Source organism: Porphyromonas sp. oral taxon 279 str. F0450 (genome assembly GCF_000292995.1).
Classification (GTDB): Bacteria; Bacteroidota; Bacteroidia; order Bacteroidales; family Porphyromonadaceae; genus Porphyromonas; species Porphyromonas pasteri.
Genome location: NZ_ALKJ01000019.1, coordinates 57,672 through 115,342, shown reverse-complemented (window position 1 = coordinate 115,342; position 57,671 = coordinate 57,672). Strand labels below are relative to the sequence as shown.

At 53.9% G+C, this 57,671-nt stretch carries 49 protein-coding genes, 2 tRNA genes and 1 CRISPR repeat array (2 of these 52 cut by a window edge); of the genes, 31 read left to right on the top strand and 20 right to left on the bottom strand.

The window, feature by feature from the left end:
• The 13 genes from guaA to HMPREF1323_RS04355 form a co-directional block, all read left to right on the top strand.
• Positions 1-925: the 3' portion of a glutamine-hydrolyzing GMP synthase gene (gene guaA / locus HMPREF1323_RS04415; protein WP_009433080.1), read on the top strand. Its footprint begins 596 nt before the window's first position; only the last 925 of its 1,521 coding nucleotides appear in the window; the start codon falls outside the window, past its left edge; the stop codon is at positions 923-925.
• Positions 926-1,044: 119 nt separating this feature from the next.
• Positions 1,045-1,863 (top strand): 3-methyl-2-oxobutanoate hydroxymethyltransferase, encoded by an 819-nt coding sequence (panB, locus tag HMPREF1323_RS04410; protein ID WP_044114315.1) that lies wholly within the window; start codon positions 1,045-1,047, stop codon positions 1,861-1,863.
• 21 nt (positions 1,864-1,884) lie between these two features.
• Positions 1,885-2,556, top strand: a complete 672-nt coding sequence (locus HMPREF1323_RS04405) for a trimeric intracellular cation channel family protein (RefSeq protein ID WP_009433005.1) — start codon at positions 1,885-1,887, stop codon at positions 2,554-2,556.
• A gap of 60 nt (positions 2,557-2,616) precedes the next feature.
• The gene (locus tag HMPREF1323_RS04400) at positions 2,617-2,910 is read left to right on the top strand and encodes a hypothetical protein (protein WP_009432917.1); all 294 of its coding nucleotides are present in this window, start codon (positions 2,617-2,619) and stop codon (positions 2,908-2,910) included.
• Between the two features lie 33 nt (positions 2,911-2,943).
• Positions 2,944-3,489, top strand: a complete 546-nt coding sequence (locus HMPREF1323_RS04395) for a lysophospholipid acyltransferase family protein (RefSeq protein WP_009432926.1) — start codon at positions 2,944-2,946, stop codon at positions 3,487-3,489.
• Positions 3,490-3,494: 5 nt separating this feature from the next.
• Positions 3,495-4,292: a nitrilase-related carbon-nitrogen hydrolase gene (locus HMPREF1323_RS04390; RefSeq protein WP_009433025.1), complete on the top strand. Its 798-nt coding sequence runs from the start codon at positions 3,495-3,497 to the stop codon at positions 4,290-4,292.
• 26 nt (positions 4,293-4,318) lie between these two features.
• Positions 4,319-4,963: an orotate phosphoribosyltransferase gene (gene pyrE / locus HMPREF1323_RS04385; RefSeq protein ID WP_009432955.1), complete on the top strand. Its 645-nt coding sequence runs from the start codon at positions 4,319-4,321 to the stop codon at positions 4,961-4,963.
• A 34-nt stretch (positions 4,964-4,997) separates the two neighbouring features.
• Entirely contained in the window at positions 4,998-5,423 is a 426-nt protein-coding gene (locus HMPREF1323_RS04380) for an SRPBCC family protein (protein WP_009433163.1), read from the top strand.
• Positions 5,424-5,444: 21 nt separating this feature from the next.
• Positions 5,445-5,891, top strand: coding sequence for a Rieske (2Fe-2S) protein (locus tag HMPREF1323_RS09180; RefSeq protein ID WP_009432985.1), 447 nt, complete (start codon positions 5,445-5,447; stop codon positions 5,889-5,891).
• A 14-nt stretch (positions 5,892-5,905) separates the two neighbouring features.
• The gene (gene cls, locus HMPREF1323_RS04370) at positions 5,906-7,333 is read left to right on the top strand and encodes a cardiolipin synthase (protein ID WP_009751919.1); all 1,428 of its coding nucleotides are present in this window, start codon (positions 5,906-5,908) and stop codon (positions 7,331-7,333) included.
• A 443-nt stretch (positions 7,334-7,776) separates the two neighbouring features.
• Positions 7,777-9,579, top strand: a complete 1,803-nt coding sequence (gene typA, locus HMPREF1323_RS04365) for a translational GTPase TypA (RefSeq protein WP_009433162.1) — start codon at positions 7,777-7,779, stop codon at positions 9,577-9,579.
• A gap of 161 nt (positions 9,580-9,740) precedes the next feature.
• Positions 9,741-10,943 carry a dicarboxylate/amino acid:cation symporter gene (locus HMPREF1323_RS04360; protein WP_009433115.1) on the top strand — a complete coding sequence of 401 codons (1,203 nt, stop codon included), beginning with the start codon at positions 9,741-9,743 and terminating at the stop codon, positions 10,941-10,943.
• Entirely contained in the window at positions 10,930-11,697 is a 768-nt protein-coding gene (locus tag HMPREF1323_RS04355) for an HAD family hydrolase (protein WP_009433225.1), read from the top strand. The genes HMPREF1323_RS04360 and HMPREF1323_RS04355 overlap by 14 nt, the downstream gene beginning before the upstream one ends.
• A 322-nt stretch (positions 11,698-12,019) precedes the next feature.
• Here the strand turns inward: HMPREF1323_RS04355 and HMPREF1323_RS04350 are convergent, their stop codons facing one another.
• The 8 genes from HMPREF1323_RS04350 to HMPREF1323_RS04315 form a co-directional block, all read right to left on the bottom strand.
• Positions 12,020-14,062 carry a family 20 glycosylhydrolase gene (locus HMPREF1323_RS04350; protein WP_009433145.1) on the bottom strand — a complete coding sequence of 681 codons (2,043 nt, stop codon included), beginning with the start codon at positions 14,060-14,062 and terminating at the stop codon, positions 12,020-12,022.
• Positions 14,063-14,162: 100 nt separating this feature from the next.
• A tRNA-Thr gene (locus HMPREF1323_RS04345) sits at positions 14,163-14,236 on the bottom strand.
• A 203-nt stretch (positions 14,237-14,439) separates the two neighbouring features.
• The gene (obgE, locus tag HMPREF1323_RS04340) at positions 14,440-15,639 is read right to left on the bottom strand and encodes a GTPase ObgE (RefSeq protein ID WP_009433061.1); all 1,200 of its coding nucleotides are present in this window, start codon (positions 15,637-15,639) and stop codon (positions 14,440-14,442) included.
• 163 nt (positions 15,640-15,802) lie between these two features.
• Positions 15,803-16,375, bottom strand: coding sequence for an adenylate kinase (locus HMPREF1323_RS04335; RefSeq protein WP_044124031.1), 573 nt, complete (start codon positions 16,373-16,375; stop codon positions 15,803-15,805).
• 19 nt (positions 16,376-16,394) lie between these two features.
• Positions 16,395-16,931, bottom strand: coding sequence for a phosphoribosyltransferase (locus HMPREF1323_RS04330; RefSeq protein ID WP_009433148.1), 537 nt, complete (start codon positions 16,929-16,931; stop codon positions 16,395-16,397).
• A 198-nt stretch (positions 16,932-17,129) separates the two neighbouring features.
• A complete protein-coding gene (locus HMPREF1323_RS04325; protein ID WP_052312354.1) occupies positions 17,130-17,483 on the bottom strand; it encodes a hypothetical protein in 354 nt (117 codons plus the stop codon).
• A 537-nt stretch (positions 17,484-18,020) separates the two neighbouring features.
• Positions 18,021-18,094: transfer RNA gene (locus HMPREF1323_RS04320), tRNA-Ile, on the bottom strand.
• A gap of 121 nt (positions 18,095-18,215) precedes the next feature.
• A complete protein-coding gene (locus HMPREF1323_RS04315) occupies positions 18,216-20,174 on the bottom strand; it encodes a helix-hairpin-helix domain-containing protein (RefSeq protein WP_198004368.1) in 1,959 nt (652 codons plus the stop codon).
• An 841-nt stretch (positions 20,175-21,015) separates the two neighbouring features.
• Here HMPREF1323_RS04315 and HMPREF1323_RS04310 point away from each other — a divergent pair.
• The 3 genes from HMPREF1323_RS04310 to HMPREF1323_RS04300 all read left to right on the top strand — a co-directional run bounded on the left by HMPREF1323_RS04310 (position 21,016) and on the right by HMPREF1323_RS04300 (position 24,171).
• Complete coding sequence (locus HMPREF1323_RS04310; protein WP_009432941.1) at positions 21,016-21,942, top strand: DUF3078 domain-containing protein; 927 nt, start codon at positions 21,016-21,018, stop codon at positions 21,940-21,942.
• A 250-nt stretch (positions 21,943-22,192) separates the two neighbouring features.
• Positions 22,193-22,474 carry a cupin domain-containing protein gene (locus HMPREF1323_RS04305; protein ID WP_009751902.1) on the top strand — a complete coding sequence of 94 codons (282 nt, stop codon included), beginning with the start codon at positions 22,193-22,195 and terminating at the stop codon, positions 22,472-22,474.
• 14 nt (positions 22,475-22,488) lie between these two features.
• Positions 22,489-24,171: a PAS domain-containing protein gene (locus HMPREF1323_RS04300; protein WP_009751897.1), complete on the top strand. Its 1,683-nt coding sequence runs from the start codon at positions 22,489-22,491 to the stop codon at positions 24,169-24,171.
• A gap of 95 nt (positions 24,172-24,266) precedes the next feature.
• Here HMPREF1323_RS04300 and HMPREF1323_RS04295 read toward each other — a convergent pair whose 3' ends face one another.
• Both HMPREF1323_RS04295 and HMPREF1323_RS04290 read right to left on the bottom strand, forming a co-directional pair.
• The gene (locus HMPREF1323_RS04295; protein ID WP_009433150.1) at positions 24,267-24,932 is read right to left on the bottom strand and encodes an outer membrane beta-barrel protein; all 666 of its coding nucleotides are present in this window, start codon (positions 24,930-24,932) and stop codon (positions 24,267-24,269) included.
• A 38-nt stretch (positions 24,933-24,970) separates the two neighbouring features.
• Positions 24,971-26,089: an AAA family ATPase gene (locus HMPREF1323_RS04290; protein WP_044124030.1), complete on the bottom strand. Its 1,119-nt coding sequence runs from the start codon at positions 26,087-26,089 to the stop codon at positions 24,971-24,973.
• Between the two features lie 852 nt (positions 26,090-26,941).
• Between HMPREF1323_RS04290 and HMPREF1323_RS04285 the strand changes: the two genes are divergently transcribed.
• The 7 genes from HMPREF1323_RS04285 to cas2 all read left to right on the top strand — a co-directional run bounded on the left by HMPREF1323_RS04285 (position 26,942) and on the right by cas2 (position 35,081).
• Positions 26,942-29,278, top strand: a complete 2,337-nt coding sequence (locus HMPREF1323_RS04285) for a CRISPR-associated helicase/endonuclease Cas3 (protein ID WP_009432992.1) — start codon at positions 26,942-26,944, stop codon at positions 29,276-29,278.
• A 30-nt stretch (positions 29,279-29,308) separates the two neighbouring features.
• The gene (gene cas5c, locus HMPREF1323_RS04280; RefSeq protein ID WP_009432883.1) at positions 29,309-29,998 is read left to right on the top strand and encodes a type I-C CRISPR-associated protein Cas5c; all 690 of its coding nucleotides are present in this window, start codon (positions 29,309-29,311) and stop codon (positions 29,996-29,998) included.
• Positions 29,995-31,866 (top strand): type I-C CRISPR-associated protein Cas8c/Csd1, encoded by a 1,872-nt coding sequence (gene cas8c, locus HMPREF1323_RS04275; protein WP_009751916.1) that lies wholly within the window; start codon positions 29,995-29,997, stop codon positions 31,864-31,866. Before cas5c ends, cas8c begins: the two co-directional genes overlap by 4 nt.
• 73 nt (positions 31,867-31,939) lie before the next feature.
• Positions 31,940-32,803, top strand: a complete 864-nt coding sequence (cas7c, locus tag HMPREF1323_RS04270) for a type I-C CRISPR-associated protein Cas7/Csd2 (protein ID WP_009432925.1) — start codon at positions 31,940-31,942, stop codon at positions 32,801-32,803.
• 6 nt (positions 32,804-32,809) lie between these two features.
• Positions 32,810-33,478, top strand: coding sequence for a CRISPR-associated protein Cas4 (gene cas4 / locus HMPREF1323_RS04265; RefSeq protein ID WP_009432949.1), 669 nt, complete (start codon positions 32,810-32,812; stop codon positions 33,476-33,478).
• A 276-nt stretch (positions 33,479-33,754) separates the two neighbouring features.
• Positions 33,755-34,783, top strand: coding sequence for a type I-C CRISPR-associated endonuclease Cas1c (gene cas1c / locus HMPREF1323_RS04260; protein ID WP_009433031.1), 1,029 nt, complete (start codon positions 33,755-33,757; stop codon positions 34,781-34,783).
• 7 nt (positions 34,784-34,790) lie between these two features.
• Positions 34,791-35,081, top strand: coding sequence for a CRISPR-associated endonuclease Cas2 (gene cas2 / locus HMPREF1323_RS04255; RefSeq protein WP_009433149.1), 291 nt, complete (start codon positions 34,791-34,793; stop codon positions 35,079-35,081).
• Positions 35,082-35,341: 260 nt separating this feature from the next.
• A CRISPR array of direct repeats spans positions 35,342-38,205; the repeat unit is 33 nt; unit sequence GTCGCACCCCTCCCGGGGTGCGTGAATTGAAAC.
• A gap of 448 nt (positions 38,206-38,653) precedes the next feature.
• Here cas2 and HMPREF1323_RS04250 read toward each other — a convergent pair.
• From HMPREF1323_RS04250 to HMPREF1323_RS04205, 10 genes are all read right to left on the bottom strand, one after another.
• Positions 38,654-40,177 carry an MBOAT family O-acyltransferase gene (locus HMPREF1323_RS04250; protein ID WP_009751913.1) on the bottom strand — a complete coding sequence of 508 codons (1,524 nt, stop codon included), beginning with the start codon at positions 40,175-40,177 and terminating at the stop codon, positions 38,654-38,656.
• Positions 40,178-40,191: 14 nt separating this feature from the next.
• Positions 40,192-41,433: a GDSL-type esterase/lipase family protein gene (locus tag HMPREF1323_RS04245; RefSeq protein ID WP_232203984.1), complete on the bottom strand. Its 1,242-nt coding sequence runs from the start codon at positions 41,431-41,433 to the stop codon at positions 40,192-40,194.
• Positions 41,417-42,856 carry a lipase gene (locus tag HMPREF1323_RS04240; RefSeq protein ID WP_009433094.1) on the bottom strand — a complete coding sequence of 480 codons (1,440 nt, stop codon included), beginning with the start codon at positions 42,854-42,856 and terminating at the stop codon, positions 41,417-41,419. The genes HMPREF1323_RS04245 and HMPREF1323_RS04240 overlap by 17 nt, the downstream gene beginning before the upstream one ends.
• Positions 42,840-43,493 carry a uracil phosphoribosyltransferase gene (gene upp / locus HMPREF1323_RS04235; RefSeq protein ID WP_009432963.1) on the bottom strand — a complete coding sequence of 218 codons (654 nt, stop codon included), beginning with the start codon at positions 43,491-43,493 and terminating at the stop codon, positions 42,840-42,842. Before upp ends, HMPREF1323_RS04240 begins: the two co-directional genes overlap by 17 nt.
• 49 nt (positions 43,494-43,542) lie before the next feature.
• The gene (locus HMPREF1323_RS04230) at positions 43,543-44,772 is read right to left on the bottom strand and encodes a class I SAM-dependent rRNA methyltransferase (RefSeq protein WP_009432982.1); all 1,230 of its coding nucleotides are present in this window, start codon (positions 44,770-44,772) and stop codon (positions 43,543-43,545) included.
• Complete coding sequence (locus HMPREF1323_RS04225; RefSeq protein WP_083845354.1) at positions 44,773-45,549, bottom strand: 3'-5' exonuclease; 777 nt, start codon at positions 45,547-45,549, stop codon at positions 44,773-44,775.
• Entirely contained in the window at positions 45,473-46,081 is a 609-nt protein-coding gene (locus HMPREF1323_RS04220; protein WP_009433003.1) for a DUF5063 domain-containing protein, read from the bottom strand. Before HMPREF1323_RS04220 ends, HMPREF1323_RS04225 begins: the two co-directional genes overlap by 77 nt.
• 441 nt (positions 46,082-46,522) lie before the next feature.
• On the bottom strand, positions 46,523-48,454 hold the full coding sequence (locus tag HMPREF1323_RS04215) for an ABC-F family ATP-binding cassette domain-containing protein (protein WP_009433083.1): 1,932 nt from the start codon (positions 48,452-48,454) through the stop codon (positions 46,523-46,525).
• Complete coding sequence (locus HMPREF1323_RS04210; RefSeq protein ID WP_009433166.1) at positions 48,438-49,079, bottom strand: DUF4230 domain-containing protein; 642 nt, start codon at positions 49,077-49,079, stop codon at positions 48,438-48,440. Before HMPREF1323_RS04210 ends, HMPREF1323_RS04215 begins: the two co-directional genes overlap by 17 nt.
• Positions 49,076-49,723, bottom strand: coding sequence for a DUF4230 domain-containing protein (locus HMPREF1323_RS04205; protein ID WP_009433052.1), 648 nt, complete (start codon positions 49,721-49,723; stop codon positions 49,076-49,078). Before HMPREF1323_RS04205 ends, HMPREF1323_RS04210 begins: the two co-directional genes overlap by 4 nt.
• 330 nt (positions 49,724-50,053) lie before the next feature.
• On the opposite strand from HMPREF1323_RS04205, the gene pyrH reads away from it, so the two are divergent.
• The 8 genes from pyrH to glmM all read left to right on the top strand — a co-directional run.
• Positions 50,054-50,764 (top strand): UMP kinase, encoded by a 711-nt coding sequence (gene pyrH, locus HMPREF1323_RS04200; protein WP_009433175.1) that lies wholly within the window; start codon positions 50,054-50,056, stop codon positions 50,762-50,764.
• Between the two features lie 41 nt (positions 50,765-50,805).
• A complete protein-coding gene (frr, locus tag HMPREF1323_RS04195) occupies positions 50,806-51,369 on the top strand; it encodes a ribosome recycling factor (RefSeq protein ID WP_009433109.1) in 564 nt (187 codons plus the stop codon).
• A 36-nt stretch (positions 51,370-51,405) separates the two neighbouring features.
• The gene (gene rsgA / locus HMPREF1323_RS04190; protein ID WP_009433028.1) at positions 51,406-52,359 is read left to right on the top strand and encodes a ribosome small subunit-dependent GTPase A; all 954 of its coding nucleotides are present in this window, start codon (positions 51,406-51,408) and stop codon (positions 52,357-52,359) included.
• Positions 52,360-52,361: 2 nt separating this feature from the next.
• The gene (locus tag HMPREF1323_RS04185; RefSeq protein WP_009433155.1) at positions 52,362-53,519 is read left to right on the top strand and encodes a CapA family protein; all 1,158 of its coding nucleotides are present in this window, start codon (positions 52,362-52,364) and stop codon (positions 53,517-53,519) included.
• Between the two features lie 50 nt (positions 53,520-53,569).
• The gene (locus tag HMPREF1323_RS04180; RefSeq protein WP_009433220.1) at positions 53,570-54,508 is read left to right on the top strand and encodes a M48 family metallopeptidase; all 939 of its coding nucleotides are present in this window, start codon (positions 53,570-53,572) and stop codon (positions 54,506-54,508) included.
• Positions 54,509-54,606: 98 nt separating this feature from the next.
• Positions 54,607-55,647: a DHH family phosphoesterase gene (locus tag HMPREF1323_RS04175; RefSeq protein ID WP_009432938.1), complete on the top strand. Its 1,041-nt coding sequence runs from the start codon at positions 54,607-54,609 to the stop codon at positions 55,645-55,647.
• Between the two features lie 37 nt (positions 55,648-55,684).
• Positions 55,685-56,317 (top strand): DUF4827 family protein, encoded by a 633-nt coding sequence (locus HMPREF1323_RS04170; RefSeq protein ID WP_009432930.1) that lies wholly within the window; start codon positions 55,685-55,687, stop codon positions 56,315-56,317.
• A gap of 18 nt (positions 56,318-56,335) precedes the next feature.
• Positions 56,336-57,671, top strand: partial view of a phosphoglucosamine mutase gene (gene glmM, locus HMPREF1323_RS04165; protein WP_009433106.1) — the 5' portion only. It continues 59 nt past the right edge of the window; 1,336 of the gene's 1,395 nt are visible here — the first part of the coding sequence; its start codon is at positions 56,336-56,338; its stop codon lies off the right edge, out of view.

Genomic DNA, 57,671 nt, shown 5'->3' with positions numbered 1-57,671 from the left:
CGAGAGCACTGTGGCAGAGCTTCGTGCTCAGCTGGGTGATGACAAGGTCATCTTGGCTCTCTCTGGCGGGGTTGACTCCTCTGTCACGGCAGTTCTCCTTCACAAGGCTATCGGTAAGAACCTCACGTGTATCTTCGTCGACCATGGGCTCCTGCGTAAGAACGAATACGAGAATGTCCTGCGTGACTATGAGCACTTAGGCCTCAATGTCATCGGCGTCAACGCACGAGATAAGTTCCTCTCAGCTCTCCAAGGTGTCACTGATCCCGAAGAGAAGCGTAAGATCATCGGCCGTGGCTTCATCGAGGTCTTCGACGAAGAAGCTCACAAGCTCAAGGACATTAAGTGGCTTGGTCAAGGGACGATTTATCCCGACGTCATCGAGTCCCTCAGCATCACAGGTACGGTCATCAAGAGCCATCACAATGTCGGTGGGCTCCCCGAGCGCATGAAGCTCCGTCTTGTTGAGCCACTTCGCCTCCTCTTCAAGGATGAGGTGCGTCGCGTAGGTCTTGAGATGGGTATGCAGCCTCACCTCATCAAGCGCCAGCCCTTCCCTGGCCCCGGCTTAGGTATCCGTATCCTCGGCGAGATCACGGCTGAGAAGATCGAGATCCTCCAGAATGCTGACGACATCTATATGTCGATGATGCGCGAGTGGGGGCTGTACGACAATGTATGGCAGGCTGGTGCGATCCTCCTCCCCATCCGTTCTGTCGGTGTCATGGGTGATGAACGTACCTATGAGTACACCATCGCACTACGCGCTGTGACCAGCACGGATGCGATGAGCGCAGACTGGGCACACCTCCCCTATGAGTTCCTGGCTAAGGTCTCCAATGAGATCATCAACAAGGTACGTGGGGTGAACCGTGTCGTCTACGACATCTCCTCCAAGCCACCCAGCACCATCGAATGGGAGTAGAGCATCACACTACTCTCGGACTCTCTATATCCACAGAAGTATAATCACAGAGGCCACCACCCTATCCCGTCCCAGGGATTAGGGTGGTGGCTTACCCCTCAATTTATATCAATAAAGAAGTGTCTCAACACCAAGCCGAGACGAAGAAGGTGACGACCCTCCGTCTGGCAGCTATGAAGGCTCAGGGTGAGCCCATCTCGATGCTCACGGCATACGACTATACGATGGCACGTCTCCTCGACGCTGCTGGCATAGATATCCTCCTCGTCGGAGACTCTGCTGCCAATGTGATGGCAGGCCATACCACGACCCTACCTATTACTCTCGATCAGATGATCTACCACGGTGCCTGTGTAGTCCGTGGTGTGCAGCGTGCCTTTGTCGTCGTAGACATGCCCTTCGGGAGCTATCAGATCAGTCCTGAGACCGCTCTCGCTTCGGCTATCCGCATCATGAAGGAGACGGGTGCAGATGCAGTCAAGCTTGAGGGAGGTACGCACCTCTTCAGCACAATCAGCCAGTTCACAGCGGCAGGTATTCCCGTCGTTGGTCACCTTGGTCTCACGCCTCAATCTGTACATCAGCTCGGAGGCTATGGACTTCAAGGCAAAGAAGGAGCAGCCGCAGACAAGCTCTTCGAAGAAGCTCTCGGGCTGGAGCGTGCTGGTTGCTGCGCTGTAGTACTTGAGAAGGTCCCCGCCTCTGTTGCGGCACGTGTAGCTCAGTCCCTGCAGATACCCGTCATCGGTATCGGGGCTGGTAGCGGTGTCGATGGGCAAGTCCTCGTCTCACAGGACATGCTCGGTATGGAAGACCGCTTCACGCCGAAGTTCCTCCGTCGCTTCGCTGCACTTGGTGAGGAAATCAAGCAGGCAGCAGGGGCTTATATCACCGCAGTCAAGGAGCGTAGCTTCCCCTCTGATGCAGAGTCCTACTAACAAGCAAGGAGATCACGGGCTATGAAGTTTGCTCATCTTGTTGATGTCAATGACTTTGTCAATTGGTGTGATTACCTCGGCACACTGGCCTTTGCCATCAGTGGTATCCGTCTCGCAGCGGGGAAGGGGCTAGACTGGTTCGGAGCCTACGTTGTGGGCTTCGTGACTGCTGTCGGAGGTGGTACGATACGTGACATTCTCTTAGACATCAAGCCGTTCTGGCTTGTCCAGCCATCCTATCTGATCATCACGGCCCTCGGGCTTATCTTCACGATCATCTTCCGACGCCAAGTCGTCCGCCTCAATCACTCCCTCTTCGTCTTTGACGCCATCGGCCTCGGGCTCTTCGTAGTCGTAGGTGTCGCTAAGTCCTATGCCGCAGGCTTCCCCTGGTGGGTTGCTGTCATCATGGGTACAGTCACCGGCTCTTTCGGAGGGCTTCTGCGCGACGTACTGATCAACGAAACGCCCCTGATCTTCCGCACAGATTTCTATGCCTCGGCCTGCGTCCTTGGCTCGATCATTTATGTCCTCATGGGGCGCTACTCAAGCCTACCCATCGAGTGGGTGCAGTTCATATCCGCCATCTCGGTATTCATCTTCCGAGTGCTTGCGGTGGTCCTGCATATTCAGCTGCCGACCTTCAATCCTAAGCTCACAGAGAAAAGCGAGCAGGAGAAGGGAGTAAGCTAAGCCCATAATCCATATCTTTGCCCTATATGAGGAGTATCTCTCCTCACATACTCTACCATTATGGCAAGTCAAAGAACCCTTAAGAAAGAGATCATCGCAGAGGTCATGCGCCTCTTCGACGAGGCTCTTATCATCCGTGCCGTCTCTGGGAGCGAAGCGATGCAGGCTGAGATCGAAGACCTGATGGACGACATCATGGTCTTCACCGACGACAGTCTCCGCCGCGTCACCCACCCCAGTGGCAAGCATAATCCTCAGCTCGTGAAGGCCTACTACAGAGACCTTCGCCACTACGTCATCACGAACCTCACGAGCTTCTCAGAGCGCCTGGACGACTTCGTCGAAGGTCTATAGCGCTCGACTTCATCCCATAGTATCCCTATACAATTGCGTAAGAAAATAGCTCAGAGCTTGCTTCGTCTCTTTGGATGGAAGGTTATCCCCCACCCTGGCAAGCAGCCTGAAGGGAGCATCATCTGTGTCGCTCCACATACCAGCAACTACGACTTTCCCCTCGGGCTTCTCTATTCTTGGGCCGCTGGCTTCGACTCCGGCTTCCTGATGAAGAGCGACTGGTTCTTCTTCCCCTTAGGCCCTATCTTCCGAGCCTTAGGTGGTATTCCTGTCAATCGCAAGGAGCGCACCCAGACCGTGGAGCGTCTGCAAGAGCAGCTCCGACAGAAGGGACAGATTCACCTTGCTATCACCCCCGAGGGTACACGCTCTCGAGGAGAGAAGTGGAAGAGTGGCTTCTACCATATCGCCGTTGCAGCAGGCCTTCCCATCGAGCTCGCCGTCATTGACTACGGTAAGAAGGAGCTCGGTATATTCGAGGTCTTCTATCCCACAGGCGATATAGAGCAAGATCTGGCAACGATACGCAGCCGATACGATAAGTCCCAGGCAAAGTATCCCGAGCAATTCACTCCCTAAGTCTTATGGCAAGTAGCTTCCCAGCTCCCCTACGAGTCAGCGCAGTACAGTGCAGTATCCACTGGAATGATGTCTCGGCTAACCTCCAGCTCATCGAGAGCCTTATCCGAGATCATGCTGCGACGAGCGATCTCATCATCTTCCCCGAGACGATTACTACGGGCTTCTCAAGCGAAGCAGCGAAGCTTGCAGACCGAGAGCAAGGCGAAGTCTACCAGACCCTCCTCCGACTCTCTCACGAGTACAATGTCGCTCTCGCTGGGAGCTACCTCAGTGAGGTCAAGGGAGTCATACATAATCTCTTCTTCCTCATTGAGCCCGATGGGAAGGTACAGCTTCAGGCAAAGCGTCATCTCTTCGCTCCTGGAGGGGAGAAGAAATTCGTCAGCTCTGCCACTAGCCGCTCCATCTTCACATTCAAGGGCTGGCACATCCTCCCCATCATCTGCTACGACCTGCGCTTCCCCGTGTGGTGCCGCAATGTGTCGAACGAATATGACCTCATCATCGCTGTAGCCAACTGGCCACGCCCGCGTCGTGAGGTCTTCCGTACCCTCCTTCGTGCCCGTGCAATGGAGAATCTCAGCTACGTCATCGGCGTCAACCGTGTAGGCGAAGATCCTAACCGCCTCGTCTATTCGGGCGACTCTGTCATCATTGACCCACGTGGCAAGGCTCTCGTCGAGGCTGAAGAAGGAGCAGATACTGTCATCACAGCGACACTCGACTACGCCCCCCTTCAGGACCTTCGGCAGAAATTCCCCGTCTGGGGTGATGCCGATCCCTTCCTCCTACAGATCTAACTCACTCCTATAAAAGAACAATCCCCATGAGCGCTATCACCACCCAAGAACGTATCGCCGAAGCTCTCCTTCAGGTAAAGGCCGTAAAGCTTCAGCCCGACTCTCCCTTCACCTGGGCCTCTGGCTGGAAGTCTCCCATCTACTGTGACAACCGCGTCACCCTCTCCTATCCTGAGGTACGCACGCTGATCAAGACGGAGCTTGCCGAAGCTATCCACCGTGAGTTTGATGCTCCCGACGTCGTCGCTGGGGTTGCTACTGGGGCTATCGCTCAGGGTGCCCTCGTCGCCGACCTGCTGGGTCTACCCTTCGTCTACATCCGCCCCGTAGCTAAGGACCACGGTATGGGCAATCAGATCGAAGGCGAGCTACCCGCAGGAAGCCGTGTCCTCGTCGTCGAAGACCTCATCTCCACTGGTGGTAGTAGCCTAAAGGCTGTGGATGCTATTCGTCGTGCAGGATGCTCTGTCCTCGGTATGGTCGCAGTCTACACGCATGGCTTCCCTCAGGCAGAGCAGGCCTTCGCTGAGGCTGACGTCCGCCTCGTGACCCTCAGTTGCTATGATGCTGTCATCCGCCAAGCACTCGCTACGGGCTACATCTCGGCTGACGACGAAGCGCTCCTCAAGGAGTGGCGCAAGGATCCTGCCGCTTGGACCGGAAAGAAGTAAGCCCCGCACCATTATCCCATCATCCGACGAATTCATGTCCGACTACGTAAGTTCTATCAAGGCTATCGCCGCACCTCGCACCCGAGTATATCAGCGTCTCTCAGACCTGAGTGGCCTGGCTAATATCCAAGACCGCCTCCCCGAAGAAGCGCGTGAGAAGATCACCATCGAGCCTATCGATAGTGATAGCTGCACCTTCGTCGTCCCTGGGGCTGGGCGTCTCGTGCTCCGTATCATCGAGCGAGAGCCCGAGGGTACGATCAAGCTGGAGACAGAGCAGTCTCCCATCGACCTGACCCTCTGGATCCAGCTCCTCGAGCCTGCACCAGGGGATACGCGTCTACGCCTCACCCTCCGTGCTGACCTCAACTTCTTCATGCGGAAGATGATTGGGAGCAAGCTCAATGACGGGGTAGAGAAGCTCGCGGAGATGCTCACCATGATCCCTTACAACTACTAGCTCCCTCGTAGCCCCACCGATATGAGCAAGTACCTGCTATCGCTCTGTGTGGGGCTACTCTTTTTTTCCTGTACCTCCACCACCGAGACACCGCTCCCCAGGACATCGGTATACTATGAGGTACCACTGCAACTCTCGCAGTATCGCACGCTACTCTCCCCTGGGGGAATAGCCCTCATCCCACACTCGACCATCGCATCGATGCGTGCAGGGCTTGCAGGTCTGGCCATCGTCCATGCCATAGATCGCGAAGATTTCTACGCCTTCGACTTGGCCTGTCCCGTCGAGCCAGCACCATGGACTCAACTCCAGCTCTCGGGGCTTGAGCTACGCTGTCCCAAGTGTGAGAGTCACTTTGACCTGCTCTCAGGGACGGGTCGCCCACTCTCAGGCCCAGCAAGAAGCCCTCTTCGTAGCTACCGCGTACAGCAGCTCTCTCGACAGGACAAACTCCTCGTCACCAACTAACTCCACACCTCACTATGGAGCTCTCCTCTTGGCTTATCATTGCCTACACACTGACGGTATTAGGGGTCATCGGGACGGTACTCAGTGAGAACCGCAATCCGCTCAAGGCCTCTGCATGGATCCTCATCGTCGGGCTCATCCCCGTCTTTGGGATTATGGTATATATCGTCTTCGGCCAAGACCAGAAGCGTCTGAATAGCATCAACCGCCGCTTCTATCGGAGACTTATGCTCAAGCCGCAGCGTCTCTCCCTCCCCAAGCATCTGCTGAAGAAGCGACAAGCCACAGAAGAACACCAGCGACTCATCGAGCTCGTCGAGCGCAACTCTGACAGCCCTCTCCTCCAGCTCCAGTCCCTCGACATCTATGCCTGGGGAGCAGATATGTACGAAGCTCTCTTCGCCGACTTGGAGCAAGCCGAGGAATACATCCACCTGCAAGCCTATATCTTCGGGGCAGACGATGTACTCGACCGCCTGACGGACATCCTGCTTCGCAAGGCCGAAGAAGGCGTCACCATCCGCATCATCTACGACCACCTCGGCTCATACAACGTCCCCTCTTCCTACTGGAGGCGCCTACGTCGTGCGGGGATCCAAGTCTACGCCTTCATGCGTGTGGCCTTCCCACTCCTCTCTACCACGGTGAACTATCGCAATCACCGCAAGATCGTCGTCATCGACGGCTCCATCGGCTATGTCGGCGGGATGAACTTCGCCCAGCGCTACCTCACGGGCTCTGAACTTGGACGCTGGCGTGATACCCACTTCCGCATCACGGGAGTAGCCGTAGCAGGGCTCCAAAGCTCCTTCCTCATTGACTGGTACGCCGTCTCACGCAAGGTCATCAACGTAGACCGCTACTTTGATCCTGCGACTGAGCCAAACGAGTATTCTCCATCCGTGCAGTTCATCCAGGGTGGCCCAATCAGCCACTGGCGCACTATCGAGCAAGCGATCATCTACATGATCTCACGAGCCAGCCAGAGCATCTGCATCCAGACTCCCTACTTCCTCCCGACGGAAAACCTCAACAACGCTCTTATCACAGCAGCTCTTGCGGGTGTGAAGGTCGAGCTGATGCTCCCTCTCAAGACGGACTCGCGCCTGACTACCTTCGCTGCCAACTCTTACCTCACACAGCTCCTCGAGGCAGGGGTAAAGATCTACCAATACACCGACGGCTTCCTCCACTCCAAGCTCCTTCTCGTTGACGATCAGATAGCGACTATCGGCTCGGCCAACATGGACTTCCGTAGCCTGGAGCACAACTTCGAGATCTCGGGGATCATCTACGACTCGGGGACAGCCAAGCGCCTACGTACGCTCTTCGACCAAGACAAGATCTCCTGCCACCTCCTAACCTACGAGGAGTGGGAGCAGCGTGGGCGAATGGTCCGCTTTGCAGAATCTTTCATGCGCCTCTTTGCCCCCCTCCTATAGAGACCTTCATCTCCTACATCATAGTATAAGGCTGACTCTCGATTTCGGGGAGTTAGCCTTATAGCATTTTATCTATTTATTGCAGTGCGTGTTAGTCACCTTCTTTCGGGAAGGAAAATCAAAGTAGTACTGGTCAGCGAAGTGACCAGTACTGGTTGAAGCGCGAAGCAGTACTGGTTCATATATGTGACCAGTACTGGTCCATTCGCCGAGCAGTACTGGTCGCAAAGCCCCCTCAATACTATCACCTCCTATCCACAGCACGAAGTCATTTTGCGAGCAATGTCGATAGCCGATTTACCAGGAGAGAAAGCATGGTCTTTTGTGAGAAGAAATGAGTGCTTCACCCGCAAAAAACTATTCGCCGAGAAGCGAGAATCCCCCCATAAGTGCGCATTATTGACTACCTTTGTGCCCGTAATAGATGAACTTATAAGAAACAGATGCAAGACATTCGTAACATAGCGATTATCGCTCACGTCGACCATGGTAAGACGACGCTGGTAGATAAGATGCTTTTAGCCGGTAAGCTCTTCAGAGATGATAAGGCTGCCGAAGTAGATACGTACCTCGATAACAATGACCTCGAGCGTGAGCGTGGGATCACCATCCTCTCCAAGAATGTCAGCATCCGCTATAAGGACGTCAAAATCAACATCATCGACACCCCAGGTCACGCCGACTTCGGCGGCGAAGTAGAGCGCGTGCTCAACCTCGCTGACGGCTGCCTGCTTCTCGTCGATGCCTTCGAAGGCCCTATGCCTCAGACACGCTTCGTACTGCAGAAGGCCATTGAGATGGGACTGAAGCCCATCGTAGTCATCAACAAGGTCGACAAGCCAAACTGCCGCCCCGAAGAGGTACAGGATATGGTCTTCGACCTGATGTTTAGCCTCAATGCCAGCGAAGAGCAGCTTGACTTCGAGACCATCTATGGCTCGGCTAAGCAGGGCTGGATGAGCAAGGACTACAAGCAGCCTACCGAAGATATCACCACCCTACTGGATACCATCCTCGAGCAAATCCCCGCTCCCACGCAGATCGAAGGTCCAGCACAGATGCTTATCACCTCGCTGGACTACTCTTCCTATGTCGGCCGTATCGCCGTAGGTCGCGTACACCGTGGTACCTTCAGAGAAGGGCAGGAAGTAGCTCTCTGCAAGCGTGACGGCTCGATCGCAAAGATGCGTATCAAGGAGGTCAACATCTTCGAAGGTCTTGGCCGAACGAAGGTAGATAGCGTCTCCTCGGGTGACATCTGTGCGCTGGTCGGCATCGAAGGCTTTGAGATCGGTGAGACGCTCACGGACGTAGCTACGCCCGAAGCGCTCGAGACCATCGCTGTCGATGAGCCCACGATGAGCATGCTCTTCACCATCAACAACTCGCCCTTCTATGGGCGCGAAGGGAAGTTCGTCACCTCCCGCCACATCCACGACCGCCTGATGAAGGAGCTGGATAAGAACCTCGCCCTGCGCATCGAGCCTGCGGAGACCGCAGACAGCTGGATCGTCTACGGCCGTGGTGTCCTCCACCTTTCTGTCCTCATCGAGACCATGCGTCGCGAAGGCTACGAGCTACAGGTCGGTCAGCCTCAGGTCATCATCCACGAGATCGACGGCGTCCCCCACGAGCCCATAGAGCTGCTCACGGTGAACCTCCCCGAGGAGTCTGCGAGCAAGATCATTGATGTCGTCACGCGCCGCAAGGGTGAGATGACGATGATGGAGACGAAGGGCGATCGTACATTCCTCGAATTCCACATCCCCTCGCGCGGTATCATCGGGCTCAACAACTACGTCCTCACCGCTTCGGCTGGTGAAGCTGTCCTTGCCCACCGCTTCCTCGAGTATCAGCCATGGAAGGGCGATATCGAGCGTCGTAGCAACGGCTCGATCATTGCCCTCGAGACGGGGACGGCCTACGCCTATGCCCTCAACAACCTCCAGAGCCGTGGTCGCTTCTTCATCGCTCCACAGGAAGAGGTCTACGCCGGTCAGGTCGTCGGTGAGCACACGAAGGAAGGTGACCTCGCCGTCAATGTCTGCAAGAGCAAGAAGCTGACGAATATGCGTGCTTCGGGTAGCGATGATAAGGTATCATTGGCTCCTCCCGTAGTCTTCAGCCTTGAGGACGCGCTGGAGTATATCCGCCCCGACGAATATGTCGAGGTGACGCCCGTCTCGATGCGTATGCGTAAGATCATCCTTGATGAGACCGAGCGCAAGCGACAGAATAGACAGTAACACTACACACGGAGTGATCATGACCTCCTAAGACAAGACGACTGGCGTACCCCCTCCCCTACGAGAGGATGTATGCCGGTCGTATTGCTTCATCGCTTATCTTAGTAGGGTCTTTCACTATAAGCTAACTAACTACACTAACCCTTATCTCTTTTCAGCGAATGAAAGCTCTACGACTCAGTTTGCTTCCCCGCATCATCATAGCGATAGCCCTGGGTATCGGCCTCGGGCTCATCGTGCCTGATGGGGTGACGCGACTCTTCCTGACCTTCAATGCGATCTTCTCGCAGTTCCTCGACTTCGCCATCCCGCTTATCATCGTCGCTCTCGTAGCTGAAGCTATCGGGGGCATCGGCCATAGCGCGGGGAAGATGCTCCTGCTGACCGTAGCTATCGCTTATGGCTCTACAGTCTTCTCTGGCTATCTGGCTTACTTCACGGGGAATGCTATCTTCCCGCAGCTCATCGATGCAGGGCAAGTAGACCAGTTACAAGCAGGTCCCGAAGCTCTTACGCCCTACTTCACCATCGCAATGCCTCCCGTGATGGGCGTCATGACGGCACTTATCTTGGCCTTCGTCCTTGGCCTTGGCGTGGCACATCTGGAGTCTACGGCGCTCAAGAACGTGATCATCGATGTCAAGGATATCGTCTCGGGCGTCATCGAGAAGGTCATCATCCCGCTCCTCCCACTCTATATCCTCGGGATATTCATGGAAATGGCGAGCAGTGGCAAGGTCGTTGGGGTACTGGTGGTCTTCATCAAGATCATCGGGGTGATCTTCGTGCTCCATATCTTCCTACTGCTCCTGCAGTTCACTATCGCGGGGCTGGTGCAGGGGAAGAATCCCATCCGCCTGCTCATCAATATGCTTCCCGCTTACTTCACGGCACTGGGTACGGCTTCGTCGGCAGCGACGATCCCCGTGACACTTGCCCAAGCGAAGAAGAATGGCGTCAGCGACGGGGTGGCTTCCTTCACCGTACCTCTCTGCGCTACGATCCACCTCGCGGGCAGTACGCTGAAGATCGTCTCCTGCGCTCTTGCTCTTATACTAATGCGTGGCGGGACGTATGACTTAGGTATGTTCACACACTTCATCCTCCTGCTTGGGGTGACGATGGTAGCAGCTCCTGGCGTGCCTGGCGGCGCGATCATGGCGGCACTGGCCATCCTCCAGTCGATCTTAGGCTTTACGGTCGAGGAGCAGGCGCTGATGATCTCACTTTATATCACAATGGACAGCTTCGGCACTGCATGTAATGTTACCGGCGATGGTGCCATAGCCCTCGTCGTCGATAAGCTCTTAGGGCATAAGGGCAGACCAGCTCAGGAAGGAGGTGAAGTACGTGACAGAGAATAAGGCTGCACGCACCGAAGGAGTCCTCAAGGCACTCCGCACCTACCGCGCCGAGCAAGGCCTCAGCGCGCCCTTCCCTACTCTCTCCGCTGCGCTCTTCGACATGGATGGCGTACTCTTCGACTCGATGCCCGCACACTGCCGTTCGTGGGTGCAAGCCGCTCACGAGGTAGGTCTGCAGATGAACGAAGAGGACGTCTATTGGTTCGAAGGCCAGACGGGTAGCTACACGATCAAGTTACTCTACCAGCGTACTCTCGGCCGCGACGCCTCCCCCGAGGAGACGAAGTGGCTGTATGAGCGCAAGACACAGCTCTTCAACGAGTACAATTCGGGCAAGACACTCCCAGGTGTCGAGCTGGTACTCGCCCAGCTCTCCGACGTGGAGCGCCTTGTCGTCACAGGCTCTTCGCAAGCCTCGCTCTTGGGGCGGCTGGATGAAGCCTTCCCCAAGGTCTTCTCCGAAGATCTCATGGTCACGGGCAAGGACGTGCGCCGTGGTAAGCCCGACCCCGAACCCTACCTCATGGGCTTGGAGAAGGCTGGAGTAAGCGCTGCCGAGGCCTTCGTCGTGGAGAACGCCCCCATGGGGGTGCGGGCGGCCGTCGCTGCTGGCATCTTCACCATCGCGGTGAATACCGGCTTGCTCCCTGAAAGCGCTCTTACAGACGAAGGCGCTCACCTTGTCTTCGACTCGATGCAAGAGCTCTCCGAAGCGCTGCCCATCCTACGCGCTCACTGGACGCTCCCCGTATAGCCTCGCTGGGAGGTAAGAGGAGGAAGGATCATCCCTCACTCTTCCCCCCTCGCTAAGGCGCCCAAGCCCCCGCCCTTTTCCTCCGAAGACAAGGCGAAAAAGCGCTGTGCGCACAGCGATAAATTTCCGTATATGCAGAAATATTTTTTCGCATATGCGGAAATTTATTTTTGTATATACGAAAATTCCCCTGCGTATATACGGAAGTTTCCAGCCATATATACGGAGATCTCATCCTCTTGATTATCAAAAGAAAAGAGGGTGCAAAGGAAGTATCCTTCCCTTGCACCCTCTTGTGCTAAATGAGCCGAAGCCGAAGCGCCTACTTGAGGCTGGGCTTGGCGTATTGTAGGTTCGGCAAAGCCTTGCCGCCGTCGGGCGTGGTGATCGCCGCGGCGAACATCCACTTATTCAGCCTAATCTCGGGGAGCGTGAAGCGCCCAATCGGTAGCTTAATCAGAATTTGATTCCAGCCCTTCTGCAGCTGGATCTGTAGGGGCGGGCGCGAAGCCGCGTTCTCGTTGGCAAGGGGAAGATCAATATTGCGCTGCCCGACAGCATTCTGCCAGCGGGGAGGCGCGATAGCTTCTCCATTGACCCACAGACGGCTGCCCTTATAGTCCCACGTGCCTTGCTGGGGAGCTACGTCCGCCTCCGAACGGCTATAATTCTGCGTCTCGAAGATCAGGCCTGCCGTCGTGGCGGCATCGCTGTGCACCCAAGCCGTAGCGTAGACGGTGCTGTTCTCCGATGCATTGGGGACGAGGCCGTAGCAAATGTCTCCCCACACGTGACGGAGATAGACTCCCGAGCCTCCGCTGGTACGCTGGTAAGGGTAGGCTTCTCCACCCACCTCGGTAGGTGGTGCATACTGGTGCGCCTTCATCTGCTTGAGGTACTGCTCTTCGGGTAGATACGAAGCTGTGAGGTCACCACCGTTGGGATAGACGGGGCTGATATACCACTGGGCATGGCTCTGTGCCACGTAGGGGAAGGGCTCGCTGGCGAAGACGCGATCCTTATGCCACAGGAGTCTGCGCTCGAAGTCCACGAACGCCTCTCGCGTCTCGGGGCTTGCTTCGGGAGAAAGCGCTGCGGCCGGAGCATTGAAGTAGCCCGCACCGCCCCCAAGCCAAGCACGCTCGGCCAGAGCAAGCATATTAGGGTATACGGCATTCTCCTGCATGATAGTGCGAGGAGACTCCACATAGCGGTCGTTCCATACGGCGAGTATCGCCCCCATCACGTTCGTATTGCTCGCCGTGACGCCGAGGATCTTGCTGCTGTAGAGCATCTGGATATCGGCAAAGAGGTCGTAGTGATTGAGGTAATGGTAGCGACTATCGATAGCGGGTGTGCCGTACACGATGCGTCCCTTTGAGCTCCATAGGTGGAGGAGGTCGACTTCCTTACTCTTGAAGGACCAGCCGGGATTCCACGCGATAGCCTTCTTACCCAGCGAACGAACGTGCTCGACCATCTCGGGGACGAAGAGCTTATCCGTAAAGTCCGTCTCATCCGTACCCAAGTGAATGTAAGGTACATCGAGACTCTCGGCCAGCTCCGTGAGGATATCCTTGACGACGCGCTTACCCTCGGGCGTCTGCATATCGAAGCCTATGGCTCGCGAGAAAGCGGAGCTGTGACCCGGCATATCGATCTCGGGGATGAGCGTGATACGTAGCTCCTTGCATAGGCGTGCCAGATCCTGTAGCTCCGAGAGGGTGTAGAACTTCCCTGGCATACGTGTCGTGTGGCGTGCCTCCGTCAGCTGAGGATAGCGCTTGCTCTGCAGTCGCCATGCTTGATGCTCGGTGAGGTGCAGGTGTAGCGTATTGACCTTGTATTGTGCCAAGAGACGTACCTGCTTCTTCAGCTCTTCCATAGGGATGAAGGCACGGCCGAGATCGTGCATAAGGCCTCGCATGCGGAAGGAAGGCCAGTCGATGATGTCGCACGCCTCCAGCTCGCCCTTCTTCTCTGCTGAGATGAGGAGCTGCTCTAAGGTCTGCAAGCCACGATACAAGCCGATACGCTCGAGTGCATCCACGTAGATACCATCCGCTCCGATACGAAGGTGATAGGCTTCCTCCTTATTGAAATAAACCTTGGGAAGCGAGGGCACGATCGAGGTGCGCACCACGATGGGGCTACGCGAATCAATGGCACAGCCGTTCCGCTGGAGTATTTCCGTCAGCTCATCCTGTAGATACAGCCCCTCGGGCTTAAGACGGATCGTACTACACTTCCCTGCGTGCATCTCCAGGTGCTGGGGACGAGGAAGGAGCTTGTCTACCGAAGCCTCAGCACTTGCACTGAGAAGTAGGCAGCCACTTAATAATAGTATGTAATGCTTGCTTGTCATAGGCGGATTAATTCGATGCAGATAGAGATATCATCATCTCATATTAAAAGGCAATAGAAAAGGGGATGTGTCGATTGGCACATCCCCTTTTCTTTCTTTGAGCCTCTTGTCGGATTCGAACCAACGACCCCGAGATTACAAATCACGTGCTCTGGCCAACTGAGCTAAAGAGGCAGGTGGGTAAGCGATCTATATCGCACCGCTACAACCTAATACCCTTGCTGCGATCAAGCCCTGGGGGAGTCAAAGGGAGCTGGTCGTATAGGACTTACCCAGTGCAAAAGTAGTATAAATATCCGAAAATGCAAGAGGGCGCCCCTGGGAATGCACCCAGAAACGCCCCTATTGACGTATGATTAGTTATCGGCGACGGTTATCTATTCCTCGGTAGCATCCTCAGCTTCGATCTCGACATCGTCCCAATCGAACTCCAGGTCGCCATCTTCGTCATCCCATTCTTCTTCGAAGTCTTCGTCTTCTTCATCAAAGCTGGGGAGGTCATCATCATCATCAAAGGTGAGGCTCGTGACGTCGATAGACTGCTGGATGATAGACTCGGTGCGGTGCTTTGTCTCACGATTAAGCTCCTGCCACAGGAGGTCCTTCAGCTCGGTGAGTCCTTGGTGAGCAGCCGCGGAGATGAAGCAGATAGGAAGCTCTGCGGGTAGCTCCTTGTGTAGCTCATCAACGATCCAGCCCTGGATCTCCTCATCGATCAAGTCACACTTGGTGATGCAGAGGACCTTGCGCTTCTCCGTGAGCTCAGCATTGTACTTGACCAGCTCACTGAGGAGGAGACGATACTCGGCGGCGATATTCTCCGTATCGGCTGGGATCATGAAGAGGAGCAGAGCGTTGCGCTCAATATGGCGAAGGAAGCGTAAGCCTAAGCCACGCCCTTCTGCAGCGCCCTCGATGATACCAGGGATATCCGCCATGACAAAGGAGCGGTCATCACGATAGCGCACCATGCCGAGGTTGGGTTCCAGCGTCGTGAAGGGATAGTTCGCGATCTTGGGCTTAGCAGCGGTGATGACGGAGAGGAGCGTAGACTTCCCTGCATTAGGAAGGCCAACGAGGCCGACATCGGCGAGCATCTTGAGCTGGAGGATTACGGTGCGCTCCTGAGCAGGCTCACCAGGCTGGGCATAGCGCGGAGCTTGGTTGGTCGGTGTCTTGAAGAAGGTATTCCCCTTACCGCCACGACCGCCCTTGACGAGAAGCTCCTGCTGCCCGTGGCGGTTGAGGTCCATGATGAATTCCCCTGTGAGGGCATCGTAGACGGCGGTACCTACGGGTACCTCGATGATTTGGTCAACCCCATCACAGCCCGTGGAGCGGTTTCTCCCACCACCGCCCCCGCTTGTTGCGATGACGTGGCGCTGATAGCGCAGGTGGAGGAGGGTCCAGTAGTTCTCATTGGCGCGGATATAAATGTCACCACCACGACCGCCATCCCCACCGTCAGGGCCGCCCTTGGGGATGTACTTCTCTCTACGGAAGTGCGTAGAGCCTCGGCCGCCCTTACCTGAGCGACAGTAGATCTTGACGTAGTCTACAAAGTTTGATTCTGCCATAGTGGCTCTCGTCTTCTATCATTAATGTGGTACAAAAATAAGGAAAGGCACGTGTCTGAAGTCTGGTCAGCCGATTCACCCGTGGGTGAGAAGCGCCACGCTCCAGGCACTATGCCTTGTCCTCCAACCAATGAGGCTGGGCTACATGCTGGTGGTCTTGTCCTTAGCTTAGGGCGTTGACGACCTTAGCGATGCGTGCCGTGATATCAGCGATAGCGCCGCTACCTTCGATGGCGTGGTGCACTCCCTTCTTAGCGTAGTGCTCAGCGATAGGAGCCGTCTGAGCATGATAGACACCGAGACGCTTCTGGATGGTCTCGAGGTTGTCATCGCTACGGCCGCTCTCTTCACCGCGCTTCAGCAGGCGCTGGATGAGTTCGTCTTCGGCGACCTGAAGATCCAGGACAGCATGTACAGCAGTCCCGTGCTTGGCGTAGAGCGCATCCAGCGCTTCGGCCTGAGCTACAGTGCGGGGGAACCCGTCGAGGATAAGCCCCTTCTTGGGCTGGCGCTCCTGGAGTACCTTCTCGATCATGCCGATGATCAGGCTGTCGGGGACAAGCTGACCGGCGTCGATATAGCTCTTGGCAGACTTCCCCAGCTCACTACCCTGCTTGATCTCTGCGCGCAGGAGGTCGCCGGTGGAAATGTGATCGAACCCGAACTGTTCGATAAGGACTTCACTCTGTGTTCCCTTGCCAGAGCCTGGTGCTCCGAAGATCACTAAATTAAGCATCGTTGTCTCTAAAGTATGATTAGTCTTTTAGTTGATAAATATCTCTGAACATGCGACCGTAGTCATCGTAGTCGAGCCCATGACCAAGGATGAACTTATTCTCGATCTCCATCGCTACGTAATCCGTGCGGACGTCACACTTCAAGGCCTCGGGCTTGGAGAGCATCGCAGCGATGTGGACTTCCTTAGCGCCCAGGCTATAGAAGTGCTTCTGTAGATTGTACATAGTGAAGCCCGTGTCGATGAGGTCCTCGACGATGACGACGACACGCCCCTCGAGGGACTGCGTCACAGGCATCACTTCCTTGAGCTCAAAGGTACTCTTGGTCCCCTGGTAGCTGCTATAGCGAGCAAAGGCAACCTCGAAGTCTTCGTCTATAGCGTACATGAGCTCGGAGGCAAACATGAATGAGCCATTCATGATGCAGACAAAGAGCGGGTCACGATCTTTAAAGTCAGCTTTCAGGCGTTCCCCGAGCTTCTTGACTGCCTGGCCTATGGTCTTGGCATCAATATAGGGCACGAAGGTCAGCCCCTTGAGTACTATTTCTCTCATTGAAGGATGTTACTTAACTCTACGGTTTGCTTATTAAGAAGCTACAAAGTTAGCATTATTATATCAGACGTAACGCACGCACACCGATGCAGAGGCCCTCATATAGGCAAAGCGAGCCAAGCGATTATGCATCGACTTAGCCCGCTCTACCTATATTATATAGCATCTCCATCCTTATAAGTCGACAGGAAGTGCCAGCTACCACTGCGACAGGTGCCGCTCAATAAGACGCTCTACATAGAAGAAGGCCTTGACATCCTGAAGCGCTATGATGCGATCTTCATCCCCACCATTGAGGGAATGCAAGGAGATCGTCTCCTGCTTCCGATCATGCTTGGTGAGCCGTCTAAGCAGGATACCCTCCTCTGTGACTACCACCACATTCGGATAGCGACCAATCAGACCGTGCGTCCAATCTTCGCGGAAGACCTCACGACAAAGCAGGATATCACCGATACAGAGCGAGTCGCGTGTACCATCCGTCATACTATCGTCACGCACACAGAATAGCTGATAGCAAGGCGAGGCCTCCCGATCAAGGAATACGGGCATTGATGCGTAAGCTGCATATACATCCTCTAAATCCTGCGTATCGTCCCTCTCATAGAGAATACCTCTCCCCATACCAGCCTCCAGCGTAGTAGGGATAACAGGAAGCTGTAGAAGAGTGTGCGATCCCAAGGCACTCGGCTCCTCTTCACAGGCTTCTCTCAACTCCCTCTCAGAAACACTTGACTCAGGATCACTTAATAGAGTCCTCTCACCACGGAGTAGATAATCCTCACTGAAGGGATACCCAGAAGCATGGTTGATTCGAGTAATCATAGATTTCGTTGTATATCTATCATCACCACTCAATAACCTTGATACATTAGCCTCAGTAGCACCAATGAGCTTCGCAAGATCTTTTTGTTTATGCACAAGAGCCTTACTTCACAGGTAGTTAAAAAGTTCTTGGAAGCGTTCGGCAACAGCAGGATTGCAGCCTATCTTAGATTTCATAATAAGGAGGGAGAGAATGAAAATCAGCGGGCTATCCGCCCTACGAAAGAGCTTCGAACCCGCTGTATTTTACTAACTTATACCGTGTGGTCCCACTTGGGCTTGAACCAAGGACTCCCTGATTATGAGTCAGGTGCTCTAACCGACTGAGCTATAGGACCAGTGAGAGAAAACTCTCATCTTACTCGGCTGAGTACTATGTACTTTTGCCCCGCAAAGGTAGAGATAATCGCCCTATTAGCCAAATCAAACCGCCCAAGAGATGCGTATTTACAGCGCCCTTTACCATCCTCGATAGCGCAGGGAGAGGGCGAAGAGTGTCTTCGTCGGGCGCACATCACGCTGCTGATGCTCATGCTGTACACGCCCCTCGATCTGCCAATGCGAACTCAGACGATAGCGCACCCGTCCTCCGAGCACAGCCCCCTTGCCATATAATAGAGTCGCACCATACTCACCTCGTAGCATCGGCATCAGCGTATAGAGCCGGCTATCCCAGCTGGAAGCATCGAAGGCATCTGCTAAAAGGTCCAGCTGTAGCCGTTCGGAAGGAGTCCATCGCAAGCGTCCCTGCACAGCCCAGCCCGAAGACGCGGCTCCACGGGCATAGAGGAGGGCTAGGCGAGGTTGCCAAGCGCCGAGATCATACGCCCCCTCAAGCTTGAAGCGATGACTATCCTTTCGTCCCCGATAGTGTAGCCTCAGACTTGCCTCACGCTCGATCTGGAGGCTGGTCATCAGGCCATAGCTCACAGCCGAACGAGCCACATTTTCTCCCGACCTCTGCGAGTAGGCTCGGTAGGCATCAAGATAAAGGAGGGTCGATCCTAAGCTACTGAAGGGAGTAAACTGTAGCTGTAGGCGACCACCATCCTCACTATGCGGACGGAGTGCATGCGTGCCCGCCCGCCCATAATAGGTCCAGTAATGCGCCCCGATATGCCAAAGGGAGAGTCGAAGATCCGCCCAACGTCCTTGGAGATAAGAGAGATGCTGGATGAATGCCCAAGCTGAACGAGAGGTATAGGCCGCCTCTCCACTAAGACGCAGGTGCCCTCGGAGTGCCAGATAGCGGTAGGAGAAGCTCCAGGCAGCATAGCTCTGCAAGCCTTCCAGCGTCGCATCACCTTGGCTCCCTGGTGGGTGTCTTAGTCGATCTCCTTGCCAATCTTGATATACACCCTGTAGTGATAGCTCAAGATCGGGTACACGATATTCGATCCATCCGCCATAGAGCCGGGTCAAGGCTTGCCGACGTGCCGCCCAAGCCACCTCTGTCGTATGCAGTCCCGTCTCCGAGAGCGCAGTAAGAAAGCCCTCGTCAGAGCGGTGTGCGTCTATACGACGATGAGAGGCGAAGAGTCCCAAGCGGTAGCTTCCCACACGAAGCATACCAGCTGCCCCGCGGGAGAAGTCGCTCTCAGTCATACTCCGCACAGGACGCACTCCCGTACCCTGGCGTGGGGTCAGTGAGAGGAAGATCAGCGGGAAAGCTCCTTGCGAGAGGATCAACCCACTACCACGTGCCACGCGGTAGTCACCCAAGACAAGGGTCAGCGTGCGATGCTCCAGTTGGGCATGCAGGCTATAGGCGTCAAATCCTCGGTGCGCCCCCCGTCGCCAAGGCTCGCCATAGTCCTTCTCCCCCGCGATGAAGAGACTCAGGCTATGGGGCGTAGCATAGCTATAGCTTAGCCGTAATGCATCCTCCGAGCCGAGAAGTGGCTTCTTCGAAGCAAAGTCGGTGCTACTACGCTTACCATAAAAGATACGAGCCTCGTGGGTGGCTTCTAACGTATTTCCCAGCAAGGGACGCTCCTCTACTATGGGGCGACAGACCATGACGGGGCGTAGCAGGGCGATGAGCGAGAGGCTCCAGCCTGGCACCAGCTTCAGCTCTGAGAGTTCATGAAAAGCCTGATGATCGGTGCGATAGCGGACGAACTGATAGATCTGATAGTCCGAGAGCATCGGGAATCGACGTAGCTCCTCCTCTCGGACGGAATTAATGTCCAGTGGGGCTCGCCTCAGCTCGTCATAGAGAGCTGCCGCTTCGTGCGCCTCTTCTTCGGTAAGCAAGCCCACCTGCAGCTGACTCTCGATAAAAGCTTCCCAGCCCCCATCCGAGCGGAGGCTATCCGTAGGCGTCTGAGCTTGGAGTGAGCTGAGTAGTGCACTTAACCCCAAGAGGAGTAGGGCTACACTACTCCTTATAAAGGGGGTGATGACATGAGGATTCATTGCGCTCATGGTGGTGATATTAGGGTGCTTGTGTGGGGCACTCTTCTTGTAAAGGTACTGAAAGTGTAGCACAGTCCTCTTGAGGCAAGAGAAACGAATAGTCGTTTGCCCCCGAAACCAGTAGTCGTTTACAAATAGGCTTCTATTGCATCATCTAAGAACCGCTATACAATAGAGTAGCATACAGTAAGAGTAGCTTCAAGAAGGTACGAGTAATGAAGAGATAGGCTTGCTCAATGGTCCCACATATAGGTATATGGGTGCGTGGGTAGAGCTATATAGGATGGCGAAGGAAGCTATATAGCTCTGTGAAGTGACCTCTATTAGGTTGTTGCTCTGCGTAGGGATAAAAGTTGTGGACGAGTGGCAGAAAAGGTTGGGCTACGTGCGTGGCTCTAATATCTACGTACGTGGATATTTGGATTTGCGTGCCTAGTCTTTAAATCTACGTGCATAGACAGAGGAAAACCACTACGTGAAGGCGCTTTTTTCTTCACGAGAACGATGCTTTTCCCTCCGCTGGATAAGAGGAATACTCGCGATAAGGCGTAGGGCTTGTGTATCTCTTCGGAGAGGCATATCAGGGAACTAGCGCACGATGCCTTGGCACTCTAAATAGAAGGCAGGACTCGCGGCAATAGTCTCCACAGGGCAATCTTATCGAAGGATCCGCTTGGCACTGGTAGATACGACCTCAATACAGCTCCAATATTTCCATAGATTTAGACAGGATAGATCCGCACCTTTTCTGGATCACAAGCACACTTTATATAAAAATGTGTAATTTTGCAGGCCTTTTGAACTAAGGTAATTCCACACAAGCATATTATAAATACAGACAATGAAGAAACTCTTTATCGCCTTTTCGCTCCTCGCCCTCTCCGTGGGACAGGTAGCAGCACAGACGGACTCGATCCCCACTGAAGCTCCCGAAGTACCAGCTCCAGCACCAGCTTGGAAGTTCTCTGGTGTATCGGGCCTTAACCTTGCTCAGACATCACTCACCAACTGGGCTGCAGGTGGTGAGAACTCCGTAGCTTGGAACCTCTACCTCAATGCTTCGGCTAACTACAAGAAGGGAGACTGGAGCTGGGACAATGCCCTGATCACGGACTTCGGTAAGACCTTTACGACCTCCAATAAGTGGCTCAAGAGCGTCGATAAGCTGAACTTCAGCACCAAGGTCGGTCACAACATCTCCAAGCACTGGAGCATCTCTGCTCTCGGAGACTTCCTCACGCAGTTCGCTCGTGGGTACGACTCTGACACGAACCCCAATATCCCAGGGAACAAGGATAAGTACATCTCTACCCTCCTCGCTCCTGGCTATCTGACACTCGCTATCGGTGCTGACTACAAGCCCAACGAAGACTTCTCCCTCCTGCTCTCTCCCATCACGGGGAAGATGACCTTCGTCCTTGACAACCGCCTCTCTGCAGCTGGTGCCTTCGGGGTTAAGCCCGGTAAGAAGACGCTCGCAGAAGTCGGTGCTCTTGCAGTAGCTAACTACAAGCGTAAGCTCGCTGAGAACATCAACCTGGTCACGAAGCTCACGCTCTTCACGCCTTACAACGAGAACTTCGGTAACATCGACGTGAACTGGGATATGATGATCGCTTTCAAGATCAATAAGTTCCTCACCACGACGCTGACCACGAACCTCGTCTACGACGACGATATCAAGACGGTCGATGCTGCTGGCAACCAGCGCGGTGCCAAGGTCCAGTTCCGTGAAGTACTCGGCCTCGGTCTTGCCTACAGCTTCTAAGGTAGAGCCTACAACATCCTATATAGCCAAGGGCTACCCCATATCACCAGTATATGGAGTAGCCCTTGCTATATCTATGTGCCCGAGTACAGACTAATTATCAATGGATGAACGAAAAGCCAGATATATTTGTTTTCTTTGCGAATGAAAGATAAAGCAGGATACTTTCTCTATGGAAGCAGGGTGAAAATGATGATTACCCTTCATCCTGCCCGATAGATCATCACACATATCACCACATAGTAGCATTATGATCGGAACGGAAATCAAGGAGTTTGGCCAAGTCATCAACAATGACAAGCTCATGGTCGTACACGTCAACCTTCCCCAAGGCAAGAAGATCGCACCACACGATCACCAGGGACAGGACATTTTCTTCAGCGTCGTCAAGGGCCAAGTCAAGGCAACCCTCAACAATAGCGAAGAGCATACGCTAAGCCCAGGCACCCTGCTGCACTTCGACGGTGAAGCCTTCATCGGCATCGAAGCCCTCGTCGACAGCGAATTCTTCGTCTACCTCATCAACCTCTAAGCTTCCCTCCCCGTATGGAGAATATGCGCAATAATCTGCCCGAGATCGATATGGAGAAGCTCCAGATCGTACTTGATACCAAGGAGCGATACCTCGACGGCAAGCTCACGCTCGACGAAGCGCGAGCCATACTCCGTGAGCGCGTCAAGACACTGCGTCCCTATGAGATCGCCTTGGCAGAGCAGGAGCTGAAGACCTTCGACGAAGACGAATGTCGCAAGGAAGATATCCAGCAGATGATGGAGCTCTTCCAAGATGTACTTGACCGCAGCCGTCCCGACCTCCCCGAGGACCATCCCATCATGTGCTATCTGCGTGAGAATGATGAGATGCGCCGTCTGCTGAAGCAGGTCGAAGAGCTTGCCCAGTACCCTGTCATCAAAAATCAGTGGCTCGAGCTATATGATGAGCTACATAAGTTCCGCCTTCACCTCTCGCGCAAGCAGAATCAGCTCTATTCAATCCTCGAGCGTAAGGGCTTCGACCGCCCTACCACGACGATGTGGCTCCTCGACGACTTCATCCGCGATGAGATCCGTGATGCCCGCCGTCTCCTCGAGGAGGATAAGGACGATGAGTTCATCGCTATGCAGCCCACCGTAGTAGCTGACGTACTCGACCTGATGCAGAAGGAAGAGACAGTACTCTACCCCACTTCGCTGGCGATGATCCGCCCTGCAGAGTTTGAGGAGATGAAGTCAGGTGACCGTGAGATTGGCTTCGCATGGATACGTGTCGGCAAAGAAGCTCCTAAGGCTGATACTCCGAAGGAAGCCGTACCCGCTACAGCTGCTGCAGGCTTTGCCAACGAACTTGCGAGCCTCCTCGGTAAGTATGGCTTCGGCGGGGGGAGCACACCTGGTGCGCTTCTCGAAGTCGCCACGGGTCAGATGACCCTTGAGCAGATCAACCTCGTCTACAAGCATATGCCCGTAGACTTCTCCTATGTCGATGAGAACGAGATCGTCCGCTTCTACACTGACACCGATCACCGCGTCTTCCCTCGTAGTAAGAACGTCATTGGTCGAGATGTCAAGAACTGCCACCCACGTACCAGCGTACACCTTGTCGAAGAGATCATCGAGAAGTTCCGCCGTGGCGAGCAGAATGAAGTGGACTTCTGGATCAACAAGCCTGGACTCTTCATCTATATCTACTACGTCGCCGTACGTGATGAAGAAGGGCGCTTCCGTGGCGTCCTCGAGATGATGCAGGACTGCACACGCATCCGCAGTCTCGAAGGCTCACGTACGCTCCTCTCATGGGACAAGAGCAACAAGGCTGCCTCCAAGCATGGGGATGACAAGCCCGCAGAAGCTACGCCTACGGCTCCCGCCCCTGCAGTAGAGGAAGAGAGCGAATATGTATCCTGCTCCTGCATGAAGGGAAGCAGTCACGCTCCTGCAGCACCCGAGGTAGTACCAGATACCGAAGAGAAGGTAGCAAGCTGTGGCTGCTCGGGTCATAGTGCTGAGGCAGAGATCACAGCCTCTACCCGTCTCAAGGATCTCCTTGAGCATCATCCTTGGCTGAAGGGTGCTCTTGCCGAGATCAACCCAGCCTTCAAGATGCTCTCCTCCCCCTTGGCACGCATCATGATCCCTAAGGCAACGGTCGGCATGATGAGTGAGCGTAGTGGCATGGATCTGCAGAGCCTCATTGATGCCATCAAGAAGCGTATCGCTGAGCATAAGTAGCACGCCTACATTTCCCAACTAGATAAAATGACACGCCCCATGAGCAGCTCTGCTCATGGGGCGTGTCGCTTAGTTTCTGTTATCTCCAGCGAGTCTTAGAACTCGTACCCGAGGGTAATGTAGCTGGTGACATAGCGAGGGGTCTTGAGGCTCACGTAGTAAGGTGCACCCAGGCTCTTCTTTGTGATGCCCGTAAGGCTTGCATCGATACCGCCACGAAGATAAACGCGGTTGTACTGATACATAAGGTTAGCACCTACACCGAACTCAAAGCGCTTGAAGGCATTCTCCTTATAAAGATCCTTATCGATGTTCTCGCCCGAAAGCTTGGCCGACAGACCGTAAGCAAAGTAAGGACCAGCATTAAGGAAGATACGGTGCTTCTCAGCAATTGTAGCCAGACGGAAGGAGAGATCCAGCGGGAGCTGGAGTGAGTAGGTCTGGATGGTAGAAAGCTTCTTCTGATTCAGGCCATCATCAAGGATTGTTCCCTGCTTCTCACCACGACCTACTACGTAGAGCCCTGGAGTGAAGGAGAAGATCGTGTTGTCGAAAGGCATCACGAGACTCCCCCCAGCACGGAAGCTAGTGAGATACTTACCCGTGTCACCATTGTGGTGGACACCGAGGGCTGAGATACGCGAGATCGCAAGACCTGCTTCAGCACGATAGTGGAGCTGACCCAGCTCCTGGGCGGAGAGAGCCATACCAGTTGCGAGGGCGAGGCCGGCGCCGAGGAGGAGATTCTTAAAGAGTTTCATTGTTGTCTGTACTTATAGTTGGGATATTCTATAGACTATTAATAAAGGAAGCCGAAGAGCCAGACGGGGATCGTCTTCTCTCGGGAGAGGTCACCACGCTCAAGGACATAGTAGCGGTCACTACGATAGCGACCCGCAAGCTCCTCCTCGATCTGGAGGGGATAGTGCCCATCAACCTCAAAGAGAGCTAGTGAGGAGCGTGAAGAGATACGCGCCTGATGCCCCTTGCTCAGCTGATTGAAGACAAAGGTACGCAGGAGTTCTGAGCGATCGCAAGCCTCTTGACCCAAGACGTGATAGAGGTTAGGATTACCCAGATAGACGATGGCAGGCTTACCCATCTCGGTATCTTCTGCTCGGTAGATCGGTCGTGCGACACGTGCATCAGAGAGATAGCGCAGGTAGTTCACGATCGTACTTCTTGAGGTCTCGATCTCGAGAGCCAGCTGGGAGATATTGAGCATCTGCAGGGGAGGACGCTGCGCCAAGATATAGATCAGCTTACGGAGCTTGTGCAGGAGGCGCTGCTCGAGTTGCTTAATGAAGAGGAGGTCAACCTCAAGCGTCATATTCAGCGTCTTCAGCAGGTTCTCCGAGTACAGTCGCGGCTCCAAGTGGAAGGGATAGTAGCCATACTCAAGGTAACGATCCATCCATAGTCCCGGATTAACCGAGGAGAAGATGTCTCCTACGACCTCACTCGTATGCTCCATAATATCATGAAGCTCCAGTGTAGGGAGGGTAATCCCGTTATCCAGCTGAATGAATTCACGCAGAGAGAATCCCGCCAGATGATAGATCGAAGCGATGGATGCCAACTCAGGGTCTTCCTCCTCGAGGTTCATTATAGCAGAGGCTGTGAAGACAATATGTAGTTCGGGATACCGATGATAGCATTCCTTGAACTCCTCCATCCAGCTCGGATACTTGAAGACTTGATCAAGTAAAAGCCGACGACCGCCTTGTCTGATGAAGTCACCAACAAAGTCCACCAGGCGGATGGTAGTGAAGCTGAACTGATTGAGATTGATGTAGAGGCACTCAGGACTATCGGGTGCATAGTGACGACGGGCATAGTCAAGGAGGAAGGTTGTCTTCCCCACACCACGGGAGCCACGGATACCGATGATCCGATCCTCCCAATTGATCTCATTCATTAGAGCCCGCTGTAGCGTGGGCTTGCCTTGCCTTAGTAGCGCACTATGCGTGCGGTGCAGATAATCCACTGATCTTATTCCTTCTCTCAATATGGTTTCAGAGAGAGGCCTGTGTATACACCACTCAAGCTCTCCCCTGATGAATACATATAGTATGCGGGCAAAATTACTTTAAAATAACTAAACATCTTATTGTCTATCTTTTCTGGCAGGGGATAATACCAAACTCTCCACGCAACTTAGCCTTCCCGTAAGGATATGTAAGCATTGCTGATCTAAGGGGAAGCGGTAGCGGCGAGTGGTGTTGAGTAAGAGTCACTCAGCCATCAGTCAGCACTAGCCGTATAGATAGAGAGCAAATCTATTGGAAAGTAAAACGAGGCATACTCCTAAGGAGAGATAGGATGATAGAGATGTAGGACCTCATCATCAAAAAAACTAAGGGCATACTGAGACAACATCTACCAGCACGACACAAAATTCTTTGATGAATTCGTAAATAACTACAGATCTGCACACGAATAATTATAGGTTTCGGACTCAAATGACTGTTCGTATCGCGTACGAACAACTATTCGTTCATACACGGAATAGCTACTAGTTTGCGGGCCAACGACTATTACTTTGACACTATCCGCCTACAGCTTCAGTCCCCAGGTAGCTAAGCAGTTCTCTTTTGATAATACTCAAAAGGAAGAATATGATTAAGAAGCTATATTAAGCATTAACCACTCACACCTTGAAAGTTACCGGGAAGAGAGGGAAAGCACAATATCTAAAGCTATTTATTGTTACCTTTGACATAAAGAACAAGCCTACACCTATAAAACTTCTAATAGGCACAGCAAAACCATGCTACACACCACCACCATCATAGCCCACCGCACAGAAGGGGGAGAAGAACAATCTTTATATGATCACGTAGAAGGTGTTGCTCTTCAGATCCGCCGTAATCTGACTGAAGCTGGGCTGAAGCAACTCATCCCTATAGGTGACCTCCTCGGCAGATTGCATGATGTGGGGAAGGCTCAGTCTGCCTTCCAGAGCTACATCCGTGGAGAGACTACAGCCAAAGCTCCACATAGTGCGGCGGGAGCACTTCTAGCTACCAGTCTGATTTACGAGCTCTCTAAGGAGCTTCAGCTCAAGAAGCTACCCCGTACCTCCCAGCTCCTAGCCTATGCCATCAGCGGACATCACCGAGGACTATATGACTATGCAGAGCTACGGAATAAACTTGAGGAAGTAGACTGCAAAGATCGCTGTAAGAAGACAGCGGAAGCCCTCACTAAGCTTAGGTCTGAAATCCAGTGCTGGGCCAAAGAGCATGCAGAGGCAACAGAGACTTCACTCAAAGAACTTGCTAAGCAAGTAGGTGCGACAGAGCAAGCTCAAGCCTTGATCCGACTGCTCTTCTCATGCCTCGTGGATGCAGACTTCCTCGATACTGAAGCCTTCATGGACGAAGAGCGAAAAGGGCGTCGTCATGAAGCTACCTGCAGATATGCCCCACTCGAGACCTTGAGGGATCGGCTGACGAAGCACATGGAGGGCTTCTCGACAGAGGGCAAGATCAACGAGGCTCGTAGAGCCTTCCTCAACCAATGTCGTGCACATGGACAGTCCTGCCCGAAGGGCTATTACTCGCTCTTCCTCCCCACAGGGGGCGGGAAGACGCTCTCCTCAATGGCTTGGGCACTGGAGACAGCTCTGAATCACAAAGCTCAGCGCATCATCTACGTCATCCCCTATACCTCAATCATCACCCAGACCGCGGGGATCTTCCGAGAGATCTTCGGGGAAGAGAATGTGCTGGAGCATCATTCCGATATCTCCTTCTCTGGGGATGAAGCCTCCCAAGAGGCAGAGCGCTACGAGCGCACCCGCCTACTAGCAGAGAACTGGGACGCTCCTATCATCGTGACGACGAACGTACAGTTCTTCGAGAGCCTCTTCTCTCACAAGGTATCCCGAAGCAGAAAGGTGCACAGCATAGCGAACTCTGTTGTGGTCTTCGACGAGGTACAGATGTTCCCGACCGAATTCCTCCATCCGATGCTTCGCCTCCTTGAGGATCTAAGGCGGATCTACGGGACACAGCTCCTCTTCTGCTCGGCTACACTTCCTCCCTTCGACAAGGAGCATACTAGCTACTTCAAGAAAGTAAATGACTTCCATCAGCTCAGCGATGCTATTCACCCAATCGTCCCCGAAGATCCCGAGCTCTTCAAGGTATTCGACCGAGTCATCTACCACCTTGAGGAGAAGGAATACACGACGAAGGAGCTGGCCGAAGAGCTAGCTCAGCACGACTCTGCCCTCTGTATTGTCAATTCCCGCCGAGAAGCCTCACAGCTCTACCATGCACTGCTGGAGGAGGGGAAGGAGGCTCAAGATGTCATCCACCTGTCTCGCAATATGTGCTCGGCTCATCTGAAGGAGCGCATCGCAGAGATACGTCAGCGCCTGAAGGCGGGCACCCCTACGATCGTCATCAGCACTCAGCTGATAGAGGCGGGGGTGGATATAGACCTCCCCATCGTCTACCGTGCCATGAGTGGCCTTGACTCCATCGTCCAAGCAGGTGGGCGCTGTAATAGAGAAGGGAAGCGCCCAGCTCCTGGTGAAGTCTATGTCTTCTCCCTAAGTGATGGCGGTAAAGCCTTCGGTGCTATAGCCCAAGGGCAGAATGCTACACGCTTCCTACTCGACAACGACAAGGAACATACCCGACCCAGCATACCTCTGGAGCTCATCAAAGTATACTACGACCGCTACTATGCCTCTATCGAGAGCTTTGACACCAAGGATATCGCCGAGAGCCTCTATGATGAGGACGAGGCTAAGCGCTGGCGATTCGACTTCCAGCAAGCCTCTGAAGACTTCCAACTCATAGACAATGTAGATCGTGACCTCTTCGTCCCCTACGGCAGAGGGAAGGAGCTCATAGAGGGGCTTCAGAAGCATACCCTCTACCTCAACCACAGGACGCTAAGGGAACTCCAGCAGTACCATGTATCAATCTCTAAGTGGAGATATGAGGAGCTCAAGGAAGCTCGCCTTCTCTCCGAGATCATTGTCGATAGGGAAACTGGGAAGAGCATCCTAGTTCTAGAGCCCCAAGGCTATGATGAAGCTCTCGGGGTCTGCACTACAAATCCCCTCCTCAACGAGCCTCTCTTCGGCTAAACGAACAAGCAACAAATACAATCAGCAACTATGGATAAGACAAACCCTAAACTCTATTGCTTAGAGATACGTGGTGACTTTGCCTGCTTCACACGACCCGAACTCAAGGTCGAGCGTGTCAGCTACGATGTCATCACTCCCTCAGCAGCACGCAACATCTTCCAGTGTATCTTCTGGAAGCCAGCCATCCAATGGCACATCCGTAGGATCGAGGTACTCAAGCCCATCCGACGTACCTCCATCCGTCGCAATGAGGTAGGATCTACGATGAGTCCCAAGGCTACAAAACCCCTCTTCATCGAAGAGAATCGTCAGCAGCGCACAGCCTATATCCTTCGTGATGTAGCCTACCGCATCTATGCTGAGATGGAGTTCATCCCCTTGGAGAAGCGTACCAAGAAACAGAAAGAGGAGTGCAAGGATCCTAAGGCGGAGACACCCGAGAAGTATGATGCGATCTTCTTAGAGCGAGCTACCAAGGGGCAGTGCTTCACACAGCCCTATCTAGGTTGTCGTGAGTTCACCTGTTCCTTTGAGTACATTCCACGAGGTCAGAAGCAAGACTTACCCATCGACGAATCTCGAGATCTAGGGATCATGCTCTTCGACATGGACTTTGAGAAGAATCTCCAGTGTCCTCCTCCTCTCTTCTTCCATGCCCAAATGGAGCATGGTGTGATCGATGTTCCCCACAAATCAAGCAAGGAGATACTCAGATGATACTCAAAGCACTCTACGACTACTACCAAGCGATGGCGGAGTTGAAGAAAGACGAGGTCGCCCAATTTGGCATGGATTGGGTGACTATCTCTTTCGTTATCATTATCAATGAGGATGGTACATTCAAAGACATTGAATCAACTAAGCTAGAAGGCTTATTACCCACAGATAAGACACGTACAGCTGCAGTTGTCCCATATATATTATGGGATAAAGCATCCTATGTCTTAGGGCTATCAGACAAGGAAGGAGGTCGAGTAAAACAAGAACTTGATTCCTTTCGAAAAGAAATCCAAAAGATACACAAGGAGAATCCTGAGAATATCGGATTTAGAGCTATACATCTATTCTATGAAAAGGAGCAGTACTTAGTGGCTCAGAAGGATGAAGCCCTGCAAAAAGCAAAAGGAGGCTGGATAGCATTCCGCCTAAGTACTACATCAGATCCTCACCAACTCATAGGCAGTGATGAAGATGCTCGACAATACAGAATCTCTGATGAGAGTAACAGAGTTAACATAGATACCTGCTGCATGATTACAGGGAAGCGAGAGAGCATTGCAAAGACCCATAAAGGGATCAAAATCAGCAGAGACAATCCACCTCTCATTAGTTTCCAAATCAATGCTGGGTACGATTCTTATGGAAAAGAACAAGGAGCTAACGCCCCTATCTCAGAAAGAGCCTCTGATGCTATAGCGAAAGGGCTCAATATACTTCTTGAATGGGGGAGAAACACAAATTATAAGATCGGAGATACCACTTTCGTCTTCTGGAGTACCCTGCAGAAAGATGACCTTCTCTCTGCTTACAAAGAAGCAACTTTCACAGGATTGCCCTCTGACAGTGATTTTGATGATGAGGAAAAGGAAGCCTCACCATTACCCAACAAGTCTAACGAGAAGCTTGATCCAGAGAAAAATGTTCGGGTGCTGAAACGAGCCCTAGAAGTAGTACGAGGATATCAATCTCATATAGATAAGGAGCATCCTGACCGCTTCTACATTTTAGGGCTTACACCGAACAAAAGTCGCCTCAGTGTGAAGCTCTGGATGGAGGGCACAGTCCGCGAAATAGTAGGTAATACGCTGCAGCACCTCGAGGACATGAATATCGTCAACCGAGATGGACTTGGAGATGAGTGTAATCCATCACTACGATCACTCAAATCCATATTCAAAGCAATTCTCCCGATTCCTACGAATAAGAAAGAGTCCGACATTAACTATCCTCCACACATCGTACAAGGCTTGCTCGAAAGCATTGTCAAGGGACTCCCCTACCCCATTGCCCTGCAGAATGCTTGCCTCGAGCGTATTCAGCATGAGCGATCAAGGAAAGATGCAAAGGGAAGGAGGATCTCTCCTATAACGGAGACGAGAGTAGCCCTACTCAAGGCTTGCTTCAATCGAAAGCACCGAAAGAATCACAACATAAAGAAACTAACTATGGCACTAGACCTAACCAACAACGCTCCAGCTTACCTCGCTGGACGACTCTTCTTCATCTTAGAGGACATCCAGAAGCAAGCCATTGGCTACGAAATTAATTCCAGTATAGCAGATCGCTACTTCAGCCGAGCTGCAAGCGATCCTAAAGTCGTCTTTGGTGAGCTCCTAGTAAAAGCAAACTACCACCTACGCAAGCTAGAAAGGAGCAATGGAAGGTCTCACTTTGCTCGGAAGGAGATAGAAGCTATTCTCGGATTACTTCCACAAGAAATCATCTCACCAGAGGATACCCAAGGACAAGCAAAACAAGGGCTTGATGACGAGAGCCTATTTGCCGTAGGTTACTACCATCAAGGAGCAGAATACCGCAGACGTAGAGCCGAGAACAGAGAAAAGAAAGAAGCTGAAAATGAGTAGTATCTCAAAAGTACTAGACTCCAAGTTATACTACCCATAAATAGCAATCAATCAACTATAAGACATAAGAATCATGGAAAAAGAAGCTATTAAGAACAGGTATGACTTCGTCTACCTCTTCGATGTGCAAGATGGTAACCCTAACGGAGATCCAGATGGAGATAATGCACCTCGTACAGACTACGAGACAGGGCAAGGGCTCGTCACCGATGTCTGCCTCAAGCGCAAGGTTCGTAACTATGTGCAGATCAAGATGGGCGAAGACCAGCTCAATCAGATCTTCGTGAAAGAGGGAGCAGTCCTTAACAACGAGATTAAAAAGGCTTATAAGGCTCTAGATCTTAAACCTAAAGAGAAGGGGAAGGAGTCTGATAATAAGGACAAAGCACGCCTGTATATGTGCGAGCACTACTACGACATCCGCACCTTCGGAGCCGTGATGAGCACTGGTGACAATGCTGGTCAGGTACGAGGTGCCGTCCAGCTGACATTTGCTCGCTCCATAGACCCAGTGGTGACTTCCGAGCATACGGTCACCCGCATGGCCGTCACCGATGAGAAGGATAAGGAAAAGGAGCGCACCATGGGTCGCAAGGCTACCGTACCCTACGGGCTCTATCGTGCTCACGGGTTCATCTCTGCGGCGCTGGCTCGTGAGACGACATTCAGCGAAGACGATCTAGACCTGCTGTGGGAAGCGCTGAAGAACATGTTCGACCTCGACCGCTCTGCCGCCCGTGGGCTCATGGCTGCCCGTCGACTCATCGTCTTCAAGCACAAAGATGACCTAGGCAATGCTCCTGCCCACAAGCTTTTTGAGCTGGTGAAGGTAGAGGCTAAGGACCCCAGCCGTCCTACCCGCTCCTTCAGCGACTACAAGATCACTGTCGACAAGAGCAAGCTCCCCGAGGAAGTTGAGCTCCTCGACCTCATCTAACGCACCATGTACACCGAGGAAGAGATGCTCCCCCTCTCAGGCATCCAGCACTATGCTTTCTGCCCGAGACAGTGGTACCTCATCCACGTGGAGCAACTCTGGGAGGAAAATCACCTAACGGCCGAAGGGCATCTACTCCATGAGAAGGTGCATCAGCCCGAGGAGAGTGGTCGGCGAGGCGATGTCATCACCCTTCGCTCCGTCCCCTTAGCCTCCCCCTCACTTGGCCTCTATGGATACTCCGATGCTGTGGAGCTACACCCAGCATCGGAGTCCCAAGGGGCTCACTTCCATCATCCCAAGTACCCAGGAGACTGGGAGGCTATACCGATTGAGTATAAGCGAGGACGACCCAAGCGAACGAATGCTGACAAGCTACAACTCTGCGCCGAAGCTATCTGCCTCGAGGAAGCCTATGGCATACACATCCCCCGAGGATACCTCTTCTATGGCGAGACGAAGCATCGCGAGGAAGTCGCCTTCGACACCGAGCTTCGCACCGAGACTCTACAGATGGCTGTCGAGATGCACCGCTTATACAAAGGCAGAGAGAGCATTCCTCCACGCTACGCTGCATGCTGTCGCTCCTGCTCCCTACAGGATCTCTGTATGCCTCAGATGAATCAAGGAGAGCGAGCTTCGGATTACCTCAGTCGCTATCACCTCCTTGACTAGCCCCTAAGCTAAGGTCATCAGCAGCACGCATCACGAAGCACCCATCAGCCTCTAGAGGGCATAACTTCAGCCAACCCAAGGCACACAGCTCCTGCTCTTCTCCCCTTAGATCATCCTTTTCGTTCGGTACCCATACATGGGGTGCACTTCCGACCCATGAATGGGGTCCTCGACCGACCCATGCATGGGTCACTTGAGGGAGGCATGCATGGGGTACTTGGAGGGCTAGCCTATGCCCTAGGAGTATCGAATCAATTCCCCAGCCCTTGCTAAGCGATGAGACACCTTCTAAACACACTTTATATCCTTACCCCCAACGCCTATCTAGTCAAGGATGGAGAGAATATCGTCGTCCGTATCGACGACGAAGAGACGCTACGTGTACCGATTCACAACCTCGAGAGCATCCTCTGCTTCTCCTACATGGGCGCTTCACCTGGAGCCATGTCGCTCTGCGTACACAATGGGGTGAAGCTCTCCTTCCTCTCTCCGACGGGGAAGTACATCGGTTCGCTCGAAGGGCCGATCAAGGGGAATGTGCTCCTGAGACGGGAGCAATACCGTCTGGCAGATGACTATATACTCTCGTCTCATCTGGCTTCGATCTTCATTGCGGGGAAGATAGCGAACCATCGGAGTGTCTTAGCCCGCTTTTGTCGGGACCACCATCCCTCGCACGAGGTAGAGAGCGAGATCGAGGAGGCTCGGGCACTGCTCAGACAGCAGCAACATAAGCTATCGAAGCAGACCTCACGCTTAGGTGTCATGGGGGTGGAGGGCTATGCTGCGAATGTCTACTTCAGTCTATTCCAGCACCTCATCCTCAACAAAGAGTTCACCTTCTCTGGACGAAGCAAACATCCGCCGAAGGATGAGGTGAATGCCTTGCTCTCCTTCTTCTACACCCTGCTGGCGCATGATGTGCGAGCTGCCCTCGAGACGGTGGGGCTGGATGCCTACGTTGGCTTCCTTCACGTGGATCGCCCAGGGAGGCCAGGCCTGGCTCTTGACCTCATGGAGGAGATGCGTGCCTACCTTGTCGATCGCTTTGTCCTATCGATCATCAACAAAAGGCAGGTCGAACGAAGTGACTTCATTCCACAGGGAGAGAAGGGCTTTCTTCTCAAAGAGGATGCTCGCAAGCGCCTCATCGGCCTCTGGCAAAAGCGCAAGAAGGATGAGATCACCCATCCATTCCTCAAGGAGAAGATGCCCCTAGGCCTGCTCCCGTATATCCAAGCGCTCCTTCTAGCGAGACACTTACGAGGAGACTTGGATGAGTATCCCGTATTCCTAATGGTCTAAGCTCAAGATGTATATCCTCGTCACCTACGATGTAGCCACAGCGACACCTTCGGGAGCTAAGCGCCTCCGCCATGTAGCCCGCATCTGCAAGAACTATGGGCAGCGAGTCCAAGCCTCGGTCTTCGAATGCCTCGTCGATCCAGCACAGCTCGTAAACCTTCGCCATGAACTCCTCTCGGTGATTGATGATCAAGAGGATAGTCTTCGGATCTACCAGCTAGACAAGCACTATCAACGGCAGATCCACGTCTATGGCAAAGTCACCTCTTTCGAGATCGAAGGGGAACTCATCGTCTAGTCTCCACTACCCCAAGCCTCTTCCAAAAATCCTACTGACCTCTCCCAACTCACCTTCTCCGTAAGTCCCCAAGCACATCCGCGCAAGCCTCCAGCGAACCCCAAGCGAACAAGTATTCCCTGCATCATCCGCAGGCACTGGTTATCAAATACATAACTAAAACCAAAACAATAAGCGTAGCCCCGACCTTCAGAGCAATATCTCGAGTCGCAGATTACGCTTGTTTATCCGCCCTATAATACAGAACTTTGCACCACACTGTCGCACCCCTCCCGGGGTGCGTGAATTGAAACGCCTCTACCACGAGGAACATCTACACCATAATGAGTCGCACCCCTCCCGGGGTGCGTGAATTGAAACGGTTACTTCGGACAGAAATCGGCTAATCAAGCCGGTCGCACCCCTCCCGGGGTGCGTGAATTGAAACGCCCAAACGGAGCATACCAATAGTAGGGCTTTGGGAGGTCGCACCCCTCCCGGGGTGCGTGAATTGAAACATCACGCATATAGGGAAGGACATCAGAGGCAAGAGTCGCACCCCTCCCGGGGTGCGTGAATTGAAACTCAAAAGAGACTAATCTCTCCTTCGCCTTAGAAGAGTCGCACCCCTCCCGGGGTGCGTGAATTGAAACAAAAATATTAAGCCTTTTGAAGCTCAAGAATTGAAGGTCGCACCCCTCCCGGGGTGCGTGAATTGAAACTCGTTGCAGACGGTTAAGTATCCTTTCCTTCTCGTCGCACCCCTCCCGGGGTGCGTGAATTGAAACACCACGACCGCGAGGAACCTCAACACCATAATGTGGTCGCACCCCTCCCGGGGTGCGTGAATTGAAACATTTCGGTTACTCCCGAGAGCCCCGTCGTCAGCTGTCGCACCCCTCCCGGGGTGCGTGAATTGAAACAAGCCTATGGAAGGCGAGGAAGGCTACTACCACGTCGCACCCCTCCCGGGGTGCGTGAATTGAAACTTCCACAACCTTAGTAGCTACATCAGCCATATAAGGTCGCACCCCTCCCGGGGTGCGTGAATTGAAACAAACTATTTGGCTTCGTACATTAGTAGCCTTTCAAGTCGCACCCCTCCCGGGGTGCGTGAATTGAAACAAAACCGTAGCCAAGCATATCTAGCAGACGAGACACGTCGCACCCCTCCCGGGGTGCGTGAATTGAAACTTATAGTCCATTTCATTTAAAAAGTTGATAGTATAGTCGCACCCCTCCCGGGGTGCGTGAATTGAAACGGAAGGCATGAACTTACCATCTACACGAGTAAGGCGTCGCACCCCTCCCGGGGTGCGTGAATTGAAACTCAAGTTGAAAAGAATCTGGCTGATGCTGATGCTGTCGCACCCCTCCCGGGGTGCGTGAATTGAAACTCGTTTCTCCTTCGCAGTTGGATAGTATCTTCTGTCGCACCCCTCCCGGGGTGCGTGAATTGAAACTATTCAACCCGCTCTTACTAAGTTAATTACGGATTGTCGCACCCCTCCCGGGGTGCGTGAATTGAAACGGGGTGTAATCCACCCTCACGAGCAATATCCTCAGGTCGCACCCCTCCCGGGGTGCGTGAATTGAAACCTAAATGAGATGGACTACAAGAAAGCGCAGACTGTCACACCCCTCCCGGGGTGCGTGAATTGAAACGTGTTCATCGTCCTGGTCGTGTCTTGGCTATGGTGTCGCACCCTTCCCAGGGTGCGTGAATTGAAACGCGTCTTTCATCGCGTGTCGTCGGCGTCGTTAGAAGTCGCACCCTTCCCAGGGTGCGTGAATTGAAACTTTTGTCCATTTTGTTGTGGTACTTATTTGTATGTCGCACCCTTCCCAGGGTGCGTGAATTGAAACGCAGACAGCTGCACGAGCAACGAATGAAATCTCAGTCGCACCCTTCCCAGGGTGCGTGAATTGAAACATGGCTATGTTACAAGCTACCGAGATGGGCAAGAGTCGCACCCTTCCCAGGGTGCGTGAATTGAAACTGCCGCAAGTCCCTCGACAACTGCGCCGCACTCCGGTCGCACCCTTCCCAGGGTGCGTGAATTGAAACTTGATAAGTTAGCGTTAGCTTGGTCTATGCGCGCGTCGCACCCTTCCCAGGGTGCGTGAATTGAAACGCGCCTCGTGGGCTTCGTCAATCGCTTGTCTAAGTCGCACCCTTCCCAGGGTGCGTGAATTGAAACTTCTTCCTCCTCCTCTTCTACCTCGGACAAGGTAGTCGCACCCTTCCCAGGGTGCGTGAATTGAAACCGCTACTCTGTCTGCGGAGAGTATGGACCCACTAGTCGCACCCTTCCCAGGGTGCGTGAATTGAAACATCCCTCATAAAGGGCAAGACATCAGAAGCGAGAGTCGCACCCTTCCCAGGGTGCGTGAATTGAAACGTCTCTCGGTAAATACTTCCCAAAGTGCAAAGGATGTCGCACCCTTCCCAGGGTGCGTGAATTGAAACTACCTTTTCACCAGGGTTTACCTCTCTAACGAGAGTGTCGCACCCTTCCCAGGGTGCGTGAATTGAAACTCGCAGAGCCCTACTATCGGTATGTTGCGCCTTGGTCGCACCCTTCCCAGGGTGCGTGAATTGAAACTGCTCTAGTCCTCGCATCGCAGGGAAAGCATTCCGGTCGCACCCTTCCCAGGGTGCGTGAATTGAAACCTGCTGTGTCATCGCTTGGAGTTTGCTTGGTCTTTGTCGCACCCTTCCCAGGGTGCGTGAATTGAAACGCTCACCTCTGCTATCCAGATGTGCAGCGATATCTGTCGCACCCTTCCCAGGGTGCGTGAATTGAAACGGTGCGTCTGATGTCTTCCGATGCCTCCCGTTAGTCGCACCCTTCCCAGGGTGCGTGAATTGAAACGTCTGCCTATCTATCCGAGTGACTGCCTTTGCGTGTCGCACCCTTCCCAGGGTGCGTGAATTGAAACATCCGTAGATGTATCAAGCCCAAGACCGGCAGAGGTCGCACCCCTCCCGGGGTGCGTGAATTGAAACACTGGTCAAATCGCTGGTAAAGGTCTCGGTTCCACGTCGCACCCCTCCCGGGGTGCGTGAATTGAAACAGAAGATGTAGCCAGAAAGAGAACTATGCTCTAAGTCGCACCCCTCCCGGGGTGCGTGAATTAAATCATTGACGTTATCCCTCAGGCCTTTTTCGATATTCCTCTAATCACACGTCTATGTTCCAAGGCTATAGGAGCTATTCTCTTAAAGCTTTCCCAAGATAATATCACAACAAGCTTTATTACTCCTCAACTAAAGGATTAAGGAATAGACTTGTTGATAAGCACTTCTGCTCAACCTACCCATAGGTGAATCGGTAACCTATCATAAATAGGAGATGATAGAATAAAGCAATAAAAGTAGGAGTAGCAACCTATATAGGTCAACGGGCGAAGCAATATTGGTTGACGAACGAAGCACTATTGGTCCACGCACCGACCACTATTGGTTTGCTCGCCGACCAATAGTGGTTGATACAGGGTCTCTGCAGAGAGCTCTGTGATATACAGTTTGCCCGCACCGCTTCAAGAAGGCGGTGCGGGCAAGCCATATGATAGTTGAGGGGAGGAAGGCTTTAGAAGTTGAAGTAGATGAAGGGCTGAGCGTCTGCACTTCTAATCTGAATGAGCAGGAAGATCACCCCAATAAAGAGCAGTGCTTGCTTAAGGAATGAGAGATCCGTCATCCACTCACGGAAGCGGAGCTCTTGCTTATGTGAGGTGAAGTGCAGGAGGTAACCTATAAGCAAGAGCAGCAAGACATTCTTGTATCCCACGACAAACTGCAGGAAGACCTCAGGGGTGAAGTGATCCTTGATCTGAGTAATCACCGCACAAGCTGTCTCCATCGAGTCTGCACGGAAGAAGATCCAAGCAAAGCAGACGAGATGGAAGGTAATGATCTGCCCTGCGAAGCGCTGCCAACGAAGGGGCTCACGGCGACGCCATCCAAAGTGATCAAAGATCTGCATATACAGCTTGTGCAGAGCAAGAGCCACACCATGGATGGCTCCCCAAAGGACAAAGCGGAGAGCTGCTCCATGCCATAGCCCGCCAAGGAGCATCGTCAGGAAGAGGTTGATATAGGTGCGAATCTGTCCCTTTCGATTTCCGCCGAGCGGAATGTACAGATAGTCACGCAACCAGCTTGAGAGGGAGATATGCCAGCGTCGCCAGAACTCGGTAATATTCCCCGACTGGTAGGGCGAATCAAAGTTGATATTGAAGCGGAAGCCGAGTAGCAAGGCGATCCCAATAGCCATATCTGAGTATCCAGAGAAGTCACAGTAGATCTGCATCGCATAGCCGTAGACCGCAAAGAGATTCTCTATCCCTGTGAAGCGAGTTGGCTCAGCAAAGATGAGGTCTACAAGGTTGGCCCCGATGAAGTCTCCGATAATCGCCTTCTTGATCAAGCCACTGATGATGAGTGTAAGGGCTTCCCCATATTCAGCCTTCAGCAGCTGCGGGCGACGATAGATCTGTGGTATAAAGTCCTTCGCACGGACGATAGGTCCAGCGACCAGCTGCGGGAAGAAGGAGAGATAAAAGAGGTAATCAATCCAGCGACGCAGTGGGGTGATCTCCTTTCGGTAGATATCGACCGTGTAGCTTAGCGTCTGGAAGGTATAGAACGATATACCCGCAGGGATGAAGTAGTCGCGAGCCTCCAATGGCACTGCTGGAGGTGTCGTGATGCCAATCGCTGCAAGCAATGTCTGCCCCAGGTCAAGGAGGAAATAGAAGTACTTGAAGTATGAGAGCATCCCAAGGTTCACGCAAACGCTCGTGATCAAGAGGCGCTTGCGATGACGTGGATCTTCGCTCTGCCCCATAGCCCGCCCAATGAAGTAGTCCATCGTGGCGGCAAAGAGGAGGATCAAGACATACTCCCCACTACTCTCGTAGTAGAAGAAAAGCGAGAAGAGAGCGACGTAGATAATGCGTAGCGTCGTCGTCTTCCGAAGGAGCATGTAGATCGGCAGGAAAAAGAGCGCACAGAAGAGGAAGAGTCCCGAGGAGAAGATCATTGGACTCTCGCGGTCAAAGCGCAGTACATCGGGGAGTCTCCCCCAGTCGATTGTATCGAAGAAGGTCATTCGTCGTAAAAGGGTTAGCGAATAGAGAGTACACGCTCCAGCGCCGAGGTGATAAGTCGCCCCTGCCGCTCATAGCCATCACGGCTATAGTGCACACGATCACCTGCCATCAGGCCATCGGCGATCCAGGAATTGATCCCTGATTGCCCTCCCATAGCAGAGAAGAGGTCGAAGGCAGCTACACCATGCAGCTCTGCACGACGCATGATCTCCTCTGAGACACGCGCTGCATTCTCATTGAATCGATAGGTCATAGTAGTCACCTTCTTGCGGTGCTTACGCCGACGTCCCGTGACGACATAGTGCGTAGAGGCTTGGCGAAAGAAGCTGGGGGGAGGAGTTGTCAGCAGGATCTTTGTCTTGGGTAAGATTTCCTTGACCAGCATAAGCATCTGCTCAAGGCTCTCGGTGAAGTCTGCCATCTGGAAGCGTGTACTGTAGCAGTCATTCGTTCCCATTGAGAGGATGAGCAGTTGAGGCTCCAGCAATGAGAGCTGCTCGACATAGTCAGCGAGCGCATAGTGCCAGTAAGCAGCCCCATTAATGCCAATATCATGGACAAGGACCCCCCCCTTCCCGGATAGAAGGACACAGCCCGCATAGACAGCTTCATCCGCATCATTCTCCTCCGCCCCCGTGAGTGTGGCACTCGTATAGGGTGAGCGCCAAGAAAGCGTATCTACTACGTAGGCTCCCGTAGAGAAGCGTCCTGTGCGGAGCTCGGCAAGAGGGAACGCTGTCAAGGGGAGTGAAGAAGCGGTGCGAACAAGGTGCATCTGTCGGAAAGGGTGATCCGAAGAGGTAACCCCAATGGTAAATCGGCTACTAGGACGCGTAGAGAGCACATAGCCCCCTAATCCCATGGGTCGTGTGCCTTCGGGCTTAAGAATGAGCTCGCGCTGCCAACCAAATCCAGACGAGGTGACTCGGTAATCCCGTGGAGAATTAGAGCCATAGAGCGCGTACCAACCTATCCAGCCTCGTCCGGCATCACCGAAGGAAGCTTGCAACGAGGCACGCAGTGGAGCCGTCGTATGCCCTGCTTGGATATGACTATCACCGAGCTGAACAATGGAGACCGTGCTACCATTTTTTGCTGCTACACGCAGCTCCTGAGCTAAGCTCGCAAAGTAGCCTGTGGGAGCATAGAAGTTCGGCTCGCTCTTTGGCACTGGACCAGCAGCAAATAGAGATCCAGCAATACCCAGCACTCCTACCGTGAGGAGAAGTGCTGCACGCTTACTTGATCGCATCATAGTACTTTTCTTCGAGGAAGAAGGCATCGAGGAACTGACGAGCGAGCTCGTCACCCCCGCGATGAGAGAGGTGGGTGTAGTCCTTGGCAGCCCACCCCTTGCTGGCGAGCTTACCGATACCACCAAGACGACCGACAGCCTCTCGCGTACTCCAGAAGACCACGCCCTTATCGGCAGAGAGACGGATCTGTGCACGCTCTAAAGCAAGAGCGGCAGGCATCGTGACTACTGCCCCACCCGAGGCCTTGACACCGCGGTCCGATACACCAAGCAAGAGATAGTCGGCACGCCCCGTCGTTGCACGAAGGTGATCAATAGCCTTACCCAGTTGCTTGGTATAGCCCGAGTAATCAAGTTGCTTCGGAGAGATCGTATTGAGGCCGTACTGCAGGACGATAAGGTCATAGGGTCGCTCTGCGAAGAAAGCCTTATTAAGCTCAGCGTCAAGCGAAGCTAAGATGAGCCCCGAGTTCCCGCGTATAGAGAAGTTATCAACGCTCACCCCTGAAGTAGCATCTAGCGAAACACCATAGCAGACGAAGCCAGAAGCCCCGCCCGTGAGGGTGAAGCGCACAGAGCTGATCGAGCCTGAGGCGAGGCGACAAGCACTAAGCGCCTCGGTAGCTGGGAGCTCAAGCGTCGTAGCTTCCTCTGAGTTCGTAGAGACCTCAAGGGTAGCTCCTGATGGAGCCTTATAATAGATGACCGCTTCATTGCAGGGACGAGCTCCCTTAGGAAGGGTGTAGCGCACCCAGTCTCCGACAGAGCCTGTATAGTAGTGGCTCGGGAGCGGATAGCGTCCCTTGGAGTGAAGCTGATTATATTCCTTCCAGCCCTTGAACTCGTGGCGAACTGTGCGACGGAAACCCGCAGTCTCCGAAGTCAAGGGAAGCCACCCTACCCCAGAGCCACCATAGCGAGCCTGCAGCTGGCTACGTATACTGCTCGTGAAGATATCTCCTTCGATAAAGGAGTCTCCAAGGACAGCGATACGTACAGGACGCCCCAGCGAGCTACGACGACGAAGCTGCGCAAAGAAATGCTGCAGGCCGTCGTGAGCGGGCGTCATATCGACAAGGATACTTGTAGGATGGATAGTCGAGTCCAGCTTCTCAGCTGACATCGCCGAGTCAGGTGTAGCCGCCTTTGCTTGAGCTTCCAGCTCACGATGGATGCGCTCACGCTCCTGGACCTTCTTGTCCGTACTACGCGCCTGCTGACTAAGAGCTACAGCATCTTCGCTCTTATTAGCAAGAGAGTCTACCTGCTCACGACGTAGGTCAGAGAGCAAGTCCACCTTGTTCGGCTCCCAGCCGAAGATGTTATCTGGCAGGAAGTAGAGCAGAAGGAGCCCCAGCGTCACCGCCAGAGCCAGTAGCCAGAAGCGAAGGAGGTAATCGGGCGACTTAGAGCTTCTCCCCATAGGCCAGGTCTCCAGCGTCCCCTAAGCCTGGGACGATATAGGCGTGGTCATCGAGGACGGGATCGATAGCAGCTACCCAGAGCGTCACATTGTCGTCTGGGAAAGACTCGCAGAGCGTATCTACAGCCTGCTGGCTGGAGATAATCGAGACGAGGTGTACCTCCTTGGGGGTACCCTTAGTCAAGAGCGCACGATAGGCGAGCTCCATAGAGCTTCCCGTAGCGAGCATCGGGTCAACGAGCAGTAGCGTCTTCCCCCCAAGAGAAGGCGAAGCAATATACTCGATGAAGATATCAAAGTTCAGGCGATCCTTATACTTACGGTAAGCCGATACGAAGGCATTCTCAGCCTTATCAAAGTAGTTGAGGAAGCCCTGATGCAGCGTAAGGCCTGCACGCAGGATCGTACCGATGACGATCTGATCCGAGATCTGAGCACAGCGGGCGACGCCGAGAGGCGTCTGCACATCACGCTCCGTATAGTGGAGCTTCTTACTCAGCTCATAGGCCATGATCTCACCGACGCGCTCGACATTGCGACGGAAGCGCATGGCATCCTTCTGTATCTCTATATCGCGCATCTCTGCGACGAAGTGGCAGAGGAGAGAGTTCTCCTCGATGAGGTGCTTTACTTTCATTGATGATGAAGCTTTGGGAAGGGGAAATATACCTTCAGGCTCTCCTATTCTATTCAACGTAGAGAACGAGGCCTTTGAGGTATTCGCCTTCGGGATGGTAGATATTGATGGGGTGGTCAACGGGCTGAGTGAGCTGGTGCAGGATGCGCACCTTACGCCCTGATGCCGCCGCTGCGGTGAAGACCGCCAAGCGGAATTCTTCCTTCGATACTGCCTGTGAGCAGCTGAAGGTAAAGACAATCCCACCTGAGGCGACCTTCTTGAAAGCGATGCTATTGATCTTTCGATAGCCGATAAGGGCATTACGCAGGACCTTGCGGTGCTTAGCGAAGGCGGGCGGATCGAGGATGATCAGGTCATACTCGTCCTCGGGCATACGCTCTAAGTAGTCGAAAGCATCCTCCGTGACGGAGTGGTGGCGGGGGCAATCCGTACCAAAGTTCAGAGTCACGTGCTGCTCGGTGAGGTACATTGCCTTGGCCGAGCTATCCAATGAATCAACACGCTTTGCTCCTGCGTGAAGAGCATAGATCGAGAAGCCCCCCGTGTAACAGAAGGCATTGAGGACGGTGCGCCCCTTTGCGTAGTGAGCTACAAGAGCGCGATTGTCGCGCTGGTCGATGAAGAAGCCCGTCTTCTGGCCCTTGAGCCAGTCGGGAGTGAAGCGCACGCCGTTCTCATAGATAGGCGCTGCCTCGGTATGCCCGATGAGGAAGCCGTCCGAAGCGAGTTCGCGCATATCACGAGTGGGTAGCGTCGTCTCAGACTTGTAGTAGATGCCCTCGAGAGGGAGGACGGGATCGCTTGCCTCAGCGAAGACCTCCCACAGCACTTCGGCGATGGTCTGGCGTGCCTGATGCATCCCGAGGCTGTGTGCCTGGACTACGGCTGTGCGGTCATAGATGTCGATGATGAGCCCTGGGAGACTATCTCCTTCGCCGTGTACGAGGCGGTAGGTCGTATTGGGGCTATCGCTGGAGCCGACGGGACGAATGAGGTCGCACGAGAGGCGCAGACGAAGCGCAGCCTCCAGGCGACGCTTGTAGAAGGCACGGTCAATGACTTCCTCAGCGTCGAAGCTCAGCAGGCGCACCGCGATACTTCCCCCTCCGAAGTGCCCCGTACCTAAGGGACGGCCCTTGCTATCGACGACGGAGACTAAGTCGCCATCTTCCACAGGGGCGGAGAAGGTAGCGATAGCACCCGAGAAGATCCAGGGATGGAAGCGCAGGACGGACTCTTCCTTGCGAGGATGTAGGCGTAGCGTAGGATAGCTCATTTATATCAGGGCAAATTGAGTAGGTGATGGAGCGGGGAGCGCCATAAGGGTCGTGTAGATCCGCAGGGATGCCCAAGCATCGAGGGCGGCATAGTGCGCCTGCGCTGGGCTAAGCTTCTTCGCCTCCCAGTCGCTCATGCGCTGCGACTTGCTCATACGCTCAGCGAAGAGTATTGCATAGATCTTCTGCAAGCCAAGTTCTCGGATACCGTAGCCGCCGCAGAGCTTCTGGAGCTCAACGAAGGAGCCTGGGGTGAAGGCTTCACGACGTGAGAGGGCGGTGATGTCATCGCGCAGGCTAAGCCCTACCTTGATAATCGCTGGATCTTCGAGCAGGGAGATGAGACTCTTAGGCAAGCCCATCTTATTGAGGCGGAAGAGGAAGCACTCCTCTTCGGTAGCTATCTGAAGGAGGGAGACCTCGTAGCGAACGCCAGCTGTGAAGCTTGGGCGCGTCTCGGTATCAATACCGAGGATGCCAGCACGACGCAGGCGCATCGCGACACGACGTGCCTCTTCGCGGGTCTCTATGATAGTGATGGGAGCGGGGCAGCGTGCCAAGGCAAGCGACTGCAGCTCCTCGTCCGTGATCGAAGGGGGATAAGAGTAGACCGGAGCGAAGGCCGAGGGCTTGGCGCTCGAGCGGCGTACAGGGCGCTCCTTCTCTTGGGGCGCTACCTTCTCGACAGCGGTGCGCTTTTTAGAAGCGGAGGTCGAAGAGGGCTTCTTCGCCGTCTTCTTCCCCGAAGGACTCTTCGGGCTCGTCTTTGTCGTCATCCTGTGTCTGTAACTGGGAGGTGTAGATACGATGAAGGGCTGTGAGCGACTCGAGGAGTGCCTGCCCCCAATATTCGTGGAAGTAGTGACGGCAGCGCCCGACAGCTGCGGGGAGCGCCTCTTCGTTCTCGTCGCGTAGGATCCCGAGGAGATTGCCTACCTGCTGATAGACATCCGAGAGGCCTTCGGAGATGAAGGCTGCTATCGGCGTGTCGCTGTAGGTCATCTCTTCGGACTGCGCCGAGAGGTATGCGTCGTCCTCACGGAGGAGCGACGAGACGCGACTGCGCACGGCCTCATAGGCACCTTCGGTGATATATTCTTCGATATAATCGGCTTCGGGACTGTAGAAATAGGAGGGAAGGTGCAGCGTCACCGAGTAGAGCTGGGGCAGGAGCGCCACCAGTTGCTCGACGAGAGCGTCACGCTCGGAAGCCTGCTCCAGAAGCGCGGCATAGCGGACGCCGACTGCAGCGAACTCTAAGATCTCTTTCGTATAGAGGCTCTCCGCCTCTCTTACATTTGATTCCATACAGGTGCAAAAGTACTATTTTCTGCAGCTTCGTCCCCTCTCCGAGTGCGGCAAGAGCGCGAAAAGAAGCGCCTCAGCACGCTCCCAAGGACGAGGCACTGCGCGACGAGGGAAATCTTCACCATGAGGGATCCATTTTGCAGCCCGCATCTGGGGATAAAACGCTGCCCAAAGCGCCTTAAAAATAGGGGTAAAAAAGCGGCTTCTAATCGGCAAGGAAATACCCACGATTACGCACTCATATAGAGCGCCTTGCAAAGGGATATTTCCTGCGATGCAAAGGGGGCTAAATTTCCGTATATGCGAAAATATATTTGTGTATATACGGAAAAATATTCTGCATATACGAAAATTCATTTCCCTATATACCGAAATTTCCCGCCGCATATACGGAGCTCTTCCGCTGTACAAAAAGAGGGGATTTTTCTTCGGGGAAACGGCTTAGCCTTCGAGCTGCATACTGAGCTCTTCCCAGCGGGCGAGGACTTGCTCCTGCTCCTTCTTGAGCTGGCTGTACTGCTCGAAGAGCTTGGCGTCCGTGGCATGGGCGGGATCGGCGAGCGTCTCCTCCAGAGCAATCAGCTCGGCATCAATGGCTTCGCTGCGCTCCTCCTGCGTCTTCAGCTCACGCTCGAGAGCACGACGCTCCTTGGCAGCCTCCTTCTGGCGCTGGTAGTCTTGCGCTCCCGTCGCAGACTCGGGGGCCTTCGTCTCCCGCTGCACGGGTGCGGCGGCTCGTGGGTTGCTGACCGAAGTGCCATCCTCACGGTCACGCTTCTCCAGCCAATCATAGATACCGCCGATGTGCTCGGTCACATGCCCCGAGCGAAACTCGTAGACACGTGACACCAAGCCGTCGAGGAACTCGCGGTCGTGCGAAACGATGATGACCGTACCCGTGAAGTTAAGGATGGCTTCCTTCAGGACGTTCTTCGAGCGGATGTCGAGGTGGTTCGTCGGCTCGTCGAGGATGAGGAGGTTTGCGGGGCGAAGGAGGAGCTTGATAAGGGCTACACGACCACGCTCGCCCCCACTGAGGACGGAGACCTTCTTCTCCGACTCCTCACCGCCGAACATAAAGGCCCCGAGGAGGTCATTGATGCGTAAGCGGATATCCCCCTGCGCTTCGCGGTCGATAGTCTCGTAGACGGTGTAGTTCCCGTCCAACTCTTGGCTCTGCGTCTGGGCGAAGTAGCCGATCTCGACGTTGTGCCCGAGCTTGAGCGTGCCCGTGTAGTCGCTGACTTCTCCCATGATACACTTGATGAGGGTGGACTTCCCCGAGCCATTCTTCCCGACGAAAGCGACCTTCTCACCGCGCTCGATGGTCATATTCACATCCGAGAAGACGGTGTGCTCGCCGTAGCGCTTCGTGAGGCTATCGATGATCACGGGGTAAGCACCCGACGTCACCGCGGGGAGGAAGGAGAAGTGCATCGCCGCGCGGTCAATGTCCTCCACCTCGATACGATCAATCTTCGAGAGCTGCTTGATGCGGCTCTGCACCTGTACGGCCTTGGTCGCCTTGTATCGGAAGCGCTCGATGAAGTCTTCGGTCGCTTGGATCTCCTTCTGCTGATTCTCGTAGGCGCGGCGCTGCTGCTCGAGGCGCTCCTCACGTAGGACGAGGTAATGGCTGTAGTTCGTCTTGTAGTCGTGCAAGCGCCCGAGCTCGATCTCCAGCGTGCGATTCGTCGTAGCGTCGATGAAGGCGCGGTCGTGCGAGATCAGCACCAGAGCCGCCGAACCCGAAGCAATGAAGCGCTCCAGCCAACGAATAGACTCGATATCCAGATGGTTCGTAGGCTCGTCGAGGAGCAAGACGTCAGGACGCTGCAGGAGGATCTTCGCCAGCTCGATACGCATTCGCCAGCCGCCAGAGAATTCTGCCGTGGGACGATCGAAGTCCGAGCGCTCGAAGCCTAAGCCAAGGAGCGTCTTCTCGATATTAGCCTCGATGCTCCCTGTGCTGTGCATAAGGAGCTGGTCGGAGCGCTGAGCGTGGCGCTCGATAAGCTCCATATAATCCGTGCTATCGTAGTCGGTACGCGTCGCCATCTCTTCGGCCAGGCGCTCGACTTCGGCCTCCAGCTCCGTGATATGGCTGAAGACCTGCTGGCACTCACCGAGGACGGTACGCTCATCGCTCGTCTTCATCACCTGCGGCAGGTAGCCGATGCTGATCCCCTTCGGACGGCTGATGACGCCCTCCGTAGGCTCAGCGATTCCAGCCAGGAGCTTGAGGAGGGTGGACTTCCCTGCCCCATTCTTTCCCACCAGAGCGATACGCTCCTTGGCGGAGATGACGAACGAGAGGTCTTCGAAGAGGGGCTTAGCCCCGAAATATACCGATACGTTATTGACGCTGATCATGAGGAATAGAGGTGGAGGAAGCGGCGGGGAGATCGCCCTGGGGCATACGGATCTCGGGGACGACAAGGATGACGCGCTGGGGAGCTAAGGCGGAGAGGAAGCGCTGGAGCTGCTCCTCGGCACGCAGCTGTGCGGCAGGGAGGTAGCGAGGGCTGGTGCGTATATCCAGCTCCGCATCGCGAAGGATGCGCTCGTCGAAGCGGCGTATCGCTACGCGGTCAGCGCTGGCCTCTCCAAGGCGCCCACCACGATCCAGATAGTAGCGCACGGAGTGATTTCCGCCTGGTCGTCGCCCCAGCTCAAGCTCAGGCGCAGGAAGGCTCACGTAGACTGTGTCGCCTGCCGTCGTGAAGTGGAGCTTCTCGAGGTCATACTTGACGTAGGCGACGAGGTCGGCGGTGCCCACGGCATGCTGCCCCGCTTCATAGAGATTGACATCCTGCCGGTAGCTGATCTCTTCGGTGATGAGGCGCAGGCGCTGACTAACCTTCATCTGCAGTTCCTCGGTCGTCACCTCAGGTTGAGGCGCCTTGCGGAAGAACTTATGGTAGATGAAGAGCCCCGCAGCTACACATATAATAAGGAGTAGGATCGGGCGAAGGATCCGCCAAGAGAGCTTGATCATTGTGCTGCGGACTTAGAGGACTGAATGAGGGAGGCATCGGCTTCATCCAAGTGGACACGCACCGTAAGGCGGAGGTCACGGAAGATCGGCTGCAGTTTATTCGTCAGCGTAGCCGATGCCGTGCGGATGAGTGCGCCCCGCTCTTGCTCCAAAGCTTTGGTAACGAGCCCGTCGATCATCGTCTGGCGAGAGCGAATGATCTCATCAAGTTCGTTGGTCGATAGGCGGCGACGCAAGCCCGTAGGCTCCTGCAGGACGTTGTGGTTCAGGTTATCCAGCTCCCGCTTGACCTCGATCGGGGGAAGATAGAGATCTACCGTGCTGTCGGCCTGCTGTACGATGCTTTTCTCCGTGAGCAGCGAGAGATCGCAGTAGGCGGAGGCTTGGCTGAGAAGCTCCACACGGGTCTCCTTAGAGCCAAAGAGCTTCTTGAATCCTAAGAAGCCGTCGCGATGGGGGTCAATCTTAAGGACAATACGTACCTGTGTCGTAGCCAGCTCAAGACGCGAGAGGCTTTGGGCTTGGATCAGGAGGAGCTGTACTGGGGGCGTCTCCTCTTTCTCTTCTTTCTGCGAGCAGGCAGCGAAAGAGAGGGAGAGAAGCACCAGCACAAAGCAGCTCATCCAGCTATAGAGTCGAGACATATCTTATCCACTTATTTTATGGAGGACAAAGATACGAACTTCCCCCTGCTTATACGGGTAGGAGGGCCACCTCTAAAGAAGAGGAAAACGAACCAGTACTGGTCGGCATCGTGACCAGTACTACTTCGCGTCGTGACCAGTACTGGTTGGTAGGGGTGACCAGTACTGGTTGGATCGCTGACCAGTACTGGTTCATTTATCCCCCTCTACAAAGGCTCTCTCCCAGCGCAAGCTGAGCATTAAACTCAGAGCAGAGCGCACCTGCGTGGAGATTAGGCGTAAAAGTCGTTTCTTTGCACTATAGTAGTAGCTATATTCAAAGAGAACGAAATGAATAACTTCAGACGAGTACTCCTCAAGCTCAGTGGCGAATCGCTCATGGGAGCGAAGCAATACGGCATCGACAACGACCGCCTCGCTGACTATGCACAAGACATCGAAGCTGCAGTCAAGCGCGGCATACAAGTGGCCATCGTCATCGGTGGTGGCAACATCTTCCGCGGATTAAGTGGTGCCGCCCAAGGCTTCGACCGTGTGCAAGGCGACCAAATGGGTATGCTGGCCACCGTCATCAATAGCTTAGCCCTCGGCTCAGCACTCACCTCCCGTGGTGTAAAGAACAGAGTACTCACTGCAATCCGGATGGAGCCTATCGGCGAATTCTACTCCAAGCGTCGCGCCATCGATGCCCTTGAGGCAGGTGAAGTCGTCATCCTCTCGGGTGGAACGGGGAATCCCTTCTTCACGACCGATACAGGTTCGTCCCTCCGCGGTATCGAACTCGAGGCTGATGTTATGCTCAAGGGTACGCGTGTCGACGGCATCTATACCGCCGACCCCGAGAAGGATCCTACGGCTACGAAGTTTGATCGCATCACCTATGATGAGATCTACCAGCGTGGGCTAAAGGTCATGGACCTCACAGCTACCACCATGTGTATGGAGAACAATCTACCCATCATCGTCTTCGATATGGACACTCCAGGCAACCTCCTCAAGGTCCTCAGTGGCGAGCCTATCGGCACCTACGTGGGCTTCTAAGAACAAGCAACCATCCTATCAACAACGACTAAATAAACTCTATGAGCGAACTGAAAGGGCTGATAGCACAAGCCGCCAGCCAGATGGAGAAGACTGTGGAGCACCTCGAAGAGGCGCTCGCTCGTGTACGTGCCGGTAAGGCCAACGTCAAGATCCTCGACGGCATCATGGTCGAGTACTATGGTAGCCCCGTCCCTCTGACTCAGGTGGGCACCGTAACTGTACCCGATGCTAAGAGCATTGTCATCACTCCTTGGGAAAAGGGTATCATCCGTGACATCGAGCGTGCTATCATCAACTCCCCTCTCGGCATCACCCCAGAGAACAATGGTGAGCTGATCCGCCTCGGCATCCCCCCGCTCACCGAAGACCGCCGTCGCGAACTCGTCAAGCAGGTTAAGGCTGACGCAGAAAATGCCAAGGTAAGCGTACGCAATGCTCGCCGTGACACCAACGATGCCATCAAGAAGAGCATCAAGGCAGACAACACTCCTGAGGATGTCGCTAAGGACGCTGAAGGCGAAGTACAGAAGCTCCATGACCGCTTCATCAAGAAGATCGACGAGCTCTTCGCTGCTAAGGAGAAGGAGATTATGACGGTCTAAGCTCCGCGCGAGACCGCCATCCACGTTATCAAAGCATTGACAGGCTTAGTCATCAAGAACACAGGTAGCCACTACATCGTCCTCACTGAGGATGGTGTAGAGCGCCCGTGTCTAGCCAAGGGGAACCTTCGCCTACGTGGCTTCCGCTCGACCAATCCCATCGTCGTCGGAGACCACGTCGTCGTAGAGCAGACCTCAGGCCAAGCGGAGGAAGAGACCCTCTACATCAAGGATATCCTCCCCCGTAAGAACTACATCATCCGTCGGGCTGCAAACCTCTCCAAGGAGTCCCATATCCTGGCTGCAAACATCGATGCGTCCTTCCTCGTCTGCACCATCGCAGCACCTGAGACCAGTACGACCTTCATCGACCGCTTTCTCGCCACAGCAGAGGCCTACCGAGTCCCCACGGAACTCATCTTTAATAAGATAGACCTCTATACTCCAGAGGCTATCGACTATATGGAGGAGCTCATCGCCCTCTACGAAGGGATTGGCTATCCTTGCCACCGCGTCTCAGCTACGACAGGAGAAGGTGTCGAAGCCCTCATCGATCACCTCAAGGGAAAGATCACCCTCTTCAGTGGACACTCCGGTGTAGGGAAGAGCACCCTCATCAATCAGCTGATCCCAGGCGTAGAGCTACGCACAGGGTCTATCTCACTAGCTCACTTCAAGGGGATGCACACCACGACCTTCTCTCAGATGGTCCCACTCCCCTACTCCGAGGGAGGCTATCTCATCGACACTCCAGGTATCAAGGGCTTCGGCATGCTCGAGATGGAGGACGCTGAGGTATCTCACTATTTCCCAGAGCTCTTCGAGGAGAGTACTGCTTGCCGCTTTGGCAACTGCACCCATACCCACGAGCCAGGATGCGCCGTATGCGAAGCCGTCGAGGCTGGGCGTATAGCTTCTTCCCGCTATATTAGCTATCTTGGCATCCTCAAGGACAAGGAGAGTGGGAAGTACCGCCCCGAATACAAGTAAATATGCTCCACTTTCATTTCTTGAGGGGGCTACGTCGCTCACTCGTATCTACTACAGCGCTCTCAGCCTGCCTACTTGCACTATCCTGCCATGGGCAGAGTAGCACACAGAGCCAGGCTGCATCTGCACACATCGATAGTACGACCCTACGTGGCGATACGCTCGAGCTTATCTTTGCTGGAGACATTATGACTCATGGGCCGCAGATACGTGCGGCTATCCAAGCGGATGATAGCTATGACTTCTCCCAAAGCTTTGCTCTTGTACGCTCTGCCATTGAGCGAGCAGACCTAGCGATAGGCAACTTGGAGACGACCTTTGGAGGGAAGCCTTACAGCGGTTATCCCATGTTCTCCTCCCCCGAAGCTCTCGCTGTAGCCCTCCGCGAAGCAGGCTTTGACGTCCTCACGACATCCAACAATCACAGCTGTGATCGCCGAAGCTATGGTATCACCCATACCATCGATGTACTCGACAGCCTTGGGATAGCCACCACAGGGAGCTATCGCAACCTCAGTGAGCGCCCAGCACGCACTCCCCTCATACAATCAGTACGTGGGATCAAGCTGGCTATCCTTGCCTACACCTATGGCACCAATGGGCTTCCAATTCCCCACCCAACTGTCATAGACACGATAAGCAAAGAGCACATCGCGGCAGACCTACGCCGTGCAGATAGCCTCGGGGCAGAGTACAAGATCGTACAGATCCACTGGGGTAACGAGTACGAGAAGTCCCCGAACCGAGCCCAGCGAGAGCTCGCGCAATGGCTCGCAGACCAAGGTGTAGATGCCGTCATCGGTAGCCACCCTCACGTCGTGCAAGAGAGCACGCGCCTCCAGGGACAAGATACGCAGCGTGGAGAGACCTTCGCTATCTACTCGATGGGGAACTTCATTAGCAACCAAATCACTCCACCAGCTACTCGCGGTGGGATGCTCCTCTCCTTGACGCTGACCCGACAAAGCAAGAATGCAGCTTGGACGACCAAGCCACACTACCAGTATGTTTTCGTCGAGAAGCGCTCACCCAACGGACAGGCGATCTATCGTCTTCGTCCCGTAGACTTAGACTCTATCCCCGAAGGCATGGCTCCAAAAGAAGCCAGCGACCTGAAGGCCTTCCAGCGCTACTATAAGATGATCCCTCTCGTCAAGTAGCTCCCTATTATCCTATTATATTGTATCACTTAATTACGACTCCAACTCTTATGAATATGAAGAAGCTTAGCATAGCCCTGACTACCCTCTTCGGTATCGGCCTCCTTATCTTCAACAGCTGCGGTACGGTACCCATCACGGGCCGTCGCCAGCTCAATCTCGTCTCCGATGGTGAGATCCTTGCTGCCAGTGCGACGCAGTATCGCCAGTTCATCAGCAAGTCTCAGCTCAGCCACAATAGCACGTACAACAACAAGGTCACTCAGGTGGGCCGTCGTCTGGCTGCCGCTACTAACATCTATCTCAAGCAGAATGGCTACGAATCTATGCTCTCGACTCTGAGCTGGGAATTCAATGTAGTCGACAGCAAGCAGGTCAATGCCTTCTGTATGCCAGGTGGAAAGATCGTCGTCTATACAGGACTTCTGAACCTCGTCGGTAATGGTGCCCATTCTGACGATGAGCTCGCAGCCGTTATGGGTCACGAGCTGAGCCATGCACTGGCTAAGCACGCCAACGAACGTATCAGCAACCAGATGCTCATGCAAGCTGGCGGACAGCTCCTCGGAGCCACTGTAGGCTCACGCTCGGGGATGCTGAGTGGGATCCTGAACCAAGCCTATGGTCTCGGTGCTCAGGTCGGCGTACTCCTTCCCTTCGGTCGTAAGCAGGAATATGAAGCTGACAAGATGGGGCTTGTACTTATGGCTATTGCAGGCTATGATCCCCGCTACGCAGTGAACTTCTGGCAGAAGATGGCCCAGTCAAAGGGTGGCGGTCAGCAGAGTGAACTCCTAAGCACTCACCCCAGTGATGCCAACCGTATCAAGGCAATCGAAGCCTACCTACCCACTGCTCTCCAATATTACAAGGGCCAGGGTAGCGCACCAGCAAGTAGCAACTCGGGATCATCCAGCCAGTCTCGTCGTCAGAGCAACGCGCGTAGCGTACGTGCTAATGACGTAGCAAACTACCTCAACAACAGATAGTAGAAAGGACTTCCTATCAACATTTCATAGAAGAGCCCCATGCTATGAGCAAAGAACACTCATAGCATGGGGCTACCACAATCCTCGTACACAGTAATATGGGTAAATACCAGTGGTCTGTAGAGCGCGTAGAGCAGCTGCGCCAACTCATACTCAGCCATCGCAATATCATCATCCTCCCCCACACAGCTCCCGATGGTGATGCTTTGGGCAGTACCTTAGCTTGGGCAAAGGTCCTTCAGACAGTACATCCAGAGGCTACCATCCGTGTACTCAGCCCTGACCGTATTGAGAACTACCTCAGCTGGCTTCCTCTCCTTGATGAGCTTCTGATCTATCCTGACGCTGAAGAAGAGAGCCTTAGAGCAATCCATGAAGCTGACCTCCTCTTTCACCTCGATCACAACCAGCCAAGCCGCCTGCGCTATGCACCACTCATTGAGGCCGTAGAGCAGTCTAAGGCACCCCATATCCTCATTGACCACCACCTCGATCCGGATCCCACATTTACTCTGAACTTCAGCTATCCTGAGGCCTCCGCTACATGTGAGCTAGTTCATGCCCTTATCCTATCTCTCGGATGGGAGCAGTATATCACATCCGAAGTTGCGACCCTCCTACTTACCGGGATCATAACCGACACGGGACGCTTTATGTATAGCCACCTCTCCCCAGAGCTCTTCGTCACGACTTCAGACCTCTTGGCTCGTGGAGCAGACTACCTACACATCATTGACCGCCTCACCTACCATAATCCCGAGATACAGATCCGCCTCCAAGGCTATGTACTTGATCAGAAGCTCGAGCTCTATCCCGAACTCCGTGCCGCCTGTATCATCCTTACTCAAGAGGAACTTCAGCGCTTCGGGGCGACCAAGGGAGATACGGAGGGGCTGGTAAATATCCCCTTGACTATCGAGGGAATTGACTGCTGTTGCTTCATCCGAGAGGATAAGACTCAAGTCAAGCTCTCCTTCCGATCCACGGGCACCTTCCCCGTCAATCAACTCGCCAGCACAGGCTTTGGAGGAGGAGGACACCTCAATGCCGCAGGAGCTGAGTACCAAGGCTCTATCCAAGAGGCTAAAAATATCTACCTTTGTGAACTAAGGAAACTGAGAGCTCAAGAAGCGATCTAAGCTCATCATCACCTTCCGGCAAGCATAGACAGAAATAATGAATAGACTTATCACCCATCGTATCGCCCTGCTCCTACTGCTTCTCATCCCCGTGCTGGCACTGGGAAGTTGCAAGAAGAATCGCTCCATTAAGCCTCTCTCCCAGCTCAAGAGAGAGCAGCGCCAAGCGATTGACCGACTGATCAAGGAATCATCATTCACAGTGAAGGAGCTCAGTAGCGAGACACTACCCTCGACCATTGACCCCGATGTATTCTATCGTCTATCCAATGGACTATATATACGTGTGCTTGATAAGGGGACGACCCGCCCTGAAGCAAATAAGACAACAGTCTCGGTACAGCTGAAGGGCTACTTCTTCAATGTATCTCAGTCCAAGGGAGCAATTTTCGACAACCTCACAGAGACCAATGTCCGTCCTCTCTTCTTCCGATATGCCTCATGGGAGACCAGCGAAGGGAAGATCCACTACAGTTCTCTCAACGAAAGTGGGGTCTATGAAGACCTCATCTGCGAAGGAGTTGCTTTCCCTATGTCGCTGCTCGGTGATGGAGCTATCGTACAGCTCATCATCCCCTTCGACCTCGGTCCCTCACAGAACTATACCGCTGGTAATAGCCTCTTCGTAGAGAAGGCGGTCTATACCTTCTATACGAAGCCCCAGCAATAACCTTCTTCTCCCAACCTTATGACACTCATCAAGTCCATCTCGGGGATACGAGGGACTATCGGTGGACACGTCACCGATGGCCTCAACCCAGTTAGCACGGCGCAGTTCACAGCTGCCTATGCCTCCTTCATCCGCCAGCAAACCAAGAAGGCTCGCCCCCTGATTATCGTGGGGAGAGATGCCCGCATCTCTGGCATCATGGTAAACCGCATCGTCACGGGGACGCTCCTCGGGATGGGATGTGATGTCATCGACATCGGGCTCGCCACAACGCCCACAACAGAGATGGCAGTCATAGGGAAGCAGGCTGACGGAGGGATCATCCTCACGGCAAGCCACAACCCCAAGCAGTGGAATGCCCTCAAGCTACTCAATAGCCGTGGCGAATTCTTAAGCGATGCTGAAGGGAAAGAAATCCTACGTATCGCCGAAAGTGAAGGCTTTGACTTCGCTGATGTCGACAACATCGGAGGCATTCTGAGCGAGGAGAGCTATTTGGATGAGCATATCCAAGCTGTACTTGCTCTACCATCAGTTGATGTTGAGGCTATCCGTCAGGCAGACTTCCACGTAGCATTCGATAGTGTCAATTCAGTAGGTGGCATTGCTCTACCAGCGCTCTTTGAGGCTCTTGGAGTCAAGCACGTCACCGCCCTCAATGCTGAGCCTACGGGACACTTTGCTCACAACCCCGAGCCACTCCCTGAGCATCTCACTGATATCTGTTCGGCTATCGGATCCAGCAAGGTCGATGTAGGCTTCGTTGTAGACCCCGACGTAGACCGCTTAGCCATCATCGATGAGCGTGGCACCTTCTTCGGCGAAGAATATACGCTGGTCGCAGTCTCTGACTACCTACTCCAGCTAAATGGAGGAGGGAACACTGTCTCCAACCTCAGCTCAACCCGTGCTCTGCGTGACGTCACAGAGCGTCATGGCGGCAGCTACACGGCTGCAGCAGTAGGCGAAGTCAACGTAGTCACAAAGATGAAGGAGACGGGTGCACTCATTGGTGGAGAAGGGAACGGTGGTGTGATTTACCCCGAGCTCCACTATGGACGCGACGCTCTCGTAGGTATCGCTCTCTTCCTCACCCTCCTTGCAAAGAGCGGCAAGAAGGTCAGCGAACTCCGAGCCACCTACCCCAACTATGCGATGAGCAAGCAGCGAGTAGACCTCCCCTCGGACGTAGATGCAGGTGCTCTCTTGGAGCGCTTAGCAAAGGAATACAGCGACAAGGGAGATATCAACCTCATTGACGGGGTGAAGATTGACCTCCCGACAGAGTGGGTACATGTGCGCCGAAGCAATACTGAACCCATCATCCGCATCTACACCGAAGCTCCTACAGCTG

What these genes read in the sequence shown, in the direction of transcription:
- HMPREF1323_RS04405 (WP_009433005.1), top strand. Translation starts at nt 1,885, where the DNA reads ATGAAGTTTGCTCATCTTGTTGATGTCAATGACTTTGTCAATTGGTGT.
- HMPREF1323_RS04400 (WP_009432917.1), top strand. Translation starts at nt 2,617, where the DNA reads ATGGCAAGTCAAAGAACCCTTAAGAAAGAGATCATCGCAGAGGTCATG.
- HMPREF1323_RS04390 (WP_009433025.1), top strand. Translation starts at nt 3,495, where the DNA reads ATGGCAAGTAGCTTCCCAGCTCCCCTACGAGTCAGCGCAGTACAGTGC.
- pyrE (WP_009432955.1), top strand. Translation starts at nt 4,319, where the DNA reads ATGAGCGCTATCACCACCCAAGAACGTATCGCCGAAGCTCTCCTTCAG.
- HMPREF1323_RS04380 (WP_009433163.1), top strand. Translation starts at nt 4,998, where the DNA reads ATGTCCGACTACGTAAGTTCTATCAAGGCTATCGCCGCACCTCGCACC.
- HMPREF1323_RS09180 (WP_009432985.1), top strand. Translation starts at nt 5,445, where the DNA reads ATGAGCAAGTACCTGCTATCGCTCTGTGTGGGGCTACTCTTTTTTTCC.
- cls (WP_009751919.1), top strand. Translation starts at nt 5,906, where the DNA reads ATGGAGCTCTCCTCTTGGCTTATCATTGCCTACACACTGACGGTATTA.
- typA (WP_009433162.1), top strand. Translation starts at nt 7,777, where the DNA reads ATGCAAGACATTCGTAACATAGCGATTATCGCTCACGTCGACCATGGT.
- HMPREF1323_RS04360 (WP_009433115.1), top strand. Translation starts at nt 9,741, where the DNA reads ATGAAAGCTCTACGACTCAGTTTGCTTCCCCGCATCATCATAGCGATA.
- HMPREF1323_RS04350 (WP_009433145.1), bottom strand. Translation starts at nt 14,062, where the DNA reads ATGACAAGCAAGCATTACATACTATTATTAAGTGGCTGCCTACTTCTC.
- obgE (WP_009433061.1), bottom strand. Translation starts at nt 15,639, where the DNA reads ATGGCAGAATCAAACTTTGTAGACTACGTCAAGATCTACTGTCGCTCA.
- HMPREF1323_RS04335 (WP_044124031.1), bottom strand. Translation starts at nt 16,375, where the DNA reads ATGCTTAATTTAGTGATCTTCGGAGCACCAGGCTCTGGCAAGGGAACA.
- HMPREF1323_RS04330 (WP_009433148.1), bottom strand. Translation starts at nt 16,931, where the DNA reads ATGAGAGAAATAGTACTCAAGGGGCTGACCTTCGTGCCCTATATTGAT.
- HMPREF1323_RS04325 (WP_052312354.1), bottom strand. Translation starts at nt 17,483, where the DNA reads ATGCCCGTATTCCTTGATCGGGAGGCCTCGCCTTGCTATCAGCTATTC.
- HMPREF1323_RS04315 (WP_198004368.1), bottom strand. Translation starts at nt 20,174, where the DNA reads ATGAATCCTCATGTCATCACCCCCTTTATAAGGAGTAGTGTAGCCCTA.
- HMPREF1323_RS04310 (WP_009432941.1), top strand. Translation starts at nt 21,016, where the DNA reads ATGAAGAAACTCTTTATCGCCTTTTCGCTCCTCGCCCTCTCCGTGGGA.
- HMPREF1323_RS04305 (WP_009751902.1), top strand. Translation starts at nt 22,193, where the DNA reads ATGATCGGAACGGAAATCAAGGAGTTTGGCCAAGTCATCAACAATGAC.
- HMPREF1323_RS04300 (WP_009751897.1), top strand. Translation starts at nt 22,489, where the DNA reads ATGGAGAATATGCGCAATAATCTGCCCGAGATCGATATGGAGAAGCTC.
- HMPREF1323_RS04295 (WP_009433150.1), bottom strand. Translation starts at nt 24,932, where the DNA reads ATGAAACTCTTTAAGAATCTCCTCCTCGGCGCCGGCCTCGCCCTCGCA.
- HMPREF1323_RS04290 (WP_044124030.1), bottom strand. Translation starts at nt 26,089, where the DNA reads ATGAATGAGATCAATTGGGAGGATCGGATCATCGGTATCCGTGGCTCC.
- HMPREF1323_RS04285 (WP_009432992.1), top strand. Translation starts at nt 26,942, where the DNA reads ATGCTACACACCACCACCATCATAGCCCACCGCACAGAAGGGGGAGAA.
- cas5c (WP_009432883.1), top strand. Translation starts at nt 29,309, where the DNA reads ATGGATAAGACAAACCCTAAACTCTATTGCTTAGAGATACGTGGTGAC.
- cas8c (WP_009751916.1), top strand. Translation starts at nt 29,995, where the DNA reads ATGATACTCAAAGCACTCTACGACTACTACCAAGCGATGGCGGAGTTG.
- cas7c (WP_009432925.1), top strand. Translation starts at nt 31,940, where the DNA reads ATGGAAAAAGAAGCTATTAAGAACAGGTATGACTTCGTCTACCTCTTC.
- cas4 (WP_009432949.1), top strand. Translation starts at nt 32,810, where the DNA reads ATGTACACCGAGGAAGAGATGCTCCCCCTCTCAGGCATCCAGCACTAT.
- cas1c (WP_009433031.1), top strand. Translation starts at nt 33,755, where the DNA reads ATGAGACACCTTCTAAACACACTTTATATCCTTACCCCCAACGCCTAT.
- cas2 (WP_009433149.1), top strand. Translation starts at nt 34,791, where the DNA reads ATGTATATCCTCGTCACCTACGATGTAGCCACAGCGACACCTTCGGGA.
- HMPREF1323_RS04250 (WP_009751913.1), bottom strand. Translation starts at nt 40,177, where the DNA reads ATGACCTTCTTCGATACAATCGACTGGGGGAGACTCCCCGATGTACTG.
- HMPREF1323_RS04245 (WP_232203984.1), bottom strand. Translation starts at nt 41,433, where the DNA reads ATGATGCGATCAAGTAAGCGTGCAGCACTTCTCCTCACGGTAGGAGTG.
- HMPREF1323_RS04240 (WP_009433094.1), bottom strand. Translation starts at nt 42,856, where the DNA reads ATGGGGAGAAGCTCTAAGTCGCCCGATTACCTCCTTCGCTTCTGGCTA.
- upp (WP_009432963.1), bottom strand. Translation starts at nt 43,493, where the DNA reads ATGAAAGTAAAGCACCTCATCGAGGAGAACTCTCTCCTCTGCCACTTC.
- HMPREF1323_RS04230 (WP_009432982.1), bottom strand. Translation starts at nt 44,772, where the DNA reads ATGAGCTATCCTACGCTACGCCTACATCCTCGCAAGGAAGAGTCCGTC.
- HMPREF1323_RS04225 (WP_083845354.1), bottom strand. Translation starts at nt 45,549, where the DNA reads ATGACGACAAAGACGAGCCCGAAGAGTCCTTCGGGGAAGAAGACGGCG.
- HMPREF1323_RS04220 (WP_009433003.1), bottom strand. Translation starts at nt 46,081, where the DNA reads ATGGAATCAAATGTAAGAGAGGCGGAGAGCCTCTATACGAAAGAGATC.
- HMPREF1323_RS04215 (WP_009433083.1), bottom strand. Translation starts at nt 48,454, where the DNA reads ATGATCAGCGTCAATAACGTATCGGTATATTTCGGGGCTAAGCCCCTC.
- HMPREF1323_RS04210 (WP_009433166.1), bottom strand. Translation starts at nt 49,079, where the DNA reads ATGATCAAGCTCTCTTGGCGGATCCTTCGCCCGATCCTACTCCTTATT.
- HMPREF1323_RS04205 (WP_009433052.1), bottom strand. Translation starts at nt 49,723, where the DNA reads ATGTCTCGACTCTATAGCTGGATGAGCTGCTTTGTGCTGGTGCTTCTC.
- pyrH (WP_009433175.1), top strand. Translation starts at nt 50,054, where the DNA reads ATGAATAACTTCAGACGAGTACTCCTCAAGCTCAGTGGCGAATCGCTC.
- frr (WP_009433109.1), top strand. Translation starts at nt 50,806, where the DNA reads ATGAGCGAACTGAAAGGGCTGATAGCACAAGCCGCCAGCCAGATGGAG.
- HMPREF1323_RS04185 (WP_009433155.1), top strand. Translation starts at nt 52,362, where the DNA reads ATGCTCCACTTTCATTTCTTGAGGGGGCTACGTCGCTCACTCGTATCT.
- HMPREF1323_RS04180 (WP_009433220.1), top strand. Translation starts at nt 53,570, where the DNA reads ATGAATATGAAGAAGCTTAGCATAGCCCTGACTACCCTCTTCGGTATC.
- HMPREF1323_RS04175 (WP_009432938.1), top strand. Translation starts at nt 54,607, where the DNA reads ATGGGTAAATACCAGTGGTCTGTAGAGCGCGTAGAGCAGCTGCGCCAA.
- HMPREF1323_RS04170 (WP_009432930.1), top strand. Translation starts at nt 55,685, where the DNA reads ATGAATAGACTTATCACCCATCGTATCGCCCTGCTCCTACTGCTTCTC.